General features: G+C 71.5%; 47 protein-coding genes and 1 pseudogene. 21 read left to right on the top strand and 27 right to left on the bottom strand.

All coding sequences use genetic code 11. The annotated features are described in order from the left end of the window. Positions 1-621: pseudogene (locus tag AAW14_RS34040) on the bottom strand (hypothetical protein); the annotation flags it as partial. Positions 622-915: 294 nt separating this feature from the next. On the opposite strand from AAW14_RS34040, the gene AAW14_RS34035 reads away from it, so the two are divergent. Next, positions 916-1,596, top strand: coding sequence for a DUF4230 domain-containing protein (locus AAW14_RS34035; protein ID WP_265568303.1), 681 nt, complete (start codon positions 916-918; stop codon positions 1,594-1,596). A 16-nt stretch (positions 1,597-1,612) separates the two neighbouring features. Here AAW14_RS34035 and AAW14_RS34030 read toward each other — a convergent pair whose 3' ends face one another. Genes AAW14_RS34030 through AAW14_RS34005 form a run of 6 tightly spaced genes read right to left on the bottom strand, consistent with a single transcriptional unit; the run spans position 1,613 to position 5,344 of the window. After that, complete coding sequence (locus AAW14_RS34030; RefSeq protein ID WP_265568302.1) at positions 1,613-3,373, bottom strand: complex I subunit 5 family protein; 1,761 nt, start codon at positions 3,371-3,373, stop codon at positions 1,613-1,615. After that, positions 3,373-3,720 (bottom strand): sodium:proton antiporter, encoded by a 348-nt coding sequence (locus tag AAW14_RS34025; protein ID WP_265568301.1) that lies wholly within the window; start codon positions 3,718-3,720, stop codon positions 3,373-3,375. The genes AAW14_RS34030 and AAW14_RS34025 overlap by 1 nt, the downstream gene beginning before the upstream one ends. Then, on the bottom strand, positions 3,717-4,460 hold the full coding sequence (locus tag AAW14_RS34020; protein ID WP_265568300.1) for an MnhB domain-containing protein: 744 nt from the start codon (positions 4,458-4,460) through the stop codon (positions 3,717-3,719). The genes AAW14_RS34025 and AAW14_RS34020 overlap by 4 nt, the downstream gene beginning before the upstream one ends. Next, positions 4,457-4,720, bottom strand: a complete 264-nt coding sequence (locus AAW14_RS34015; protein ID WP_265568299.1) for a Na(+)/H(+) antiporter subunit B — start codon at positions 4,718-4,720, stop codon at positions 4,457-4,459. The genes AAW14_RS34020 and AAW14_RS34015 overlap by 4 nt, the downstream gene beginning before the upstream one ends. Continuing rightward, positions 4,713-5,165 (bottom strand): MrpF/PhaF family protein, encoded by a 453-nt coding sequence (locus AAW14_RS34010; RefSeq protein ID WP_265568298.1) that lies wholly within the window; start codon positions 5,163-5,165, stop codon positions 4,713-4,715. The genes AAW14_RS34015 and AAW14_RS34010 overlap by 8 nt, the downstream gene beginning before the upstream one ends. Next, positions 5,162-5,344, bottom strand: a complete 183-nt coding sequence (locus AAW14_RS34005) for a hypothetical protein (protein ID WP_265568297.1) — start codon at positions 5,342-5,344, stop codon at positions 5,162-5,164. The genes AAW14_RS34010 and AAW14_RS34005 overlap by 4 nt, the downstream gene beginning before the upstream one ends. 270 nt (positions 5,345-5,614) lie before the next feature. Here AAW14_RS34005 and AAW14_RS34000 point away from each other — a divergent pair, with 270 nt between their 5' ends. Continuing rightward, entirely contained in the window at positions 5,615-6,142 is a 528-nt protein-coding gene (locus tag AAW14_RS34000) for a VanZ family protein (RefSeq protein WP_265568306.1), read from the top strand. A 523-nt stretch (positions 6,143-6,665) separates the two neighbouring features. Here the strand turns inward: AAW14_RS34000 and AAW14_RS33995 are convergent. Then, positions 6,666-6,908: a hypothetical protein gene (locus tag AAW14_RS33995; RefSeq protein WP_265568296.1), complete on the bottom strand. Its 243-nt coding sequence runs from the start codon at positions 6,906-6,908 to the stop codon at positions 6,666-6,668. Positions 6,909-7,112: 204 nt separating this feature from the next. On the opposite strand from AAW14_RS33995, the gene AAW14_RS33990 reads away from it, so the two are divergent. The 3 genes from AAW14_RS33990 to AAW14_RS33980 all read left to right on the top strand — a co-directional run bounded on the left by AAW14_RS33990 (position 7,113) and on the right by AAW14_RS33980 (position 10,146). Further along, a complete protein-coding gene (locus tag AAW14_RS33990; RefSeq protein ID WP_265568295.1) occupies positions 7,113-8,174 on the top strand; it encodes a PHP domain-containing protein in 1,062 nt (353 codons plus the stop codon). Between the two features lie 14 nt (positions 8,175-8,188). After that, entirely contained in the window at positions 8,189-8,851 is a 663-nt protein-coding gene (locus tag AAW14_RS33985) for an HAD family hydrolase (RefSeq protein WP_265568294.1), read from the top strand. A 326-nt stretch (positions 8,852-9,177) separates the two neighbouring features. Then, complete coding sequence (locus AAW14_RS33980) at positions 9,178-10,146, top strand: SDR family NAD(P)-dependent oxidoreductase (protein ID WP_265568293.1); 969 nt, start codon at positions 9,178-9,180, stop codon at positions 10,144-10,146. A gap of 40 nt (positions 10,147-10,186) precedes the next feature. Here the strand turns inward: AAW14_RS33980 and AAW14_RS33975 are convergent, their stop codons facing one another. The 4 genes from AAW14_RS33975 to AAW14_RS33960 form a co-directional block, all read right to left on the bottom strand. Further along, the gene (locus AAW14_RS33975) at positions 10,187-11,017 is read right to left on the bottom strand and encodes an alpha/beta fold hydrolase (RefSeq protein WP_265568292.1); all 831 of its coding nucleotides are present in this window, start codon (positions 11,015-11,017) and stop codon (positions 10,187-10,189) included. A gap of 205 nt (positions 11,018-11,222) precedes the next feature. Further along, a complete protein-coding gene (locus AAW14_RS33970) occupies positions 11,223-11,468 on the bottom strand; it encodes a hypothetical protein (protein WP_265568291.1) in 246 nt (81 codons plus the stop codon). A 229-nt stretch (positions 11,469-11,697) separates the two neighbouring features. Beyond that, positions 11,698-12,987 (bottom strand): ROK family transcriptional regulator, encoded by a 1,290-nt coding sequence (locus AAW14_RS33965; protein ID WP_265568290.1) that lies wholly within the window; start codon positions 12,985-12,987, stop codon positions 11,698-11,700. A 300-nt stretch (positions 12,988-13,287) separates the two neighbouring features. Beyond that, positions 13,288-16,455, bottom strand: a complete 3,168-nt coding sequence (locus tag AAW14_RS33960) for a cytochrome P450 (RefSeq protein WP_265568289.1) — start codon at positions 16,453-16,455, stop codon at positions 13,288-13,290. Between the two features lie 258 nt (positions 16,456-16,713). On the opposite strand from AAW14_RS33960, the gene AAW14_RS33955 reads away from it, so the two are divergent. Continuing rightward, positions 16,714-16,995, top strand: a complete 282-nt coding sequence (locus AAW14_RS33955) for a hypothetical protein (RefSeq protein WP_265568288.1) — start codon at positions 16,714-16,716, stop codon at positions 16,993-16,995. Positions 16,996-17,026: 31 nt separating this feature from the next. On the opposite strand, the gene AAW14_RS33950 is transcribed toward AAW14_RS33955, so the two are convergent. Beyond that, positions 17,027-17,542, bottom strand: coding sequence for a GNAT family N-acetyltransferase (locus AAW14_RS33950; RefSeq protein WP_265568287.1), 516 nt, complete (start codon positions 17,540-17,542; stop codon positions 17,027-17,029). 234 nt (positions 17,543-17,776) lie between these two features. Here AAW14_RS33950 and AAW14_RS33945 point away from each other — a divergent pair, with 234 nt between their 5' ends. The 5 genes from AAW14_RS33945 to AAW14_RS33925 all read left to right on the top strand — a co-directional run bounded on the left by AAW14_RS33945 (position 17,777) and on the right by AAW14_RS33925 (position 22,805). After that, positions 17,777-18,415, top strand: a complete 639-nt coding sequence (locus AAW14_RS33945; RefSeq protein ID WP_265568286.1) for a PAS domain-containing protein — start codon at positions 17,777-17,779, stop codon at positions 18,413-18,415. 133 nt (positions 18,416-18,548) lie between these two features. Next, on the top strand, positions 18,549-19,043 hold the full coding sequence (locus tag AAW14_RS33940; protein ID WP_265568285.1) for an FBP domain-containing protein: 495 nt from the start codon (positions 18,549-18,551) through the stop codon (positions 19,041-19,043). A gap of 90 nt (positions 19,044-19,133) precedes the next feature. Continuing rightward, positions 19,134-20,411, top strand: coding sequence for an FUSC family protein (locus tag AAW14_RS33935; protein ID WP_265568284.1), 1,278 nt, complete (start codon positions 19,134-19,136; stop codon positions 20,409-20,411). 34 nt (positions 20,412-20,445) lie between these two features. After that, on the top strand, positions 20,446-21,489 hold the full coding sequence (locus AAW14_RS33930) for a hypothetical protein (protein ID WP_265568283.1): 1,044 nt from the start codon (positions 20,446-20,448) through the stop codon (positions 21,487-21,489). Positions 21,490-21,596: 107 nt separating this feature from the next. Beyond that, positions 21,597-22,805, top strand: a complete 1,209-nt coding sequence (locus AAW14_RS33925) for a lactonase family protein (protein ID WP_265568282.1) — start codon at positions 21,597-21,599, stop codon at positions 22,803-22,805. Here the strand turns inward: AAW14_RS33925 and AAW14_RS33920 are convergent. Next, on the bottom strand, positions 22,773-23,498 hold the full coding sequence (locus AAW14_RS33920) for a DUF2470 domain-containing protein (protein WP_265568281.1): 726 nt from the start codon (positions 23,496-23,498) through the stop codon (positions 22,773-22,775). The two genes, AAW14_RS33925 and AAW14_RS33920, sit on opposite strands and share 33 nt — an antisense overlap. A gap of 91 nt (positions 23,499-23,589) precedes the next feature. After that, on the bottom strand, positions 23,590-24,198 hold the full coding sequence (locus tag AAW14_RS33915) for a TetR/AcrR family transcriptional regulator (protein WP_265568280.1): 609 nt from the start codon (positions 24,196-24,198) through the stop codon (positions 23,590-23,592). Positions 24,199-24,313: 115 nt separating this feature from the next. Here AAW14_RS33915 and AAW14_RS33910 point away from each other — a divergent pair, with 115 nt between their 5' ends. After that, positions 24,314-25,831, top strand: a complete 1,518-nt coding sequence (locus AAW14_RS33910; protein WP_265568279.1) for a cytochrome P450 — start codon at positions 24,314-24,316, stop codon at positions 25,829-25,831. Here the strand turns inward: AAW14_RS33910 and AAW14_RS33905 are convergent. Further along, positions 25,793-26,623 carry a pentapeptide repeat-containing protein gene (locus tag AAW14_RS33905; protein ID WP_416223419.1) on the bottom strand — a complete coding sequence of 277 codons (831 nt, stop codon included), beginning with the start codon at positions 26,621-26,623 and terminating at the stop codon, positions 25,793-25,795. The two genes, AAW14_RS33910 and AAW14_RS33905, sit on opposite strands and share 39 nt — an antisense overlap. Positions 26,624-26,664: 41 nt before the next feature. Then, the gene (locus tag AAW14_RS33900; protein WP_265568278.1) at positions 26,665-27,402 is read right to left on the bottom strand and encodes a flavodoxin family protein; all 738 of its coding nucleotides are present in this window, start codon (positions 27,400-27,402) and stop codon (positions 26,665-26,667) included. 207 nt (positions 27,403-27,609) lie between these two features. Between AAW14_RS33900 and AAW14_RS33895 the strand changes: the two genes are divergently transcribed. The 3 genes from AAW14_RS33895 (at position 27,610) to AAW14_RS33885 (ending at position 30,215) form a co-directional block, all read left to right on the top strand. Next, a complete protein-coding gene (locus AAW14_RS33895; protein ID WP_265568277.1) occupies positions 27,610-29,301 on the top strand; it encodes an acetolactate synthase large subunit in 1,692 nt (563 codons plus the stop codon). Positions 29,302-29,430: 129 nt separating this feature from the next. After that, entirely contained in the window at positions 29,431-29,895 is a 465-nt protein-coding gene (locus tag AAW14_RS33890; protein WP_265568276.1) for an SRPBCC family protein, read from the top strand. A gap of 101 nt (positions 29,896-29,996) precedes the next feature. Next, positions 29,997-30,215, top strand: a complete 219-nt coding sequence (locus tag AAW14_RS33885; RefSeq protein WP_265568275.1) for a DUF5999 family protein — start codon at positions 29,997-29,999, stop codon at positions 30,213-30,215. On the opposite strand, the gene sigJ is transcribed toward AAW14_RS33885, so the two are convergent. The 4 genes from sigJ to AAW14_RS33865 form a co-directional block, all read right to left on the bottom strand. After that, a complete protein-coding gene (gene sigJ, locus AAW14_RS33880) occupies positions 30,199-31,089 on the bottom strand; it encodes an RNA polymerase sigma factor SigJ (protein ID WP_265568304.1) in 891 nt (296 codons plus the stop codon). The genes AAW14_RS33885 and sigJ overlap by 17 nt on opposite strands. Positions 31,090-31,133: 44 nt before the next feature. Further along, on the bottom strand, positions 31,134-31,877 hold the full coding sequence (locus tag AAW14_RS33875) for a PIG-L deacetylase family protein (RefSeq protein ID WP_265568274.1): 744 nt from the start codon (positions 31,875-31,877) through the stop codon (positions 31,134-31,136). 429 nt (positions 31,878-32,306) lie between these two features. Next, positions 32,307-33,608: an alpha/beta fold hydrolase gene (locus AAW14_RS33870; protein WP_265568273.1), complete on the bottom strand. Its 1,302-nt coding sequence runs from the start codon at positions 33,606-33,608 to the stop codon at positions 32,307-32,309. 150 nt (positions 33,609-33,758) lie between these two features. Then, positions 33,759-34,790, bottom strand: a complete 1,032-nt coding sequence (locus AAW14_RS33865) for a LacI family DNA-binding transcriptional regulator (protein ID WP_265568272.1) — start codon at positions 34,788-34,790, stop codon at positions 33,759-33,761. A gap of 431 nt (positions 34,791-35,221) precedes the next feature. Between AAW14_RS33865 and AAW14_RS33855 the strand changes: the two genes are divergently transcribed. The 5 genes from AAW14_RS33855 (at position 35,222) to AAW14_RS33835 (ending at position 40,463) form a co-directional block, all read left to right on the top strand. Continuing rightward, positions 35,222-35,977 carry a (Fe-S)-binding protein gene (locus AAW14_RS33855; protein WP_265568271.1) on the top strand — a complete coding sequence of 252 codons (756 nt, stop codon included), beginning with the start codon at positions 35,222-35,224 and terminating at the stop codon, positions 35,975-35,977. Between the two features lie 31 nt (positions 35,978-36,008). Continuing rightward, positions 36,009-37,547, top strand: coding sequence for a LutB/LldF family L-lactate oxidation iron-sulfur protein (locus tag AAW14_RS33850; RefSeq protein WP_265568270.1), 1,539 nt, complete (start codon positions 36,009-36,011; stop codon positions 37,545-37,547). Next, positions 37,544-38,191, top strand: coding sequence for a LutC/YkgG family protein (locus tag AAW14_RS33845; protein ID WP_265568269.1), 648 nt, complete (start codon positions 37,544-37,546; stop codon positions 38,189-38,191). Before AAW14_RS33850 ends, AAW14_RS33845 begins: the two co-directional genes overlap by 4 nt. 22 nt (positions 38,192-38,213) lie before the next feature. Next, the gene (locus tag AAW14_RS33840) at positions 38,214-39,368 is read left to right on the top strand and encodes a betaine/proline/choline family ABC transporter ATP-binding protein (protein ID WP_265568268.1); all 1,155 of its coding nucleotides are present in this window, start codon (positions 38,214-38,216) and stop codon (positions 39,366-39,368) included. Positions 39,369-39,446: 78 nt separating this feature from the next. Next, entirely contained in the window at positions 39,447-40,463 is a 1,017-nt protein-coding gene (locus tag AAW14_RS33835; protein ID WP_265568267.1) for a hypothetical protein, read from the top strand. Here AAW14_RS33835 and AAW14_RS33830 read toward each other — a convergent pair. The 4 genes from AAW14_RS33830 to AAW14_RS33815 all read right to left on the bottom strand — a co-directional run bounded on the left by AAW14_RS33830 (position 40,436) and on the right by AAW14_RS33815 (position 43,567). Next, positions 40,436-41,434: an ABC transporter substrate-binding protein gene (locus tag AAW14_RS33830; protein ID WP_265568266.1), complete on the bottom strand. Its 999-nt coding sequence runs from the start codon at positions 41,432-41,434 to the stop codon at positions 40,436-40,438. The two genes, AAW14_RS33835 and AAW14_RS33830, sit on opposite strands and share 28 nt — an antisense overlap. A gap of 19 nt (positions 41,435-41,453) precedes the next feature. After that, positions 41,454-42,125, bottom strand: coding sequence for an ABC transporter permease (locus tag AAW14_RS33825; protein WP_265568265.1), 672 nt, complete (start codon positions 42,123-42,125; stop codon positions 41,454-41,456). Next, on the bottom strand, positions 42,122-42,802 hold the full coding sequence (locus tag AAW14_RS33820; RefSeq protein WP_265568264.1) for an ABC transporter permease: 681 nt from the start codon (positions 42,800-42,802) through the stop codon (positions 42,122-42,124). Before AAW14_RS33820 ends, AAW14_RS33825 begins: the two co-directional genes overlap by 4 nt. 105 nt (positions 42,803-42,907) lie before the next feature. Then, positions 42,908-43,567: a UdgX family uracil-DNA binding protein gene (locus tag AAW14_RS33815; RefSeq protein ID WP_265568263.1), complete on the bottom strand. Its 660-nt coding sequence runs from the start codon at positions 43,565-43,567 to the stop codon at positions 42,908-42,910. A gap of 142 nt (positions 43,568-43,709) precedes the next feature. Here AAW14_RS33815 and AAW14_RS33810 point away from each other — a divergent pair, with 142 nt between their 5' ends. Further along, positions 43,710-44,066 (top strand): ANTAR domain-containing protein, encoded by a 357-nt coding sequence (locus AAW14_RS33810; RefSeq protein WP_265568262.1) that lies wholly within the window; start codon positions 43,710-43,712, stop codon positions 44,064-44,066. Positions 44,067-44,330: 264 nt separating this feature from the next. Here the strand turns inward: AAW14_RS33810 and AAW14_RS33805 are convergent, their stop codons facing one another. Then, positions 44,331-45,125 carry an RNA polymerase sigma factor SigF gene (locus AAW14_RS33805; protein WP_265568261.1) on the bottom strand — a complete coding sequence of 265 codons (795 nt, stop codon included), beginning with the start codon at positions 45,123-45,125 and terminating at the stop codon, positions 44,331-44,333. A gap of 265 nt (positions 45,126-45,390) precedes the next feature. Further along, positions 45,391-46,472, bottom strand: a 1,082-nt coding sequence (gene glgB / locus AAW14_RS33800) for a 1,4-alpha-glucan branching enzyme (RefSeq protein WP_265568260.1), incomplete at its 5' end; no start/stop codon positions are given.

The raw sequence follows: 46,472 nt of genomic DNA, 5'->3' as shown, positions 1-46,472 counted from the left end.
CACACCGCACAGCGTGGTGAACGAACCGGTCGACGCGTTGCCGTCCTGTTGCGGCGTCGCGGCGACGTTCGGCTGCACCGTCGTGATGTCGACGAAGTCCGAGGCGACGGGGCCGCTGGCGGCCTGCCCGCCGGTACCCTGCTGACCCCCGTTGTTCTGGCCCCCGTTGTTCTGGCCGCCGGTGCCCTGCTGCCCACCACCGTTGTCGCCGTTCTGGCCGCCGGTCTGCGTCGGGCTTGCGCTGACCCCGGTACAGGCGGCCTGACCGTCGATCGTGCCCGGTGCGCTGGCGCCCACCTGCTGGTAATCGGTCTTGATCCGGTCGATCACCGCGGTCCGCTTGTCCTCGAGCGGTCCGAGGATCGCGTCCTGGACATAGTTGGCGTCGTTGGCCTGCGCCTGACGCGTGGCGGTCAGCCGCGCGTACGCGTCGGTGATCTGCTGGTCGAGAAGGGCGAGTTCCTTGTCGACGTCCGCCTTCGCCCGCTGCGGCACCGCCGTCAGCCGGCTGCCGACATCCGGGCAGTCGATCGTCACGGTTCCCGACTTCAGGACCTGGTCGCCGCTCTGGTTCGACTGCGACGTGCCGCCCCAGCCGCCCTCGGACGCCGAAGCGTACACGTTCGCCGCTACCAGCCCCCCTCCGCCCAATATCAGCGCGACAGCTGCGAAGGTCGCGCGCCGTGCGCCCGTAGGGCGTCTGCGCGAGTTGCGTCTCAAGGCGTACTCCTACACGTCATGGCCGGCCGGGATGAGAATCCCCCTCCCTGTACGCAGCCGGGCCCGACCGTGTTCAAACGCCTCTCCGATTCACAGCAACCCCACATGCCAGGCGGATGGCCGCGCAGTCGGCCAACGCGGCGTTCCCTCCTGGGCTTCGGCGGGCAACCGGGTAGAGAAGGGAGGACTGCCGACATGACGACGTCCACGAAGCAGGCGCCCGACTCGACGTCCGTGAAACGCCCGATGCCCGGCTGGATCAAGGTGGTTATCGCTCTCGTCGCGGTGCTCGCCGTGTTCTTCGCCGGACTGCGGCTGAGCGTGGTGCCGGGACTGCGTGACCTGTTCGGCACGGACACGCACGACCGGTCGGGTCCCGCACTCCTGAAGTCCATCCAGGACATGAGCCGTTACGAGGCCGCCTCCGGCAACTTCCAGGTTGTCGTGGACCTGGAGAAGGACTCCAGGTTCCTGCCGTCGGCGATCCGCGGCACGCGCACGCTGTACGTGGGGGCGGGCAGCGTGGACGCGTACGTCGACCTGGGCAAGGTCGGAGAGCGGGACGTGACGGTCAACGGCGACCGGACGTCCGCGACGCTCCGGCTGCCCCACGCGGCGCTGGGCAAACCGGCGCTCGACCCCGACCACTCGTACGCCGTCTCCAAGCAGCGGGGTCTGCTGGACCGCCTCGGCGACCTCTTCTCGGACAACCCCAACAGCGAGCGCGCCGTGCAGCTCCTGGCGGTCCGGCACATCGGCGAGGCGGCGCAGCAGAGCGGACTCACCACCCGCGCCGAGGCGAACACCACCGGCATGCTCGACGGGCTGCTGAAGTCCCTCGGGTTCAAGGAGGTGAAGGTGTCCTACGGCTCCTGACGGTGGGCCCGGAGCGTCAGCCGTTCAGGAGCCCCGGCAGGACGAGCACTGCGAGCAGGGCCGCGCCCGCCAGGACCCAGGCCACGTAGTCCCCGATGTGCCCGGACTGCAGTCGGCGCAGCCGCAGCGTCCAGGTCCGTTCACCGAGCAGGTGCGGTCGGGAGACCGCGAGCGCTGCCAGGGCGACGGCCACGGCCGTGGAAGTCAGCCCCAGCAGAACACCGGCCGCGTTCCAGTGGGGTGAGGCGGCCGCCCCGCCGGAACCTGTCTCGTTCACCGAGTGCGCCACCGCCTCGGCGAATCCGGGGACCACGCCCACGGCGAGCGACGCGGCGAGCAGCAGGGCCGGCACGGCGGTCATGGTGTCCGGGATCCGGCTGAGGCGGTGCCGGGTCTCGGGCTCCTCGCCGGTGCCGGTGGTCTCGTAGGAGGAGTCGGTATGCGGCGTGGGCCCGAGCCCGTAGAAGACGCGGGCGGCGACCCGCAGCACCGCGCCTCCGGTGACCGCGGACACGAGGACGTACAGCACGGTCAGCGGGCCGCCCACCGCCTCCTCGATGACTGCCTTGCCGAGCGAGGTGCCGAACGGCGGCAGTCCGGCGAGTGCCAGACCGCCGAGCACGAACATCACCGCGACGCCGCGCAGTTCACGGGCACGCCCGTGCAGCGCGGGCTCGTCGACCGAGCCGAACCGGTCGAGGAGCACACCGGCACAGGCGAAGAGGGCGGCCTTCGCGCCGGCGTGGCCGAGGATGTACAGCGCGACCCCGTCGTCCGCCTCCGGCAGGAGGGTGCCGATGCCGATGAGGAACAGTCCCATGTGGGCGACGGTCGAGTAGGCGAGCAGCCTCTTGATGTGCCGCTGGTACCAGCACATGAGCGCGCCGAGCGCGGCGGTCAGGACACCGAGCGCGAGCAGCGCCCGCTCCAGGTCCGGCGCCGGAATCCCGCCGGGCCCGGAGAAGATTGTGCCGTACACGCGCCAGACGCCGTACGCGCCGAGTTCGACCATGACGCCGGACAGCAGCATGCACACCGGGGTCGGTGCGACGGCGTGTGCGTCGGGCAGCCAGAAGTGGAAGGGCACGGCGGCGGCCTTGACGAGCAGTCCGGTCAGTACGAGGACGAAGGCAGCGACGGTGAGGGCGTCGGGGCCGCCGTGGGCATCGAGTCCGCGGCCGATCGAGTTCATCGCCAGTTGCCCGGTGCGCGCGTACAGCAGCGCGATGCCCATGAGCATCGCGTAGGCGCCGAGGGAGTTGACGACTCCGAAGGTCAGCGCGCCCTGGACGGGCCTCGCCTCCTCGACCCGGTGGCCCGTCAGGGCGTAGGCGACTGCACCCATCAGCTCGAAGAAGACGAACGCGTCGAAGAGGTCGCCGGTGATCGCGAACCCGTTCATGCCGGCCAGGAACAGCAGTATGAGCGCGGGGTAGGAGCCGGCGTGCCCGCGCGGCGGTACGTCGAAGTAGCGCCAGGAGTACGCGAGGGCGGCGAGGGTCAGCAGAGAGGCGAGGGCGGCCATGCCGAGGCCCGGGCCGTTCCCGATGAGGACGATGCCTACGCTTTCGCCGTTGCGGGGCGCCCAGGCGCCGACCCACTCGAGCAGCGGCGGCGAGGAGTTGAGGCACAGCAAGATCGCCAGGGCCGCGGTGCCGGAAGAGACGGCACATCCGACGCTCTCGGCCACCGGACGCGGCAGCCGGCGCCCGCCCGCGACCAGCAGGGCGGCGCCCAGCACGGGGGCGGCGACGAGCAGCGGCAGCAGGTGGTTCATCAGCCGCGCAGCTCCCGTAGTTCGTCGGGGTCGACGGTGCCATGGCGTTTGGAGATCTGCATGACGAGGGCGAGCAGCAGTGCGGTGACGGTGGCGCCGACCACGATGTCGGTGAGGGTGAGGGCCTGGACGACCGGGTCCACGACCGGCCGGGAGCCGGGCTTGATGTCGGAGTAGACGGGCGCGGTGCCGCCGTCGCGGTAGCCGACGGCGAGCAGCAGGACATAGGTGCTGGCCTGGCAGACGGCGAGGCAGCCGACCGCGTGGATCAGATTGCGGCTGGTCGCGAGGCCGTAGCAGCCGGTCAGAAAGATCCAGACGGCCACGAGGTACGGCAGTACGGTCATGGTTTCCCGCTCTCCTCCTCGATCTCGACGGCCTGGTCCAGGAAGCGCGCCAGCAGGACCACGACCGCGCAGGCGACCTCCATGCCGATGGCAGCGTTCAGCACCGGGACGATGCCGCCGGACGACAGGGTGTTGAAGGTGCCGTACGGAAGCAGGGTGTTGGCGAGGAACGCCGTGCCGGCGAGGACGCCCGCGAGCCCCGTGACCACGTACGCGCAGGCGGCGAGCGCGTCGCAGATCTCGTAGAGACCGACGGGACGGATGCGTTCCAGGGCGCGGTAGTCGGCTCCGAGGTAGAGCAGGTGCAGGGCGGTCGCGGCGACGACCCCTCCCTGGAACCCGCCTCCTGGGCTGAGCTGGCCGTGGGCGATGACGTACAGACCGGCGACGAAGGCGACGGGCAGGACGACGAGCGCGTAGCGTCGCACGGGGAGTGCGACCTCCTCCGGCTGCGGCAGCGCGCGCTTCTCGTCGCGGGTCTGGCGGAGCAGTACGACGGTGCCGAGGACCGACGCGAAGAGGATGCTCATCTCGCCGACGGTGTCGAAGGCGCGCTGGTCGAAGTTGACGGAGGCGATCGTGTTGGCGGTCCGGCGGGCCAGGGAGGCGTGGACGGCCCGGTCGCCGTACGGGTGCCAGGGGCCGCCGAAGCGGGGCAGGTCGAAGCACGCGGCGATGAGCAGGGCCGCAAGCCCTGCGCCGCCGAGGGCCAGCACGATCAGCCGTGCGCGCCGGGTCACGGCGCCCTCCCCTTCCCGTCCCCCTGTCTCCTTCTGACCTTGCGTACCGAGAGCATGACCAGGAGCGGGGTCAGGGCGGAGCCGACGGCGAGCTGGGAGAGGCCGACGTCGGGAGCCTGTGCCACCGTGAACAGCAGGGCGAGGGCAACGCCGAGCACGGACAGGACGAGGGCCTGGCGGACGGGGTCGCGGACGGCGACGGCAGCCGTCGCCGTGGCGGCGACCAGCAGCAGAACGACGACGATCAGCGGGTCATCCACGGCGGCTCCTCGCGAATCCACCGGACAGGGCCCGGGAGGCAACGAGGTTGCCGCCGATCAGCAGCGCCCCGATGACCAGCAGCTTGACCATGGCCCGCCCGGGCCCGGTGACGGCGCACAGGACCAGGACGACCACGGCTCCGTATCCCGCGACGGCGAAGGTGACTCCCCAGGCGTGCGGCGGGTCTTCGGCCAGGTCGTCGGCGAGCAGCCGGGCGAAGACGAGGGTGCCGACGGGGCCGAGGAGGGCGAGGACGAGGGCGAGATCGATGTACGCCGGGCGCCCGTAGCCCTGGGCGAGCAGCAGGAGTCCGGGGCAGGCGAGCGCGCTGGACAGGTTCTGGGCGACGACCCGGCGGCGCAGCGGACCGGTGGCGACACCCCACACCGTGGCGCCGACGCCCGCGCCGAGTGCGACCGTTGCCGTCAGGGTCCAGCCGTTCACCGGCCGCCCACCGCTCGCCGTGCGGCCCGCGCCGCGAGGGCGCCGACGAGCGCCGCGGATGCCCCCACGACCCACTCCAGGGTGTCGACGGTGCTGATGAGGACCAGCCAGAGCACGGTGAGACCCGCCCACCACAACAGGACTTCGAGCGCGCCCCGGAGGGCCGTCTGCGCGTCCATGCTCCACCTCCGTCCACCGTCGCCTCAGTTCGCCCGGAATGTTCGGTATGCCATCCAAGCACCGCACCAGCCCGGCGGAACGGCGGCGCGCGAGCGGCTGCTGCCCCCAGTGCCCCGCCCGCGGCAACGGAAACCGGCTCGTGCACACCTCGGCGCCCCTCAGTGGTGGCCGGCTCCCCCGACCCGGCGCGGCGCGGCATCGGCGCACCCATCGCGGGTAACCGCGATTACCCGGAGGGAAGTTGGAACCAGGAGGCTGGGATGGCACGTATGGCGCTCTTCGGGCGTACCGCGAAGTCGGCCGGACGCCGGAGCCCGGCGGCCCGGCCGGAGCGACGGCCGCTCCCGCTGCCCGTCCGGCTCCTGGTCATGGCGGTCGCCTTCGTGGTCATGGTCGCGTTCGCCGTGGCGCTGGCCCGGGTGACGCTGGAGCCGTCACCGGCGTCCCGGGCGCTGATCCACACCAATCTGCATCCGGGCAGTTCCCTGCGCGCCTATCTCAACCAGTCCCGGACACGCGACGCGGTCAAGCAGATCGGCGGGAACCTCCTGCTCGGCGTACCGTTCGGAATTCTCCTTCCGGTGCTGGCCCCGAGGGCCCGGGGCATTCTGCGCGTGGCGCTCGTCACGGCGATCGTGATGCTGCTGGTGGAGCTGGCCCAGGGTGCGCTCATCGCTGGACGCGCGTTCGACATCGATGACGTCATCCTCAACACGACGGGCGCGCTCCTCGGCCATCTGCTGCTCGGGCGGCGGCTCGGGCGTGCGGTGCATGCGCGCAGGCCCCGGAAGGACTGAGGTGACGGCCCGGTGAGCCGCCCCGACTCGAATAGTGGTCCGGAACTGCCGAGCCGCCCGGGTGCGGTCCGGAAGCACACGTCCTTGGCGCGGGCTGCGCCATAGGCCGGTGCCGAGGCGAGCAGAGTGATGGCGAGGAGGGCGGTGCAGGGCAGGGCGGCGGAACACGGTGGCTCCCGAGGCCGCGGCGGAGAAGCCGGCGCGGCTGTTGATCACCCGGCGAGATCGACGTTGCCCTTGGCGCCTGCCCCACATGCGCGGTCCCCGGTGAGGGTGACCTTTGGCGGAGTGCGGGGGCACTTCGCCGTTCCGGGGCTCACCCCGGCGTGCAGCCGCGGTCCGCGCGCCCCATGACGCACGCCCGTCTCCTGTGACCCACGTCCGTCTCATGCCGTCGGCCATCGCCGTGCGGCCCGCTCCCGCGGGGCCGGGCACCGTGTGCTGGGCGTACTCGGGTGATCCGACAACGCGGCGAGGCGCCGTGCCAGGCGTTGCACGCCCGGCGGGAAGGACCGGACGCCGCCTAGCGGTGGTGGGGCTTCCAGGTCAGCTTGTCGCCTCCCACCCAGCGGACCACCTCGGGGTCGTCGAGGTCGTGCACCGGGATACCGGCCTCCGCCGCGACCGCCAGCACGTCGGTGATCGACCGCGCCTCGGCCACCATCTCGCCGTCGATCTCCACGATCCGGAACGGCGGGTTGCCCGGCTGCACTCCGAGCACCATGATCCGCGGGTGGGAGATGTGAGGGCTCGCGATTTCGGTCATGAATCGAGGGTAGAGCGCCTCGCGAGCCGGAGCGCCCCGGGCGGCTCACCGGCCCGGACGGTACGCGAGCGCCGGCCGCATCGGCTCCGCGAACGGCCCGGCGCCCTGCGTCGTCGCGTTCGTCCGGCCGGGTGACGGCTTCCGGCGCCCGCCCCGCCGTGCGGCCCGCACGCCCCTGGGCAACGCTGGGGGAAGGAGGTGTCGATGGATCCCGTCGCAGCCCTGGACCGGATCGCGTTCATGCTGGAGCGGGCCGGTGCCCCGACCTATCGCGTACGGGCTTTCCGGACCGCGGCCGGCACGCTGTCCGCCCTGCCCGCGGCTGAGGTCGCCCAGCGTGCGGCCGCCGGGACGCTGGAGTCGGTCAGGGGCATCGGTCCCAAGACGGCCCAGGTGGTCCGGGAGGCGCTGACCGGGCGGGTCCCGGTGTACCTGGAGAAGCTCGAGCAGGAGGCCGAGGAGGAGCTTGCGCCAGGCGGGGAGCGGCTGCGGGCGCTGCTCCGCGGCGACTGCCACATGCATTCCGACTGGTCCGACGGGGGCAGTCCGATCGAGAAGATGGGCAGGACGGCGGCACGGCTGGGACACGAGTGGGCGGTGCTCACCGACCACTCGCCCAGGCTGACCGTCGCCCGCGGGCTGTCCCCGGAGCGGCTGCGCGAGCAACTCGACGTGGTCGCCGCGCTGAACGCGGGCTGGGCGCCGTTCCGGCTGCTCACCGGCATCGAGTGCGACATCCTCGAGGACGGCTCGCTGGATCAGGAGCCGGAGCTTCTGGACCGGCTCGACGTCGTCGTGGTGTCGGTGCACTCCAAGCTGCGCATGGACGCCCGGTCGATGACCCGCCGCATGATCGCCGCCGTGCGCAATCCGCTGGCCGACGTGCTGGGCCACTGCACGGGACGCCTGATCACCGGACGCGGTCGCCCCGAGTCCGAGTTCGACGCGGACGCGGTGTTCGCCGCGTGCGCCGAGTCCGGTACGGCCGTGGAGATCAACAGCCGGCCCGAGCGGCTGGATCCGCCCCGGCGACTGCTGCGGCAGGCGGTCGAAGCGGGCGTGCTGTTCTCGATCGACACCGACGCGCACGCGCCGGGCCAGCTGGACTGGCAGATCCACGGCTGTGCCCGGGCCGAGGAGTGCGGGGTACCCGCCGAGCGTGTGGTGACCGCATGGACCGCGGACGAGCTGCTGGCCTGGACCCGCGAGCGGAGGGTGCCCGCACGTGTGGCGAGCACGTCACGTGGTACCCGGCCCGATACGTGAGGAGAGGACTGGACATGGGACGGGCGGCCGTGTTCGACGTGGACGGCACCCTCGTCGACACCAATCACCTGCACGTCACGACCTGGTGGGAGGCTTTCCGGCAGGCGGGCCATCAAGTGCCGATGCACGCCATCCACCGGTCGGTGGGACTGGGCTCGGAGGATCTGATCGCCCATCTGCTGGGCGGCCGGGACCGGGACGAGGTCGACCGGCTCGTCGCCGCGCACACGGCCCTGTACGGCACCTTCTTCGACCGCCTGCCGCCCCTGAAGGACGCCGGACGGCTGCTGCGCCGCCTCGACCACGACGGCTGGAACGTCGTGCTCGCCACGTCGGCGAGCGGGCGCGAGTTGTCGGCGCTGCGCCAGGCGATCGGAGCGGACGACGCGATCGCGGCGACGGCGAGTGCGGACGACGTGGCGGCCGGGAAGCCCGCGCCCGAGCCCGTCGAACACGCCCTGGAGCTGGCCGGGGTGCCGCCGGAGTCTGCGGTGTTCGTGGGCGACACGGTGTGGGACATGCGGGCGGGCACCCGGGCCGGAGTGACGTGCGTCGGCCTGTTGTCCGGCGGCATTCCGCGGGCGGATCTGCTGGAGTCCGGAGCCGGCGCCATCTACCGGGACCCCGCCCATCTGCTGGCAATGCTGGGGGACAGCCCGCTGGCGCCGGACACATAGGGCCACGAGCCGCCGCGGGCATCACACGGGACAGTGGCACAGATCACACGGGGACGGCCTGCCTTCCGGAACACCGACCGGTAGTTTTCTGTTGAACGAGCTGTGGGAACGTACGGGACAGAGTTCCCGGGCCTCATCTCCCGCCACGGGGACGGTCGTTGCGCTGAAGCCGTGTGGAGCCTTTCGCCGAGAGCCGACCGCCGTCCGCGTCCACCACGGACTGCCCCGACCGTGATTCCCCCGTCCGGTCGGGGCTCTTCTCTGCCCGGGCACCACCGCGGCGCCGCCTTGACTTCGAGTGCTCTCCAATTCGTAGCGTCGATCGCATGAGCACTGCACGGCACAAGATCGGGTCGGGCTTCGGCGCCAGGAGTACCGCGGACGACGTCCTCCAGGGAATCGATCTCTCCGGCAAACTGGCGATCGTGACGGGCGGCTACTCCGGCCTCGGCCTGGAGACGACGCGCGCGCTCACCAAGGCGGGCGCCCGGGTTGTCGTCCCGGCGCGGCGCCGGGCCGTCGCCGAGGAGGCGCTCGCGGGCCTCGACCGGGTGGAGGTGGACGAGCTCGACCTCGGCGATCCGGAGAGCGTACGCGCCTTCGCCGAGCGGTTCCTCGCTTCCGGCCGCCCCGTCGACATCATGATCAACAACGCGGGGATCATGGCCTGCCCCGAGACCCGGGTCGGGCCCGGCTGGGAAGCGCAGTTCGCGACCAACCACCTGGGCCACTACGCGCTCGTCAACCGCCTGTGGCCCGCCGTCGAACCGGGTGGCGCCCGGGTCGTGTCCGTCTCGTCCGCCGGCCACCACAACTCCGGGATCCGCTGGGACGACCTGCACTGGCGGCAGGGGTACGACAAGTGGGAGGCGTACGGGCAGGCGAAGACCGCGAACGTCCTGTTCGCGGTCCACCTCGACCGGCTCGGCCGAGAGCACGGCGTCCGTGCCTTCTCCCTGCACCCCGGCGGGATCCTCACGCCGCTCCAGCGTCATCTCGCCAAGGAGGAGATGGTCGAGCGCGGCTGGATCGACGAGACCGGCGCGCTGGTGCACCCCGACGCCTTCAAGACGCCCGAGCAGGGTGCGGCCACACAGGTGTGGGCCGCGACCTCTCCCCAACTCGCCGACCGGGGAGGGGTGTACTGCGAGGACTGCGACATCGCGGAGCCCGCACCGCCGGACGGCGGGCGCGGCGGCGTCAAGGACTGGGCGGTCGACCCGGAGCAGGCCGCGCGTCTGTGGGCCGTCTCCGCCGAGCTCACGGGCGTCGACGCGTTCGCGTCCCGCTCCTGAGGAACGAGGGGCCGGCCGCCGGACGGCCGGCCCCGCTCAGTCACCCGGCCATGAACTCCCGCAGATCCGACGTGAGTTGCTCAGCATGGGTGACGAAGAGGCCGTGGCCCGCGTTCTCGTACACCCGGAGCTCGCCGTCGGGCACGAGAGCGGCGGTGCGACGGCCCGTCACGTCGAGGGGTGCGGAGACGTCGTGGGTGCCGTGGACGACGAGGACGGGCAGGTCGAGCTTGGACAGTTCCGGACCGAGGTCCAGTTCGCCGACGACCCGGCCGAGGGCGATGCCCGCGCGCGCACTCGCCGCGTGACAGCGCTGGATCAGGTACTGCACATAGGCCGGTGAGACCTCGTTGCCGGGACGGTCCAGGGCGAAGAAGGAGCGGGCTCCGTCGGCGAAGAAGGCCGCGCGGTCCCGCCGGAAGGCATCGTTACCCGCCCGGATGGTCGCAAAGTCGGCTCCGTGAGGGTTCCCGGCCGAGCGCACCAGCCCGGGTACGACTCCCCCGACCAGCGCGGCGCGGGCGACGCGCTCGGTCCCGTGCCGCGTCAGGCACCGTACGATCTCGGCGGAGCCGACAGAGTGCCCGACCAGGGTGACGTCCCTCAGGTCCAGGTACTCGATCAGCCCGTACAGGTCGTCGGCGAGACCGTCCAGGTCGAAGCCGCCCCACACGTCGTCGGAACGCCCGTGCCCGCGCCGGTCGAACCCGACGCAGCGGTATCCCTCCTCGGCGAGCGGCACCATCTGGAACTCCCACATCTCGGTGCCGAGGTAGGCGCTGTTCACGAAGACGACCACCGGTCCGTTCGCCGGGCCGTAGTCGACGTAGTGCAGCCGAGTACCGTCGTTCGGGCTCTCGAAGTACGGCATGGGACGTCCTTACGCAGTCGGTCGGTTGGGACGTCCTCCATGCTTCCGCGAGCCGGGACGGCGGTCGATTACCTCCCACGTCATGGTCCGGGCCGGGCGCCCGCGGCCCGCGGCCCGCGGCCCGTGCGGTCCTCTCCGGTGAGCTGACGATGGACGGGTCGGCGGCACAGGCGGTTCAGCCAGGGACAGAGGCCTCCCGTGCGGGTCAGGCGGGGGACTCGTCCGGTACGGGGTGGTCCGGATGGACCGCCGCCGAGTGCGGGGCGCCCTGTCTGCCGGTGCCCGCCTCGTCGGTGTCGGGGACGTCGGGCGCGGCCTCCTGCCCGGTGTCGTCGTCGGACGCTCGACGTCCCTCCCACGGGTCCTCGCCCCCGTGGGCCTGCTGGTCCGGCATGTCGCGCGGAATCGGCGCGGCGTTCTCGCCGGGACCCTCCTGCTGTTGATCTGTCACGGCGCACTCCATTCTTCGTCAGGGTGCGGGGCCCGCGGCGCGGCGAGCCTCTTCGGGGCGAGGCGCGAGTACCGCGACCACCGTCCACGAAACGCGGCGGATGATCCCCCGCACGAGCCCGCTCGGCAACCGGGGGGGGAGGACGAACCGCCCTGCCCGCAACGGGGTGCCTCGGAGGGAACGCCCGGCCTTGCCCCACGGGGCTGCCGATCCACCTGCTGATCCGAGGTCAGCGTGGGGCGCGTTCCTTCATTGCGGTCTGCCAGGCCGGCGGGCGGCCCTCGTGTGCGGGTTCCGCTCGGCGGCCGCCGCGGGCGAAGAAGTCGGCCAGCGGCAGGATCGCCGCGCCCACGGTCACGGCATCCGGGCCCAGCCTGCCGAGGTCGATCGAGACCCGCTCGGCCGGATACCGCAGGGCGTACGACGTCGCGTGCCGGCGCACCGCGGGCAGGAACCGGGAACCGAGCTGAAGGCCCGCCCAGCCGCCGATCAGGATCCGCTCGGGCTGGAAGAGGTTGATGAGGTCGGACAGGCCCGCGCCCAGGTACTCGGCGGTCTCCTCGAGGACGGCGAGCGCGCCGGGGTCGGCCCCGGTGCCGTCGGGCGGGTAGGCCGCGGCCAGCAGGGCGGTCAGCGAGGTCTCCTCGTCGGCGTCCTTCGGCGGCCGGCCGCCCTGCTCCCGCCACCGTTCGAGGAGGGCCTCCGCGCCCGCGTACGCCTCCAGGCAGCCGAGGGCACCGCAGCGGCACCGGCGCCCCCTGACCCGTACGGTCAGATGCCCCCACTCCACCGCGCGGCCACTGCCCGCCTCCTCGGTGACCAGGCAGGCACCGACCCCGGAACCGAAGAGGACCACGACCGCGCTGTGCGCGCCGCGTCCCGCACCGAACCACATCTCGGCCTGGCCGAGGGTCTTGGCCCCGTTGTCGATCAAGAACGGGACGGAATCCGGAAGTTGGCACGTGGAACGCAGCAGGGACTCGAACGGCACGGCGTCCCAGCCGATGGTCTGGCCGTGCACGACGGCACCCAGATCGGGGGTCCGGGCCACGATGCCGGGTACCCCGACCCCGACACCGAGGAGGCGTTCCGGGGAGATGTCCGCGGCGCCCAGGACCTCGGACACACCGTCGCGGATGTGACCGACGATGCCCTCGACGTCGTACCGCTGGTGTTCCAGCGGCCGCTCGGTGCGGGCGAGTTCGGTGAGGGTGAGGTCGAACAGCTCGACGCGGATGCGGGTCTCGCCGACATCGACACCGATCATGTGGCCGCTGGCGGGCGCCACACGCAGCAGGGTGCGCGGGCGGCCGCCGTCGGAGTCGACACTGCCGGCCTCCTCCACCAGGCCGTCGGCGACCAGCTCGGCGACAACGTTGCTGATGGAACCGGAGCTGAGCTCGGTCACCGGACCCAGCTCGAACCGGCTCATGGGGCCGTCGAAGTACAGCCGCCGCAACACCTCGGCGCGATTGCCCCGGCGCAGATCGCGCACCGTGCGCCCGTTCCGCCTCGTCATATGGCTCCTTCCGCCCTGCCCGACCCGCACGATACCCCTGCGTCACCGCCGGAACATGGCCCGGCCCGCACTTAAATCACACCCTAATTAAAGATCTGAGGATGCGGTGCGGCGGGGGTGCGCGGTGCGCCGCGGCGCGATCGGGTGAAGGCGGCCGCGGCAGCGCGCGGGCCGGTCTCCGGCCGGAGGTCGCCGTGGGCCCGCTGTGCCAGGTGCGGCCCACGAGGACACAGCCTCTGTCCCTCGTGTTTCGTGTGCGGACGGGCAGGCGGCGAACACCCGTCCGCGTCACGTCCCGCCTCATCCGGCCGCGTACACGTCCTCCACATAGCGCCCCGACGCGATCAGCTCGTCGAGCCACTTCTCGGAGTCCGTGCCTTGCGTGCGCTCGCCGTGCAGCGCCCGGAAGGCCGCCCGGACCCCGGGCGCCATGCGGGAGCCGTCGCCGCACACGTACACACGGGCCCCGGCACCGAGCAGCCGCCACACCTCGTCGGCCTCGGCGGCGAGGCGGTGCTGGACGAAGGCGGCACCGTCGACGGGCGCCTCGCTGAACGCCGGACGCAGCGACACGGCGCCGACGGCCTCGGCGGCGCGCAGCTCCTCCGCGTGCAGGAAGTCCGCGTCCGGGGCGTCGCAGCCGAAGTAGCAGACGGCCGCTGGGAGGCGGGCGCCCTCGGCAAGCGCCTGAACGCGGTCCGCGACGGCCCCGCGGAACGGGGCGAGGCCGGTGCCCGCCGCGATCATGATGACCGGGCCGGTGTGATCCACGCGGAAGGCCTCGCGGCAGGGCTGGATCCGCGCCAGGACGGTGTCACCGCGCTGGACCGTGGCGAGGTGCCCCGAGCCGACGCCGCGGTAGGTGCCGTTCCCGGAGCGGGCCGGAGCCTGGAGCAGCGAGACCATGAGGTCGATGTGGCGGGGGTCGGTCACCGACGAGGAGGAGACCGAGTAGTGGCGCGGGCGCAGGGGCGTGAGGACCTCGAGCAGCGTCGGCCAGTCCAGGGCGCCGCGCAGGGCAGGATGGGCCTCGAGCACCTCGACGAGCGTACGCGGGTCGTCGGTGAGGGAGGCGAGTTGTGCGCGCTCCGGCGGGCACGGGTTGGCGGCGGCCAGAGCGGCCAGCCGGCCGACGGTTGGGCGCTCCTGCAGTTCGACGTGATGGGTGAGCAGCTGACGAACCGTCAAGGGCTGGTCTACGGCGAGACCGTCGCGGCGCGGGCGGGCGGCGCGGATGTCCAGGACGGTGTCCAGGTCCACCCCGAGCGCGGCGGCGGCCCGCTCGACGAGGGCCTTGTCGTTGACGGGGAGGACGGTGACATGGTCGCCCGTGCGGTACGTCGTGCCGCCGGGCAGGGCGAGGCGCACGAACCGCTTGAGCCGCGGATGGCCGGGCGCGGTGAGGTCATACGCCTCGGTGACGGTCATCGGGACCAGGTCGTGCCGCTCGGCGAGCGCGTCCAGGGGTCCGCCGGTGAGGGTCCGCACCTCGTACGCCCGGGCGGGTTCCGCGGTGCCGCCGGTGGCCTCCGCGTCACCGTGGCGCTCCAGGAGAGCGGTGCGCAGCCGCGCGGCGAAGGCGCGCACGGTGCCGCCGAGGTCGCCGGAGGCGTCGGCCGCCGCACGCGGCAGGAATCGGCTGCCGCCCAGTTCGGCGAGGCGTTCGTCGATACGGGTCGGGACGTGCTGGTAGGTGGCGGCCCAGTTGCGGTCGCCGATGCCGAGGACGGCGTAGGTGACGTCCGCCGCGCTGGACGAGTCCTCGGACAGCCAGGCGGCGAAGGCGGTGGCGTCGTCCGTCGGCTGTCCGTTGTAGGAGGCAGCGGTGATCACGACCACACGGTCGGTGGGCAGTGCCCCGACGTACGCGTCGAGGGGCGCGACCTCCGTCTCACAGCCGACGGCGGCGGCCTCGTCGGCGAGTTGGCCGGCGAAGTCCCGGCAGGTGCCGTAGTTGCTGCCGTGCAGGAAGAGTGCGCGGGTGCCGGGGCGTACCCGGGCGGCCAGGTTGGTTGTGTCGGCCGCGGCCTGCGTACGGGACGGGGAGGCGCCCGGAAGGGGCGTGTGTTCCCGGTCCGCGGCGGTGCGCGGTGACAGCGTGAGGGTGAAGCCGTCGGGCTTGAGGGTGAGCGTCTCCTTGACCGTGAGCCGGTAGTCGGTGTGGTCGTGGAGGCGATAGCGGTGCACCAGCATCGCCAGCAGCATGGTCGCCTCGTGCAGGGCGAACTGCCGTCCGATGCAGGCGCGTTCACCGGTGCCGAAGGGCTTGAAAGCGTGCGCCGAGCGGGCCGCCTCCGCCTCGGGCGTGAAGCGGGAGGGGTCGAACTGCTCGGGGTTGTCGCCCCACACCGGCTGCCGGTGCAGCATCGGGGTGAGAACGCTGACGGGCTGTCCGGCGCGCACCGGGATGCGCCCGCCGAGCACCGTGTCCGCGCGCGCCTGCCGACTGAACGCGGCGGCGGTCGGCCACAGCCGCAGCGCCTCGTTGAGCACCTGCCGGGTGTAGGTGAGGCGCCCGACCTCGTCGTACGTGGGCTCGGGGTCGGCGACACCGCTCCACAGGGCGTCGACCTCGCGCCGGACGAGCTGGAGCACGGCGGGATTCTTGGCCAGGTGGTACAGGGCGAACGACATCGCGCCCGAGGTCGTCTCATGACCGGCGATCAGGAAGGTGATCACCTGGTTGCGGATGTTGGCGGTGTCGAGGGTCATGCCGTCGGCGGGGTGCTTCGCGGTGAGCATGAGGCCGAGCAGGTCATCCGTGGCGGTGTTCCCGCCGTCCGCCAGACGTGCGGCGATCACGTCGTCGACGACCCGCGCCAGATAGCCGGCGTCGTCGCGGAAGGCCGCGTCCGCCGCCGTGTGGTCGGCGCCCGGCACCCGGCTCAGCCGGGTCATGCTCCACTCCAGGCAGCGGACCATCGACTCGACGAAGGGGTGCGGCTCGTCCCGTTCGAAGGAGCCGAAGTCGTAGCCGAAGCCCGCGAGCCCGATGGTGTCGAGGGTCATGCGCGTCATGTCGTCGGGGACGTTCACCGGCCGTCCCTCGAGGCTCGCCCGGTCCCAGGACTCGATCAGCCGATGCGCGACCCCCAGCATCACGGGGTGATAGGTGCGCATCGACCCCAGGGCGAAGGCGGGCATGAGGATGTCGTGGGCCTTGGCCCAGTTGGGTTCGTCGTTGTACGCGGTGAACAGCCCGTCGGCGGTGAACTCACGGACGTTCTCCAGCGCGGGCCCGACGGCCTTCGCGAACCGTGCCTCGTCGGCGAGCTCGGCGACCAGGTCCAGGTCGCTCACCATCAGTGCGTCCCGCCCGTGCAGTCGGCGGACCAGCACGGGACCGTGCCGGCGCATGAGCTCCATGACCTGCTGGATCGGGGTGCGGCCGGGGCCGACGTCGGAGATGTCGACCACGGGGACGCCGTGCTCGGTTCCGGTGGTCTGCGGGTGTGCGGTGGGAGTCATGACGCGACAACTGCCTTTCGCGGTACGAGGAGTACTGCTTCCAGCTTGGTCGCCGTCCGTGGGCGGTCCGAGCCCCCGGACTACATGATTCTGCAGTCGAATCCCCGTCCCGGGGCTTGCCAAGCCGGCCGGGGTGCGCCCCGGGCCGACGATCGGGCGCGCCCTGGGCCGTCCACCTACGGCCGACCGGTCGATCTCCCCGGCTGTCGAGCGGGTCGTGGGAGTGGGCCCACCTGCACCCGCCTAGTATCCGGGGCCGTGGCGAAGACCTTTGAAGAACTCGTGGAGATGCAGCGCGCGGCGAACACGGCGAACACGCAGGCCGCCGAGCTGCGCCAGAGGTACGGCCCGCCCACCGCCACGGCGTGGACCAAGCTGCAGCAGGACACGTACGAGACCGCGTGGCGCGCCTGGCGGGACCTCGACCGAGACCTTCAGGCCGAGCTCACCGACTACGCAAAGACACACGGCAGGACTCGGGGCGAGATCGAGTCGGAGGTGCAGGCGCAGGCGGGAGGACCGGTGGAGGGGGGCTCCTGACCCGGAGGCCGGAGGCGGGGCGGGCCGCCGGTCAGGCCCGTCCGAGGTCGACCCGCCAGTCGTTGGACCGGATCCAGTGGCCCTTCGGGTACTCGAAGTCGACCGGCCCGAGCAACTCGAAACCGGCCTTCCGGCAGACCTCGTTCGAGGCACGGTGGTCCACGCCCGGAAACGCGTGCAGGTAACGGTGCGTCCGGGCCGCTGCCGCCGCTTCGACGACCGCGCGGGCCGCCTGCGCGGCAAGGCCCCGTCCCTGGAACTCGGGCAGCACGCCCCACCCGGCCTCCCACACCCTCGCCTTCTGCCAGGTCCGCTCCCAGAAGCCGGTGGACCCGACCGTCTCGCCGGTGTCGGCCAGCGTGACCCGGTACATCTGCCCGGGTTGTTCCACGGCGAGATAGCGCCGATGGCGCGCCACGAGCTGTTCCTGCGTCTCCGGTCCGCCCAAGTGGTCCGTCATCTCGGGGCTGTTCGTCCGGTGCAGCAGCCAGAGATCGCCCTCGGCCCAGGGCTCCAGCCGCACCTGCCGCGCGTCGGTGATGTCCATGGCGTCCACCCTAGGGCGGGGGTGTGACAGTCCCAGGTCCGGCAACTGGAGCGGCGCGGGCGCACCGGGGCCGTACCCGCTCACCCGCTCACCCGCTCACCCGCTCACCCGCTCACCCGCTCACCGCGACGAACTCCTCCGATCCGGCGGTCTATTGTTGATGGCACCGCGTGACGCGGCAGTCGTAGCCGCCGGGCCCGTGCCTGCCCCGGCGGTGGTGCGGAAAGAGGGGCGATGGAGTCGGTACGGGCGTCCGGGGTCGTGTGGCGCAACCGGGCCATGACGCTCTTCGACCGGATCCCCATGCCGGTCGCACTGTGCGATGTGCATGGGGCGATCGAGCTGGCCAATCCGGCGATGGCGGCCGAGTGGGGTACGACTCCGAGCGGTCTGCTGGGCCAGAACGTGCTCGACCGGTTCCGGCCGCAGGAGCCGACCCAGATCGAGCGGATCGCCCATGCGCTGCGGCTGCGGCACCGTTCCCGCTATCCGGTCTCCGTGTGCTGGGACGCCGCCGACGGGGTGCGACGCCATGGCGAGCTCACCGCGGATCCGGTGAGCGATTCGGTGGAGACCACGACGGCACTGCTGGTCCTGGTGCGGGTGCTCGGCGAGTGTTCCGTGCCGGACGACTCGGCCGCCGCCCCGTCGGTCAGCCCCGCCGAGGCCCGGATCCTGGCCCTGCTGGCCGGGGGCGCGACCACGGCCCGGGCCGCGCGGGAGACCGGTCTCACGGTCGACGGCGTCACCTATCACCTGAGGCGTCTGTCCGCGCGATGGGGCGCGGCCAACCGTACCGAGCTGGTCGCCCGCGCCTATGCGCTGGGCGTGCTCGCTCCCGGGGTGTGGCCGCCCGAGGTGCCCCACTGCTGAACGGGTGTCCAGCAGTGGGGGCTTCCCCGTCCCACCCGAAATCCATTGGCCCCTCCCCCGTGGCTCTGGATAGCTTAGCCAGGAACCTAGTGCCCCTAGGTTTCCGATTCGATCCCCGGACTCAGGACTCCCCATGAGATCACTCACCGAGCAGGACATCCGCAACTCGTTCATCAACTGCTCGAAGGGGGAGGCGAAGCGCCTGGCGATACCTCGCGACCTCGGCGAACGCCCCTGGGACGACCTGGACTTCCTGGGCTGGCGGGATCCGGGGGCACCTGATCGCAGCTATCTCGTCACCGAACGCGGCGACCGCCTCGTCGGCATCGCGCTGCGCTTTCCGTCCTCCCAACGCGGCTTCCTGCACCGGAGCATGTGCTCCCTGTGCCTGACCACCCACCCCGGCAACGGTGTCTCCCTGATGTCGGCCCGGAAGGCCGGCGCGGCCGGGCGCGAGGGCAACTCGGTCGGCGTGTACATGTGCACCGATCTGGCGTGCTCCCTGTACGTACGGGGAAAGAAGGTGCCCGAGGCCGGGGGCCGCTTCCAGGAGAGCCTCACCACGGAGGAGCAGATCGCCCGGACGGTCGGCCATCTGTCCGCATTCCTCGACAGGCTCCAGGCGTGAGGGCCGTCAGCCGCCTTACATCATCGTGCACACGTTCCCGTCACTCGTGTGCACGTTCGTTACCCGTGTGGAACGGGAAGAGCCCTAGGGATGCGAGATGTACGTGATGCCTGGGCGAGGGCCACCGCCCGAATCGAGAGGCTGCGCCAGAATCCCGAGGTCGTCCAGGCGGTGCGTTCGACCGCCGCCGCGACCATTGCCTACGTGGTCGCGGTGCACCTCAGCCCCGAGCCCGCCCCGCTCACCGCTCCCCTGACAGCTTTGCTGGTCGTGCAGGTGACGCTGTACGCGACGATCACCAACAGTGTGCGCCGGGTGAACTCCGTGGTGGCAGGTGTCGTGATCGCCATCGGCTTCAGCGTCCTGGTCGGCCTGACCTGGTGGAGCCTGGCCCTGATCATCCTGGCCTCACTGGCCGTGGGGCACCTCGTGCGGGTCAGCGAGTACGTGCCCGAGGTGGCGATCAGCGCGATGCTGGTCCTCGGGGTGACCCAGGTCGGCAGCACGGCCTGGGCGCGGGTCGTGGAGACCCTGATCGGCGCGGTGGTCGGCGCGGCCACCAATCTGTTCGTCGCTCCCCCGGTTTGGGTGAAAACGGCCGGAGAGTCCATTGAGGATCTGGCGCGCCGGACGCGGCAGCTGATGATCCGCGTCGGGGAGCAGGCCGCGGGCCGTGCGCCCGCGACGCAGGTGACCGCACGGCTGCTGGAGGCTCGCCGGCTCGACCACGACATCGTTGTGGTCGACGCGGCGCTGCGGCAGGCCGAGGACAGCCTGAAACTCAACCCCAGGGTCCGCGAGGGCCTGCTCCACCGGATCGTGCTGCGTACCGGGCTGGACACGCTGGAGATCGTCACGGTGGTCCTGCGGGTGATCGCCCGCACCCTCGCCGACCTCGCCAAGGAGCGCGAACCGGAGGCGCTGTTCGCACCCGAGATCGGGGCGGTGCTGGAGCGGCTGCTGTCCGAGATCGGTGACGCCGTGGTCAGCTTCGCGGTGCTCGTCACCACCGACGTCAGCCGCAGCGCCGAGAACGCGGAGACCCGGCTCGCCGAGGAACTGGTCACGGCGGCCGCGACCCGCGACAAGCTGGCTCAGCTGCTGCTGGAGGAGGTCCAGCGGGACACCCGCCAGTGGCAGTTGCACGGCGCCGTCCTGACCGAGGTCAACCGCATCCTGGACGAGCTGGACACGGAGCACCGGACCCGCCGACTGCTGGAGGAGCTGGACCGCGGCACCCGGGAGCAGCGGGAGCGCAACCCACGGCTGATGAGGCTGTGGGACCTGGTCCGCCGCCCTCTGCCGGACCGGCTGGGCGCGCTGCTCCCCGGCCGGAACCGGCCGGCCCCGCCCCGGCGTTCCAGGTGATGACGAACGACCGGACGGGGAAAGGGGCGGGTGCATGGGCACGGTGCGGATCGACGGGAATTCTCTGGTGCTGCCGGGGGGCGTGCGGGTCCGATTCATGCGGACGCTGCGGCTGCCGGAGACCGGCACCCACCCGCTGCCCCCGGGGCTCGGGGAGTTCCCGGTCCGCCGGGTGGAGGACTACCCGCAGACGGTGCCCGCGCAGTGGCGGGCGCGCGGCGGTGTGATGCTGCCGGTGTATCTGCGCGAGGCCATGTGGCTGAGCTTCGGTGCGACGCAACCGGCCGCCCTTCAGGTGGGCGTGGGCAAGGTGTGCGCGGTCTCCGGAAGGCCCTGGAGCTCCCGCCTCGCCCACCGTCCGCAGAACTACGTGGTGCTTCCGCGCCAGCCGTGGCTCGATGGGATCAATTCGGGCAGCGGGACGGTCCGCCAGTTCGTGGCGGTGCCGCTCGGTCTCGGGGCCACGGTCGAGGGCCAGGTCACCGGAGAGGAGGTGTGGGGCGGCGTACAACTGCAGACGTTTCCGCTCAAGGAGGCACCGCTCGCCGCGTGGCGCGAGAAGGAGCGGCGCAAGCGCGAGCGGGCCCGGCAGACCGCGAAGACAATGTCGGCGGGCGCGGGCGCGCCGCCCGCGCCGGGAGCCATGCCCGCGGCACCGCCCATGGCCGCGGCTCCCGGCGCGGCGCCGCGAAGCGCTCCGGCCATGGGGCTGGGCGTCGGCGGCTCCCTGCGCCAGGAGGTCTACCGGGACGAGTGGCCGGCCGGGAGCTGGGGCGAAGAACCGGCGGGGCGGGTGTTCGTCCATCTCGTGACGCCCCCGCAGTGGCGCCGTATCACTGGCGAGGCGCCTCTGCCGTCGCCGGTGGACCGAGCGGCGTACACGAACGCCGGACTGCCGTGGTTCGACTACTACGACCAGGACGGCGAGGATCTCGCCCCGACGGACTCGCTCGGCCGGGTCGAGCCGGTCGGCGAGTGGCTCGGCGACGATCACGCCCCATGGCAGGCGCCCGCTCCGCACCAGGTGAAGCCGCTCGGCGACGCGCCGGGCAAGCCGGTCGAGGACGGGGACTGGTGACCGAGCGGTGTTGCATCGCATGCAACACGCATTGCTCATCTTGCACTTGACGGTCCGTACCCGCCATGGTGGCTGTCACAGCTGAGGCCGACTTCCGAGGGGTGGGCATGGACACGGGTGCCGAACGGGTGCGGGGTGCGCTCAGCAGCTGGAGCAGACGCCGGCTACTCGGCGCCGTCACGGCCGCCACCGCGATGACGACAATCCCGGCGCCGGCCGCACCCCGGACACCCGCCGCTGCGCACCGGACCGAAGCCGACACGCCCTCGCGGCCGGGACGGCCCTCAGGTCCCCGCCCCCTGTTCCTCGGCACGTACACCTCCGTCGAGGGTGGCGGCCGGGGCATCGGCCTGGCGGCGTACGACCCGAGGAGCGGCCGGATCGGTGCCACCGGCACGGTGACGGAGGTGGCCGATCCGTCATATCTCGCGGTGCATCCCCACGGGCACACGCTCTATGCCGTCGACGAACAGCAGGACGGCGGAGTGACGGCCGTACGCCTGCACGGGTACGAGGTCCTCGGCACCCGTGGCACCGGCGGGGCGGGCCCCTGCCATCTGTCGGTGCACCCCAGCGGGCGCTGGCTGCTGAGCGCCAACTACCTCTCGGGCAGTGTGGCCGTGCATCCCATCGAGGCTTCGGGCGCACTCGGCGAGCGCACCGACCTCGTCACGCACACCGCCCCGCCCCCCGGACCGGGACAGCAGGGGCCGCACGCCCACCAGTGCATCACCGGCCCCGACGGCGGCCACGTCCTCGCCGTCGACCTGGGCACCGACACCGTCTACACCTACCGCCTCGATCCTGCGTTGGGGAAACTCACCGAGGTCTCCCAGGCACACACCCGGCCGGGCGCGGGTCCCCGGCACCTCACGTTCCACCCGGGCGGCCGTTTCGCCTATCTGGCCAACGAGGTCGACAACACTGCCGTCGTCTGCGCCTACGACCCGGCCACCGGGCAGCTCACCCCGGGCGAACCGCAGTCCACGGGCACGGGCGAGGGCACGAGTTACCCGGCACAGTTCGTCGTGACGGCCCACGGTTCGTACGCGTATCTCGCCAACCGCGGCCACAACAGCCTGACCCGGTACGCCATCGAGGAGGACGGCGCCCGGTTGCGGCTGCTCGGCACCGTGCCGGTGGACGGCGACTTTCCGCGCCATCTCGCGCTCTCCCCGGACGGCCGACTGCTGTTCACGGCGAACCAGCGGTCGGGCACGGTCAGCGTCTTCCATGTCGACGGCGCAAGGGGTGAACTCCGGCTCGCCGGTGAGCCGTTCGCGTCACCGGTCGCCGTCTGTGCGCTGCCGCTGTAGCGCGCGGGGACAGGCGGCCCGGGCGGCCTGAGCCAGCAGGACGTGCATGCGCTCGGTCAACTGCGCAACAGTATCAGCTGGCTGATGGAATGTCAGACGTACGTCACCGTGGTTGTGCGCCCGCTCGATGCGCAATGTCAGCCCGTGGCGGTCGACGGCCAGCGGCTGAACGCGTACGGCCCCCTGGAGGCTGTCCGGGTCGATTAGCCGGGTGAGCCGCTCGACGGCGTCGGGGTGGGCGTCGGCGAGGTGGGTGAGCAGCCGGGCCTCGGCCGCGACGAGCGGGTCGGGCTCGGCGGCCGCGTACTCGTCGGCGTCGACGGCGACCACGCCGTCCTCCCGGCGCAGCGCGATACGCGTCGGCCGGAATGCCAGGCGCCCCTCCTCAGGCGTGAACCAGCCGGCCAGCCAGAGCCGGGCGCGGATCCGGGACCGCACCGGGACGGGCGCGACATCCGCGAACTCCAGCACCCCGGCCGGCTCTCCGCGCGGTGCGCAGATCGCCGCGGCGTGCAGCGCGCTGTCCGCCGGCGGGTGCAGCAGCATCCGGCCGTCCGCCGCGACGCTGTGCGCGCCGACGTACTCCTCCCGGCAGCCCTCCACGATCACCACGCAGGACCATGCGACGGCCGGCACCGAGCGGGCGCGCTCCGCCACGGAGGGCGCGGCGGTCCAGGTGTGACGGTCACCCATCCCCAACCTCCTTTTTTAAGTAAGCCTTGCCTAACTTATCGGAGGTCGGGGCGCACGCCAACCAGGACCCCCCGATCGGGGAACGGGCCGGTCAGGGAGCGACGACTCCCAACAGCGCGCGGGCACACAGGTCGCGCACCTGCTCCCGGGACAGCTCGGCCCCGCGCAGCCACTCCAGGCACACGGCCGTCGTGAAGGCCAGCCAGCCACGGACGGCGATCCTCAGATCGGGCCGTTGACCGGCCGCACGGCCCAACTCGGGGTCCGCCTCGAGCGCCGCCAGGATCTGCCGCTCCTGCGCGGCCAACGACCGCTGATAGACCCTTCGCACCGCCTGGTCCCCCGCCGCATCGGCGCGATGGAAGGCACGGAAGCCGTGTGCGTGCTCCTCGACATACGCCAGAAAGACATCGAGACCGGCGGCGAGCTGCTCGCGCACCGGAACCCCGGGCACGGCCGCCGTCATCCGCAGCATCCGTACGCTCTCCCGCTCCACCACCGCCGCGAAGAAGTCCCGCTTGGTCGGGAAGTAGTGGTACAGCAGCCCGCGCGAGACTCCGGCGATCTCGGCAACCTGCTCGATCCACACGTCGTCGTACGGATTCTCCGAGAACAGCCGGGCCCCGACCGACAGGAGCTGCTCCCTTCGCTCCTCGGTGCTGAGCCGACGGCGCGTGCGCCCGCCCTGGTTCGCGGCCATGCCCGCACTTTACTTGACGCCGGTTCAACGGCGGGATCACACTGAGTCCGCTATTGAACCGACGTACAACACGGGGCTTTGCTCAACGTGTCGCTGCATCAAGGGAGATGGCGTCATGGCGGAGGCGACGGCAACGGCGACCGAGCTGTCCAGGGGGTTCCGCGGTGCGGAGCTGGGCTGGCCGGAACTGGGGCGCATTCCGCACCCACGACACCGGGTCCCGCTCGTCGGTGACATCCTCGGCGCCGACGTCCGCCGGCCGGTCCAGGACTCGATGCGGTACGGACGCCAACTCGGCCCGATCTTCCGGCGCAAGTTCTTCAGCCGCGAGATCGTCTTCGTATGGGGCGGGAAGCTCGCGGCCGACCTCGCCGACGAGTCGCGGTTCGCGAAGCACGTGGGGCTCGGAGTCGCCAATCTGCGGCCGGTCGCGGGAGACGGGCTGTTCACGGCATACAACCACGAGCCCAACTGGCAGCTGGCGCATGACGTCCTGGCGCCCGGATTCAGCCGCGAGGCCATGGCGGGCTACCACCCGATGATGCTGGACGTGGCCGAGCGGCTCCTGGACCGCTGGGACGCGGAGCAGGCGGCGGGCCACGCCGTGGACGTGCCCGGCGACATGACCAAGCTGACGCTGGAGACGATCGCACGCACCGGCTTCGGCCATGGCTTCGGCTCCTTCGAACGGTCCCGGCCGCACCCCTTCGTGAGCGCGATGGTCGGCACGCTGACGTTCGCGCAGCGCCGCAACGTCGTTCCCGGCCCGCTGTCCCCCCTGCTGCTGCGCGGCGCCGCCCGGCGCAACGATGCGGACATGGCGTATCTCAACCGCACGGTCGACGAGGTCGTACGGGCCCGGCGGGCCGGCCGCGGCGAGGGCGACCTGCTCGACCGGATGCTGGAAACCGCCCACCCGGTGACCGGTGAGCGGCTGGCAGCCGAGAACGTCCGGCGTCAGGTCATCACGTTCCTGGTCGCCGGCCATGAGACGACCTCGGGCGCGCTCTCCTTCGCCCTGCACTACCTCTCCCGGCATCCAGAGATCGCCGCGCGGGCCAGGGAGGAGGTGGATCGGGTGTGGGGCTCCGTCCCACGGCCCGGCTACGAGCAGGTCGCCAAGCTGCGGTACGTCCGCCGGGTCCTCGACGAGTCCCTGCGCCTGTGGCCCACCGCCCCGGCCTTCGCGCGCGAGGCGCGGCACGACACCGTCCTGGGCGGCGTTCATCCGATGCGGCGGGGCGCCTGGGCGCTGGTCCTGACGGCGATGCTGCACCGGGACCCGGACGTGTGGGGTGCGGACGCGGAGCGGTTCGACCCCGACCGGTTCGACCCCGCGACGGTACGGACCCGGTCCGGGCACACGTTCAAGCCGTTCGGGACGGGGGCACGGGCCTGCATCGGGCGCCAGTTCGCGCTGCACGAGGCGACGCTGGTGCTGGGCCTGCTGCTGCGCCGCTACGAACTGCGGCCCGACCCCGGCTATCGGCTGAGGGTGGCGGAACGGCTGACCCTGATGCCGGACGGTCTGCGGCTGCACCTCGACCGCCGGGCCGCCGGGACATCTGCCCCGGAGGCCGTGGCCCAGGCGCCGTCAGAGATGCGCTGTCCAGTGACCGGGGCGCGTGACTGACGCCGGGAGCCGGGTGCCCGCGCTCCCCCTGGCCGCGTTGATCTGCGGCTGGGTCAGGAAGAAGGCACCGGTCAGATCGGCGTCGGTGAGGTCCGCGTCGCGCAGATCGGCGCCGATCAGATCGGCGTCACGCAGATCGGCGCCCGTGAGGTCGGCGGCTATGAGGTAGGCACCGCGGAGACTGGCACCGCGCAGGTCGGCCCCCTTGAGACGGGCGCCGATGAGGTCGGCGCCCCGGCGGTCCTTCCGCTTCCGCCCCGCTGTGGCCCGCACCAGCTCGCTGGTGCGCACGAGAAGGACGTTGACCTCCTGCCGGTGCGCGGCCACGTCCAGCTCCCCCAGTTCCTCGGGGGACTGGAGGGTCAGCCGCTCGGTGCCGTCCAGCAGGCGGCGCAGGTCGGCATGGACCGGGCCGGCCGCGGGCAGGGTGAGTGCCTCGGTCAGATACCAGAGCAGCTCATGGAGTTGGCGCACCACCGGGAACACGTCGAACATCCTCCGGGCGTGCTCCCGGCCGCCCGTCCGCCAGTCCTGTCCGCCGAAGGTGATCCGGGAGACCTTCTGTCCGGCGCCGAAGCAGTCGTAGACCGTGCAGCCCGAGAACCCCCGTGAACGAAGCTCGGTGTGGACGCCGCAGCGGAAGTCGTCTCGAAGGTTGCGGCAGGGCGTGCCGGCGTCCTTGTCCATCGCGAAGTCCGCCGAGCGCGCGAAGGGCAGCGCGACACAACACAGCGCGAAGCACTGGCCGCAGTCGGGGCGCAGGTCGGAACGGTCGGTGGAGGGCATGTGCATGTGAACCACCCTAACGACCTGGGCACTCGCCGCAGAAAGCCTTATCGGTGCTCGGGGTTCTCGTAGTCGTGGCGACAGCCGGCGTCCCAGGCGGTGCGCTGGTTGCCGTAGACGGGGATGCCGCCGAGGTCCTTGAGTGCCCGGGCCAGGTGGAGCAGGTTCCAGGTCATGAAGGTGGTATTGCGGTTGGTGAAGTCGTTCTCCGGGCCGCCCGAGCCGGGGTCGAGATAGCTGGGGCCGGGACCCGCCTCGCCGATCCATCCGGCGTCCGCCTGAGGAGGGATGGTGTATCCGAGGTGCTGCATGCTGTAGAGGACGTTCATCGCGCAGTGCTTGACGCCGTCCTCGTTGCCGGTGATGAGACAGCCGCCGACCCGTCCGTAGTAGGCGTACTGGCCGGCTTCGTTGAGCCGGCTGGAGCAGGCATAGAGCCGTTCGATCACCCGCTTCATCACCGAACTGTTGTCGCCCAGCCAGATGGGACCGGCGAGTACGAGGATGTCGGCCGCCATGACCTTCTCGAACAGCCCCGGCCAGGCATCCGTCTCCCACCCGTGCTCCGTCATGTCGGGCCAGACACCGGTGGCGATGTCGTGGTCGACGGCCCGTACGAGATCGACGTGCACTCCCTGCGCGTCCATGATGCCGGTGCTGCGGTCGATCAGGCCCTGGGTGTTGCTCCGCTCCGGGGACCGCTTCAGAGTGCAGTTGACGAAGAGAGCGCGGAGGTCGTCGTAGCGGGCAGGCGGTGAGGCGGTGGCGGGCGACGATGCGGTCACACGGTCCTCCCAGGGCCCTGCCACCGTGCCGTTCACGGCGGCGCCTCGGTCTCCATCGTGCCGCCCTGTCCCCGGCGCCCGCCACGGCAGCGCACCCGTTGGGATTCCGCGGCGTCCGAACGGGTGGCGGGCCCGGTGCCGGGTATGAACGCCCCGGCCGGCGGCCGGTGAGTGGCCGACGCCACCCGGCGTGCCTACGTTCACCTCATGGACACCGAGCGCGCAACCGAGTCGCAGAGCACAGCAGCCGTGGAGGACGTCGCACACCTGATGGTGCGCTGTCTGCGGGCCGAGGGCGTGGAATACGTCTTCGGGATTCCCGGCGAGGAGAACATCCGCTTCGTCGACGCGCTCAACGGCTCGGGAATCCGGTACGTCCTGGTGCGCCACGAGCAGGGCGCCTCGTTCATGGCGGAGATCTACGGGCGGCTGACCGGCCGTGCGGGAGTGTGCTCGGCCACGCTCGGGCCCGGAGCGATCAACCTGCTGCTCGGCACCGCGGACGCGACGACCAACAGCACACCGCTGGTGGCCCTGGCCGCCCAGGGCTCGCTGAGCCGGATCCACAAGGAATCCCACCAGGTCATCGATCTGGTGTCGATGTTCGCCCCGGTCACCCAGTGGGCGGCACAGGTCCACACTCCCGACGCGGTACCGGAGATGGTCCGCAAAGCGTTCAAGACCGCGCAGAGCGAACGCCCCGGCGCCGTCTTCCTGGCGGTGCCGGAGGACATCGAAGCGGCACGCCCCGGCACGCCGCTCGGCCCTCTGAAGATCGACGCCGTGCATGCCGACGCGCCCTCGTCCTCCCAGATCGCCCGGGCCGCCGAGGTGCTCACGACGGCCCGGCGCCCCATCGTGCTCGCGGGCCACGGCGCCGCGAGAGCCGGGGCCACGGCCGCCCTCGTACGGTTCGCCGAGCGGCTCGACGTCCCGGTGGCGACCACGTTCCACGGGAAGGGCGTCATTGCGGACGACCACCCGAACGCGCTCGGGACGGTGGGCTTCATGCGCCACGACTACAGCAACTGCGGCTTCGAGGATGCCGACGTCCTGATCTGTGTGGGCTACGAGATCCAGGAGTTCGACCCGGTCAAGATCAACCCGTACGGCGACAAGCGCATCGTGCACGTGCACCACTTCCCCGCGGAGGTGGACGCCCACTACCCGGTCACGGTCGGAGTCGAGGGCGACCCCTCCCAGTCGCTGGACGCGCTCGCCGCGGCACTGCCCGACGGACTCGCCTACCGCACCGGCGCCGGTGCGAAGATCCGGGCGCTGCTCGCCGAGGAACTCCGCTACGGACGGGAGAACGACGCCTTTCCGCTGGTCCCGCAGCGCGTGGTCTCCGATGTGCGCACCGCACTGGACCGCCACGACATCGTGCTGGCCGACACCGGTGCCGGGAAGATGTGGATGGCGCGTCTGTACCCGGCGTACGAACCGGAGACCTGCCTGGTCTCCAACGGCCTGTCCACCATGGGCTTCGCGCTCCCCGGTGCCATCGCCGCCAAGCTGGCCCGGCCGGAACGGCGGGTGCTGGCGATGATGGGCGACGGCTCGTTCCTCATGAACTCCCAGGAACTGGAGACCGCTGTCCGCGAGCGCGTCCCCCTGGTGGTCCTCGTCCTGGTGGACCACGAATACGGCCTGATCACCTGGAAGATGGAGCTCGAACTCGGCCGCCACAGCCACACCCGGTTCACCAACCCGGACCTGGTCGCCTACGCCGAGACCTTCGGCGCACGCGGCTACGCGGTCAAGGCGGCCGACCAGTTGCTGCCCATCCTGCGCCGCGCCCTGGCCGAGCACGCCGTCTCCGTGATCGTCTGCCCCGTCGACTACTCGGAGAACCTGCGCCTGACCGACAAACTGGGCGAACTGCACGGGCCGTTCTGACTCGCGGCCTGACATCCAGTCGTCGGGCCCCGGGTCGCCGCCCGTGCAAGCGGGAGGAATCCTGAGTGGGGCAACTGGCCGCGTGCGAGGCGGAAGCAAATCGCACGGCACCATGATCGAGGGAACGGTATGACCATCGACGAGACGGCGGAACGCGTGATCCGGCTGCCACCCGAGCAGGTGGCCGCATACGCCATGGACTGGCGCAATGATCCCGAGTGGACGCAGGGCATCCGCACGGCGGAACTCACGCGGGAGGCGGACGCGGGCGGCTTCGGGGTCGGAGCCGAGGTCACCCGCACCGCGCACTTCCTCGGGAAGCGCATCGACTACGTGCTGCGCGTCGCGATGTACGACCCACCGGAGCTGCTGGACATGGTGTCCGTGGCGGGCCCGATGCCCATGCACGTCACCTACACCTTTGCCGCCCACCCCCAGGGCACCCTCGCGCGCATCCGGGTGCGGGGCGAGTCCGGACGCTTCTACCGTCCGGCCGCGCCGATCATGGCCAGGCAGGTCCGCTCGTCCATCACCAAGGACCTGCGCGACCTGGAGCGCAGGCTGCTGGAGCCGCCGGGCCCCGCACCCACCTGAACTCACCGCCGAGTTTCCCGCGCTGTGGGGGCCCTCTCATCCGTACGAAAACAAACTCCGCTACCACGGAGGTACACGTCGTACGACCCTGGAGAGATGTCATGTGCACGCACTGGCCTCCGTGCCCGCCGGCCGACCGGCCCGACCACGACGCCGCGGTCATCGTCTCCGCCCACCCGGAGCAGGGATGGAATCTGCTGTGCAACGGCACCATCGTCTTCGACGACACCGGCGAACTGCTCCCGGACGGCCGGGCCGTGGCTCCGCGGGCGGCGGAAGGCGCGGCGGTCCCACCGAGCCGGGTCAGTCCTCCGGTGTGAAGCCCAGACGCTCCAGCCGGTCCGGGTCCGACAGGATGTACACGCCGACGATCCTGCCGTCCGCGACGGTGACGCCCATGACCGACAGCAGCCTCCCCTCGTGCGCCGTGACGACTCCGATCGCGCCGTTGACCACGGCGAGCCGGGCCTGCTGGGCGAACTGCCGGAACGTGAGCGCCTGTTCGGCCACTGCCGCCGCACCACGGACCACCTTGGACGCGGCCGCACCGCCCACCAGAGCGCCGGAGTCGGCCCGCAGCACCACGTCGGGGTGCAGGACCGCGACCAGGGCGTCGAAGTCGCCGCCGCGCGAGGCCGCGAGGAACGCCTCCAGCACCTCGCGTTGCCGCCCGAGGTCCGGATCGGCCGCGGGCTCGGCACTCCGGACCCGGCGGCGGGCGCGGCTGGCGAGCTGCCGGGTCGCGGCGGACGTACGGCCGACGACGGGCGCGATGTCGTCGAAGGGCACGGCGAACATGTCGTGCAGGACGAACGCCAGCCGCTCGGCGGGCTCCAGTGTCCGCAGCACCACGAGGAGGGCCAGTCCGACCGAGTCGGCGTGCAGCGCCTCCTGTTCGGGGTCGACGCGCCCCAGCGGGCCGACGACCGGATCGGGGACGAACGTGTCCACGATGGGTTCCTCGCGGCGCGCGCTGCGGGAGCGCAGCATGTCCAGACAGACGCGGCCGACGACGGTCGTGAGCCAGGCGGCGAGGTTCTCGACCTCGCTCACGTCGGAGCGGTTCAGCCTCAGCCAGGCCTCCTGAACGGCGTCGTCGGCCTCGGTCAGCGAGCCGAGCATCCGGTAGGCCACTGCTCTGAGGTGCCCCCGGTGCGCCTGGAAGCGGTCCGCCAGCAGATCCTTGTCGTCCATCGTCCCCGTTCCGAAAGTCGTCCACATGAGGTGTTGATCGTCGCCTAACGGCTGAACAGCTCGAACGCCACGGCAGGTTTGCCGCCGAACCGGTCCCCCACCGACTCGGCATGAGCGGTCAGGAAGGACCGTGCGTACGTCTCCGGTTCCTTGTCCGTCAACGCCTCGATGTACGTGCGGTGTTCGAGCAGTGAGCGCACCGCACGCTCCAGGCCCGGTGCCGCGTCCACCGCGTGGGTGGGCGTGGAGGAACCGGCGACGGCGACCCAGCGGACGCCGTTCCAGGGCTCCAGGCCCCGCTCCGCCAGTTCCGGGAAGATCCAGCGGTTGCCGGCGTCCGCGACCGCATCCAGGGTGGCTCGTCCGACGGCCACGTGGTCCGGAGTGTTCCAGGCGACGCCGCCCCAGGTGTCACGGTGGTTGAGGGTGAGGACCAGCTCCGGCCGGTGCCGGCGGATCGCCGCGGCGATGTCCCGGCGCAGCGGGATGCCGTACTCGATGACGCCGTCCTGGTGGTCCAGGAACTCCACCGTGGACACTCCCACCACCGCCGCGCTCGCCCGCTGTTCCCGCTCCCGCAGGGGGCCGCACACGGAGGGTTCCAGCGAGTCGATGCCCGCCTCGCCGCGGGTGGCGAGGAGGTAGGCGACCTCGCGACCGCCGTCGGTCCATCCGGCGATCGCGGCCGAGCAGCCGTACTCGAGGTCGTCGGGGTGGGCGACGACGGCGAGGGCGCGCCGCCAGTCGTCCGGCAGGGGCTTGAGCTGATCGTTCCGCGGCTCGGTCATGGCCGCAGACTAACGCCGCGTCCCCACCGCCCGTTGGCCCTGCGCAGGACTGCGGGGCCACCCCGGTGCCCAAGGGCGGCCCAACGCGGCGGAGCCCGGTCGGCCGCTGTCGGCCGCCGCTGCGGGCAAACACCTCGCCACAGAGCGGCGGCACGCTCGTGACCCGTCCCCTGCAACAAGCGTGCACAACCGGTCGGCGCCCGTCGTGGGAAGGCCGACGCCCACGCCGCGGCGAGCGGGGCGTGGACCGTCGATGCGCGGCCTTCGTCGGCCAGGACGGCGGCGGCAACGGCTGCCGGCCGGTGTGCCGGGCGGCCTCTGACGCCGAACCGCCGTGGCAGGCAAGCGCGTTGGCATCCTGCGGCTGCGCCCGGGCACCCGTGCCCCGTGCCGGCCTGAACGGTCCCGGAGCCGGGCGCCGGGACCGTGTCAGACCTCGTCCCTCGTCAACGCCAGCAGGCGGTCCAGGACGCGCGGGCCGTCCGCGTGCACGCCGTCGTGTTCGAACTCGTCCGTGACCCAGGTGCGCAAGCCGCGGATCGCACGGGCCGTCTCCAGGGCGTGGGCGGTGTCGACGTACATGTCGTCGTGATAGACCGCAGCGGCCACCGGCACCTCATTGGCGGCGAGCCGGCCACGGTCGTACAGCGGCGTCCAGCCGGTGTGCTCCGCAAGGAGATGGGCGGTCTCGCGCAGCGGCCGCAGGGCCGGGTCGGTGTCGAACATCCAGGGATGCACGGACTCGCCCGTGAACAGGACCGGTCCGTCACCCGTCAGGGCCTTGGCGGCGTCGAACTGCGGGAACCGCGCGCGGACCCGTTCCGCCGACCAGGCGGTCGGCCGGTCGTCCTGACCGTAGATCGCCTCGTGGACCAGTGCGTAGAGCGGGTGGCCCGCGTACGAGAGCACGCTCTGCACCTCCTCCTGGAAGGCGTCGGAGAGCGCGAGGCCCCGCGAGGTGCGGACGAAGGGGTCTGCGAGGAGGAAGTGCAGACGGTGGCTGCCGTCGCCGGTGCCGAGGAGGATGCCGAGCGACTGGAAGGCCTCGACGGTGAGCTTGTAGCCGCCGTGCAGGACCGGCTCGTGCTGGAGCAGGTACGTGGCGATCCTACGGGCGCGCTCGGCGTCCTGCGGATAACGCGCGTAGTGGGCGGCCACCTTGCGTTCGATGCGCGGGTATGCGGCCCGGTAGACATCATCCGCGTGCGCGTCCAGGGACGGCAGCCCGCCGGTGATCAGCGCGGCGCGCAGGCCCTCGGGGGCCGTGGACAGGTAGTGCACGGTGCAGAAACCGCCGAAGCTCTGTCCGAGGACCGTCCACGGGGCACCGCCTGTGACCTGCGGGCGGATGGCCTCGCAGTCACGCACGATGGAGTCCGCGCGGAAGTGCGTCAGGTAGTCGGCCTGCTCGCGGGCGCCGCCGCGCAGTGGGAGCGTCTGCCGGTTGGCGGGCGTGGAGGCGCCGGTGCCGCGCTGGTCGAGAAGGAGGACGCGGTACTCCTCCAGGACCCGGCCGAGCCAGGCCTGCTTGCCGATGTAGCGGTGCGCCCCGAAGCCGGGCCCGCCACGGAGGTAGATCAGCCACGGCAGGTCGTCACCGGCCTTGTCGCTTGCGACGACCTCCCGCGCGTACAGCTCGATCGTCTCGCCCTCGGGGTCGCGGTGGTCGAGGGGTACGGCGAAGCGGCGATCGGTGAGGACGACGCCGGGCTGGCGGTAGCTGAGGTTCAACGGGGCTCCCGAGACGGACGGATCCAGGCCGCGTCCCAGTTCAGCACATGGTTCCGGGCCCTCGGCGGGCCGGGAACAGGAACGCGGTACTGAACAGCCGCGCGCAGCCGGTGGGGCTCCCCCGTCGACGTCGACGTCGACGAGAAGGATTCAGCCCCGCGGGAGGCTGGAGCGGCGCACCACCAGCTTCGGCTGGAGCACCACCCTCCGGTGTTCGTGGCCGCGCCGGCCCGATTCGGTCTCCGCCTCCGTCTCCTCGAGCAGGAGCTCCGCAGCGAGCGCGCCCATGGTGACCGCGGGCTGCCGTACGGAGGTGAGCGGCACGGCGGCCGCCGCGGCGAACTCGATGTCGTCGTATCCGACGATGGCGAGGTCTTCGGGGACCCTCACCCCGGCCGCGTACATGGCCTGCAGGACGCCGAGCGCGAGCAGGTCGTTGGCGCAGAACACCGCGGTGGGACGGTCGGCGAGTCCGAGGAGGCGGGCACCGGCGTCCCGGCCCGCGGGGACGTCGAGGCGCTCGGTCGGCAGCTCCCGCAGCGCCTCGGAACCGAGTCCGGCCTCGGCAAGGGCGTTGAGGGCTCCCGTGCGGCGGTCCCTGACCTGGCCGAGTGCGGGCGGACCGCTGACGAACGCGAGGGAGCGGTGCCCGGCGTCGACCAGGTGCCGGACGGCCAGGGCGCCGCCCGCCGTGTCGTCGACGCGGACGGAGCACTCCGTGGCACCCTCGGCGACCCGGTCGACCAGGACGAACGGGATTCCGTGGCGGCGGAAGGCCTGGACGTTGGGGCCGGTCGCGTCGGCGGGGGTCAGCAGCACGCCGCGCACCCGCTGCTCGGCGAAGAGCGCCAGGTAGTCGGCCTCTTCGGCGGGGCTCCTCGCGCTGTTGCAGACCATCACGCCGAGCCCGGCCTCGCGGGCGGCCCGCTCGGCGCCACGGGCCACGTCCACGAAGAACGGGTTGCCCATGTCGAGGACGAGCAGTCCCATGATCCGGCTGCGTCCGGCACGCAGCTGCCTCGCCGACTCGCTGCGGACATAGCCGAGCCGGTCGATCGCGGACAGCACGCGGGCGCGGGTCTCGGAGGCGACCGCCTCGGGACGGTTGATGACGTTCGAGACCGTACCCACGGAGACTCCGGCTGCGCGGGCGACGTCCTTGATACCCACCGACTGGGCCATCGGGCGGGCCTCCAGGGAGCAGTGGAGCGGCGGGCAGACCTTCACACTACCCGCCCACCGCCGACGTTTCCGGTCGTGGTCGGGCGGTCGGCGCGAAGTCCATGGTCGCCGAGTGCACGAAGTTGAAGGCACCGGGACGAACGCTTTGACGGTGAGTACGGGATCGCCCGTCGGAGACCGGCCGCCCTCGGGAACGGAACGTCCTCGTCCAGGCCCGGGCAGGCCCCGGCTCATGGGACGGCCTGTGACCGTGCCCCGATGCGGCAACTCCTGGCACCTGCCCAGCCGTTGACGCGGTACGAGCCGCGGGGCGGCACGGCGCCGTGGCGCGAGGCGGGGCCCGGTTCGCCACGCCGTGAGCCGGGGTCTCCCCGAGATCGCATCGGCGGATTACCCTGCACTCATCCGATGATCGACCACGAGGAGCCGCGATGCGTGTCGCCCTGTTCCTGACCTGCATCAACGACACGCTTTATCCGGATACCGGGCGCGCCGTGGTGAAACTCCTGACCAGGCTGGGCGTCGAGGTCGACTTCCCGCTGACGCAGACCTGCTGCGGGCAGGCTCACTACAACACGGGGTATCGGCATGAGGCCGAGCCACTCGCGGTGAAGTTCTCCGATGTATTCCGAGAGTACGAGGCGATCGTGACGCCTTCGGGGTCATGCGGGGCCATGGTGCGGGAGCTGTATCCGCGGTTGGGTGAGCGTGCGCGGGCCGAGGGGCGCGGGGACGTGCTCGCGGCCACCCTGGCCCCCGTGGTCCCGAAGACGTACGAGCTCACCGAGTTCCTGGTGGATGTGGTGGGGGTGACCGACGTGGGCGCGTACTACCCGCACACCGTGACGTACCACCCGACGTGTCACGGCCTGCGGAGCCTCGGTCTCGGCGACCGTCCCAGGCGGTTGCTCCAGGCCGTCAAGGGGCTGGAGTTGGTCGACCTGCCGGGCGCGGAGGAGTGCTGCGGCTTCGGCGGCACCTTCGCCCTGAAGAACTCCGATGTCTCGGCGGCGATGGGCGCCGACAAGGTGCGCAACGCCGAGTCGACGGAGGCCGAGGTACTGTGCGCCGCCGACAACTCCTGTCTGATGCACATCGGCGGGACGATGACACGGCTGGGCGTCGGCATGCGGCCCGTCCACATCGCGGAGATCCTGGCGAGCACGGAAGAGGAGCCGCTGGTATGAGTGTCATCGCCGTCGTGAAGGGGCACAGCGCATGAGCGGGACGTTCATCGGGATGCCCGCGTTCCCCGAGGCCGCACGCGAGGCGGTCGGCAACCGGACCCTGCGCCGCAATCTCCGGCACGCCACCCACACCATCCGCGCCAAGCGAGCCAAGGCGGTCGCCGAGGTGTCCGACTGGGCGGCGCTTCGGGAGGCGGGCCGGCAGATCAAGGACCACACCCTCCGTCATCTGGACCGGTATCTGGTGCAGTTGGAGGAGTCGGTCACGGCGGCCGGTGGCACCGTCCACTGGGCCGCCGACGCGGTCGAGGCCAACCGGATCGTGGCCGAACTGGTCAAGGCGACGGGCGAGTCGGAGGTCGTCAAGGTCAAGTCCATGGCCACGCAGGAGATCGGTCTCAACGAGGCGCTGGAGGCAGAGGGCATCAGGGCGTACGAGACGGATCTGGCCGAACTGATCGTGCAGTTGGGCAAGGACCGGCCTTCGCACATCCTGGTCCCGGCGATCCACCGCAACCGCGGCGAGATCCGTGACATCTTCCGCTCCGAGATGGGCGCGTGGGGCCGGCCGGCACCCGAGGGGCTCACCGACACGCCCGCCGAACTGGCCGAGGCAGCCCGGCTGCATCTGCGCGAGAAGTTCCTGCGCGCCAGGGTCGGCATCTCGGGCGCGAACTTCATGGTCGCCGAGACCGGCACGCTGGTGGTGGTCGAGTCGGAGGGCAACGGACGGATGTGCCTCACCCTCCCCGAGACGCTGATCTCGGTCGTCGGCATCGAGAAGCTCGTGCCGACCTGGCGGGACCTGGAGGTGTTCCTCCAGACGCTCCCCCGCTCCTCGACGGCCGAGCGGATGAACCCCTACACGAGCATGTGGACGGGAACGACGGACGCCGAGACGGCCGACGGCCCGCGGACCTTCCATCTGGTCCTGCTGGACAACGGCCGCACCGACACGCTGGCCGACCAGGTCGGACGTCAGGCGCTGCGCTGCATTCGCTGCTCCGCGTGTCTCAATGTCTGTCCCGTGTACGAGCGGGCGGGCGGCCATGCGTACGGCTCGGTCTATCCGGGACCGATCGGCGCCATCCTCAGCCCTCAGCTCCGCGGCACGCAGAGCGAGATCGACGCCTCACTCCCCTACGCCTCCTCGCTGTGCGGAGCCTGCTACGAAGTGTGCCCGGTCGCCATCGACATCCCCGAGGTGCTGGTGCATCTGCGGGAGAGGGTCGTGCAGGGCGGCCCCGTCACGCGTGCGGGCAACAAGGTGGTCCTGAAGCCGGCGAAGGGGCACGCCGCCGAGCGGGCGGCGATGCGGGCGGCCCGCTGGGCGTTCGGCCATCCAGGCGCTCTGCGCACGGGCCAGCGGATCGCGTCGCGGTCGCGTCGCTTCCATCCCCGGACGCTGCCGGGTCCGGGCAGGGCGTGGAGCGCGAGCCGGGACCTGCCCCCGGTGCCCGCGGAACCGTTCCGCGACTGGTGGCAGCGCACACACGTCACCGGCCGGGGCGCCGGGGCGGGGAGTGCCGGGGACCAGGCGAGTGGCCACGACCAAGGGGACGGGAAATGAGCAGCAGGGATCTGATCCTGGGCCGGGTACGGCGGGCGCTCGCGACTGCCGGGGAGGCCGACACGCCCTACGAGCAGGCCGTTTCCCGGGACTATCTGCGCGAACACGGCGAGCGCACTGCCGAGGAGACGGTGGATCTGCTGGCGGAGAACCTGACGGAGTACCGGGCGGTCGTGCACCGTACGAACGCGGAGGAGTTGCCGAACGTCATCATGCGGCTGCTTGCCCTGCGCGGACCGCGGTACGTCCTCGTGCCCCCGGGGCTCCCTGCGCAGTGGATGTCGGCCGCCGATCCCACGCGGGTACATGACCGCGCGGTGAGTACGCCCCACGACCTGGACAAGGTGGAGAGCGTGGTCACCGGCTGCGCGGTCGCCATCGCCGAGACCGGCACCATCGTGCTGGACGGCTCACCCGACCAGGGACGCCGCCGAATCACGCTCGTCCCCGACCACCACATCTGCGTCGTACGCGTCCCCGCGCAGGTCGTGTCGTCCGTGCCCCAGGCCATGGAACGGCTTGCCCCGACACGCCCGCTGACCTGGATCTCCGGTCCGTCGGCGACGAGCGACATCGAGCTGGACCGGGTCGAGGGGGTGCACGGTCCGCGCACCCTGGAGGTGGTGCTGCTGAGCGAGGAGTGACCGGCGCCGTTAGCGTGAGGGGATGATCCGGTTCGAGCAGGTCACCAAGCGGTATCCGGATGGTACGACCGCCGTGGACGACCTGACCTTCGAGGTTGCCGAGGGCGAGCTCGTCACGCTCGTGGGACCGTCCGGCTGCGGCAAGACGACCACGATGATGATGGTCAACCGGCTCATCGAACCGACGTCGGGCCGGATCCTGGTGGGCGGCGAGGACATCGCGACCGTCGATCCGGTACGGCTGCGGCGGCGGATCGGGTATGTGATCCAGCAGGTGGGGCTGTTCCCGCACCGGACCGTTCTCGACAACACGGCGACCGTGCCGTATTTGATCGGCTGGAAGAAGGCGAAGGCGCGGGCACGGGCAGCCGAGTTGCTCGAGCTGGTGGGCCTGGACCCGAAGACGTACGGGCCTCGCTACCCGGACCAGTTGTCGGGCGGTCAGCGGCAGCGGGTCGGGGTGGCGCGGGCGCTGGCCGCCGATCCGCCCGTGCTGCTGATGGACGAACCGTTCGGCGCGGTCGACCCGGTGGTGCGGGAACAGTTGCAGGACGAGTTCCTGCGGATGCAGGCGGCCGTGCGCAAGACGGTGCTGCTGGTCACGCACGACATCGAGGAGGCCGTGCGGCTCGGCGACCGGATCGCGGTGTACGGCCGGGGGCGCATCGAGCAGTTCGACACGCCCGGCGCGGTGCTGGGCACGCCCGCCACGCCGTATGTGGCCGAGTTCGTCGGCGCGGACCGGGGGCTGAAACGGCTGTCGGTGACGGAGATCGAGCCGAGCGACCTGGAGCAGCCTTCGATCGCCCGGCTCGACGAGCCCGCCGAGCGGGCGGCGGCCCGGCTGTACGACGAGGGCGCGCGCTGGGCGGTCGTTCTGGATGCCGAGGGCGATCTGCACGGCTGGGTCGGGGCCGACGCACTCGCCGCGGGCGGCGTCGTCCGGGACCACGCCCACCGGATGAACTCCTGGGTTCCGGTGGGCGCTCCGCTGAAGCAGGCGTTCGGGGTGATGCTCCAGCATGACGCCGGATGGGTCGCGGTGCTGGACGGGGCGCGCTTCCTGGGCGTGCTGACCCCGGCGAAGCTCCACGAGGCGCTGCGCCGCTCGGTCGACGCGGACGCGCGGGGCATCTCGCGCGGGCAGGTGTCCTTCGACTCGGTGGCGGACGCATGAAAGGGCCTTGGGACCCCTTGAAGGCAACCCCCCGGCAGATCCGTGCGTGACGTCCCCGGGCGGCGGACACTGGGCCACATGACTCGTCGTCCTGGGGCTGAGGCACGGCCGGTGGAGCGGCGTGTCGTGCTGTGGGGAGCGGCCGGTGCGCTCCTCGGCGCCGCAGGCTGCACCGGTGGTTCGTCCCGCCCCACCCGGCAGGGAACGGGCTCCGGCATCCCGCCCGCGAGCGCGTCCCGTACGGGCTCCCCCGGGCCGGCCGCCCTTCCCCGCACCACACCCTGGCGGCCCACCTCCGCCGAGATCGACCCCGAGGTGAAGACGCGCGCCGTCCAGCTCGTCGAGGCCATCGGTGCCTGGCCCGCCGGGAAGGGCGGCACGGCCGCCGCCAGGACCCGGGTGGCCGCTCTGCGGCTGCCCACCGGTCTGGTGGACCAGGCGGGTCCCTTGCTGCCGTCCGCCGACGCGGCCGCGCTGCAGGTGGTGGACGCCCAGTACGGCGGGATCCTCACGGACTCTTCGAGCGTCCTCGTGGTGTGCCGGCAGTGGACCCTGCACGGTGACCGGGTCGTCGCCGGAGGTACGACGGTCGACGTGCGCCTGGTGCGGACCGGGTCCGGGTGGACCGTCACCGCCCTGCACCCGGCCCGGCCCGGCGCTGCCGTCGCCTCACCCCCGGCGGCCGTCCGCAGGGTGCTGATGAACTCGAGGATCGTGCTGCCGCCCGCGGCGGAGGCCGATCTGCTCAGCGGGCGGGTCCACCACAGTGTGCTGAACGCGATGCTGCGGCTGGCGGGCGGGTATCGGATGGACGTGAGTGTCGTCCGCTCCGGGCATCCGCTGAACGTCTTCGGCACCGACCGGCCCAGCGACCATCCGCGCGGCCGGGCGTTCGACGTCTGGCGGATCGACGGCCGGGCGGTGGTCGACCCGGCGACGCCGCGGGCTCTGATCGAGCGCTTCATGCGGGACGCGGCGGCCGCCGGATCGTACAACGTCGGTGGGCCCGTCCAGCTGTCGGGCGGGGCGACGGCGGGCCAGTTCTTCAGCGACAACACCCACCACGATCACGTGCACATCGGCTTCCTCGGTTGAGTCGGCCGGGACGGTTGAGCCGAACCCCGGCCCCGTTGCTTCAGGAGCCCCCTGTCCTCGAGATAGGTGCGCGCCACGTCCTCCGGTAGCCGTCGCCAGCTGTCCACCTGCTGGTTCATCGACGCCAAGTCGGCGGTGGTGAGAACGGAGTTGAGGGCACCGAGCGCCTTCGTGACGCGTTCGCCGCCCGCGCGGGAGCGGTTGACGACGGGGACGATGTAGTCCGCGTTCTGCAGGTGCTTGTCGTCGGCGAGCAGCACGAGACCGAACGAGTCGAGGGTCGCGTCCGTCGTGGTGGTCAGCACCATCTGGTCCCGCCCGCTCTGGACGGCCCGCTTGGCCTGGGTGGTGCCGACGCCCTTGGGATCGACACCGATGACGTCGATGCCGTACGTCTTCCTCAACCCGGGTTCGCAGTACGGCCGTTGGACGCATTCGTCACCGGCCGCGAGCCGCACCCCGAGGCCGGACCTGCCGAGGTCGCTCAGCGTTCCGAGGTGGTGCCGACGGGCGTACGACCGTGTCACCGCGAAGGCGTTCTGGTCGACCGCCCGGCCGGGGTCGAGCGCGGTGAGGCCGCGGGGCGCGGCCAGTGCCCGCAAGGCCTTCATGGTCGCGTCGAGGTCCGGTGAGCCCACGGGCGCGGCGCCCGCACCGTGGGTCTTGGCGTTGAGCCAGTCCGCAAAGGTGGCCGCGTACTCCGCGACGACGTCGATCTGCCCTGCTTCCAGGGCAGGTTCGTACAGTTCTCGGTTGGCGACGGTGAGGATGGACGTCCGGTAGCCGGCCTGGTTCAGCAGGAGCGCGTACATCTGGGCGAGCAGATCGCTCTCGGTGAAACCGGCCGAGCCGATGGTCAGATGCCTGCTGTCGCCGGGGGGCGCGGTGACCTGGCCGCGGGTCTCCAGGGAGGGTCCCGTCGTGCAGCCGGCGACCAGGAACAGGCTCGCGATCGCCGCGTACCGTCGCATCAGAAGCCTCGTCCGCGGCTCATCGCGAGTCTCGTGTCCGACGCGGGGCCAGCCGCTCGACGGCCTCGAGGACTCCCTCCACGACCAGCGCGAACACGGCCACGAGGACGGCCCCGGCGACCACCTGTGGCGTACTGGCCAGATTGAAGCCCGCGGTGATGATGCGCCCGAGTCCGCCGCCGCCCGCCAGCGCGGCGATCGTGGCGGTCGCGACGAGCTGCACGGCGGCGATCCGCACCCCATTGAGGACCAAGGGGAGCGCAAGGGGCAGTTCCACGCGGAACAGCATCTGCCGGCCCGTCATCCCCATCCCCCGCGCCGACCGCACCACATCGCGGTCGACCTCGCGCATGCCGACGTACGCGTTGGTGAGCAGCGGCGGCACGGCGAACAGGACGAGCGCCACGACGGTCGGGCCCTCGCCCCAGGCCCCGACCGGCGTGAGCAGCAGGAGAACCAGCACGGCGAAGGTGGGGACGGCGCGGCCGACATTGGAGATGTTGACGGCGAGCGCGCCGCCCTTGCCGAGGTGGCCGAGAACCAGCGCGACGGGCAGCGCGATCACGCAAGCGATGAGCAGACAGACGACGGTCAGGACGAGATGCTGCTCCCATCGGTGCCGGATGCCGTCGTCCCCGGCCCAGTGGGCGGGGTCGGTGAGCCAGTGCCAGGTGGCGCCGAGGGTGTTCATTCCCGCCCCGCCCTCGTCCAGGGCGTGATCAGCCGCTGCGCACCGAGCAGCAGCAGGTCGGCCGCCACCGCGATCACCACGCACAGCACGGACGCGGTCAGCACCTGTGCCTTGAAGTATGTGTTCATGCCGGCGTAGATCAGGTTGCCGAGTCCGCCGAAGCCGACGATCGCTCCCACCGTGACCAGGGAGAACGCCGAGACCGTGGCGATGCGCAGTCCGGCCATGGCGGCCGGCAGGGCGAGCGGCAGTTCGACGGTCAGCAGCAGCCGCACCGGCCCGTACCCCACGCCCCGGGCGGCCTGCCGGGTGTCCTCGGGGACGGCCCGCAGGCCCGCGAGGATGTTCCGGACCAGCAGGGTGAGGGAGTAGAGGACCAGGCCCGCGACGACCAGGGCCGCCGACAGCCCGTACAGGGGAAGCAGCAGCGAGAACATCGCCAGGGACGGGATCGTGTAGAGGATCGTGGTGACGCCGAGGACCGGAGGGGCGGCCCAGCCCCAGCGGCGCGCGAGCACGGCCATCGGTACGGCGATGACGAGGGCGATCAGCACGGAGGCCGCGGTCAGTTGCAGATGCTGGAGCACCGCTTCGAGGAGGATGTGGCGGCGGGTGCGCAGATACTCACCGCAGATCCAGTCGTTACGGGCCAGGCAGTCGTCCGGGCTCGCGGTCACGCGTCCATTGCACCGGCCGGACGGTGGCGCACGCTCGTTCTGGTGACCCGTCCGGGGTGCCGCCGACGGCGCCCGGCTCCGGCCGGGCGAGTTCCAGGCCGCAGCTCAGGAGCCGTTCAGCACCCGCGCCGCCACCTTCAGGTCCGACACGAGTCCGGCGTAGGCCGCCTCCCGGTCGTCGGCGCGCAGGATCGCCGAGGGGTGCACGGTGGCGACGACGTACCGCTCCTGTTCGGCTCCGGGCATCGGCAGCAGGCTCCCCCGGTCCTTGGTGACCCGGAACGAGCCGCCCAGCAACGCCTTGCCCGCCGTCGCGCCCAGGGCGACCACGACCTCGGGGCGGACCAGGTCCAGCTCGGCACCCAGCCAGGGTCGGCAGGCGGACATCTCGCGCAGGGTCGGCGGCTTGTGAATGCGCCGCTTGCCGCGTTCGGGGACGGTGAACTTGAAGTGCTTGACCGCGTTGGTGACATAGGCGCTGCCCCGGTCGATTCCGGCTTCCGCCAGCGCCTTGTCGAGCAGACGGCCTGCCGGGCCGACGAAGGGTTCCCCCTGCCGGTCCTCCTGGTCACCGGGCTGCTCCCCCACCAGGACGACCCGCGCCGAGGGGTCACCCCTGCCGAACACGGTCTGGGTTGCGTTCTCGTACAGGGGGCAGCCCTGACACTTCGCGGCGGCGCGCCGGTACGCGTCGAGCCCGCCGTCGCGCGGCAGGAACGGGCTCGCGTCGTACGCGGTCGCCCGGGCGTCGTCGGAACGGCTCATGCCTGACTCACCTCCGGGGCCCCGCTGTGCCTGCCCGGTCCAGGAGTACCCCTTCCCTCCGCTCGCACACACCTGCTCGAATGGTGAGGATGGAGGGAAGCCGGACATCGCCGATCGCCAAGCCACTGCCCCGGAGGGGACGATGACCTCGAATGCCCGTCCGGGAAACAGTGATCCGGATGCCACCGCCCCTGAAGCGGAGAGGATCCTCCAGCTGGAGGAGGAGGTCGGCCAGCTCAAGGAGGCCGTCACTTCGCACGCGGTCGTGGACCAGGCCATCGGCATGCTGGTCGCCCTCGGGCATGTGACCCCCGACCAGGGGTGGAATGTGCTCCGGGAAGTCTCCCAGCGCGCGAACATCAAGCTGCGGAATGTCGCGGAGCTGATACTCATCTGGGGTCGCGACGGGGATCTGCCGGAAGACATCCGGGTTCTTCTGGAGGACACACTCGACTGTTACGGACCCACCCAGCTTCCGGAGGGGCCCCAGCCCCGATGACGCGCCCCGCCTCTCGGGGAGGTGGCGGGCTGTGCCTCTCGGGGAGGTGCCGCTCGGTCGCCTCGTGATTCATCTCCCCGCATATGGGCGAGAGCGTTTCAAAAACCCTCTGACGGATAGTCCGGAAAGGGCGGCGACCTGCCAAACCGTTCCCGGGAGGGTTCGGCAGTGAGCCCACCGCAAACGGCCGTCCGGTCGGCGAGCGGTCCGGGCGGCCGAATGCTTGCCGGCCCCTCCCGGGGGTTCCGGCAAGCCGGCGGGGGATCATGCGGTGTCGGCCAGCGCCTCTTCGCGCACCCGCGCGCAGCAGCCGCTGAGCAGACGCGAGACGTGCATCTGGGAGATGCCGAGCTGGTTCGCGATGCGGCTCTGGGTCATGCCGCGGAAGTAGCGCAGATAGAGGATGGTGCGCTCACGTTCGGGCAGGGACCGCAGCCATGGCTTGACTGCTTCGCGGTCGACGATCAGGTCGTAGCCGGAGTCGGCGTCGCCCAGCGCGTCGCCCAGCGCGTATCCGTCGTCACTGCCCGCCACCTCCGCATCCAGTGAGAGTGCGGTGAAGCTGTCCATCGCCTCGAGACCCACGCGTACGTCGTCCTCGCTGAGGTGCGCGTGCTCGGCGATCTCGGTGATGGTCGGGCCGCGCCCGGGGGTCTCCTGGGAGATCTCCTTGACCGCCACCCGGACGCGATTACGCAGGTCCTGGACGCGACGCGGCACATGCAGGACCCACATGTGGTCCCGGAAGTGCCGCTTGATCTCGCCGGTGATGGTGGGGATCGCATAGCTTTCGAACGCATATCCGCGCGTGGGATCGAAGCGGTCGACGGCCTTGACCAGGCCCAGCGCCGCAACCTGGCACAGGTCCTCGACGGACTCGCCTCGTCCCCGGTAGCGCCGGGCGATGCGCTCGGCCATGGGCAGCCACGACCTGACGATGTCGTCGCGCAGCGCCTGCCGCTCGGGGCTGTCGGGCAGACCCCGCAGCTGCGCGAAATCCTCGCTGGTATCGGGGGCGTCGTCGTGCGGGTGTTGCTTCGCTTTCACCGTGATGCGCATGGTGCTTTTCAACTCCCTCAGGGGGCTGATTGGACAGTCACCATGGGAGGGCGCACTCACGGGACACACGGGTCACGCCGGGTCTGGTGGGCCAGCTCCCACGAACGTGCCTCCTGTCCGAAGCACTATTGGGGCCATTCCCCCCTTTCATTCCGTCAAACAGTTTCTCATGCGGGTTCACTCCCGGCGATCGCACGATTCCCGGAAGTGACACGACGCCGGAAATCTCGGGAATTGCCGGGCTCCGGGAATTCTCCGGGGAATTTCAGTGTGAAGGAGGTCGCTCCACGTCGCACGGCGGGACAGCAGGGCACAGCCAGATGGTGGCGAGGGGCGGAAGGGTGAGGCGAATGCCTTGCCAGGGGGTGGAGTCGGGGGTGAGCGGCTCCGGGTTGCGGACATCACCGCCGCCGTACTTCGCCAGGTCGGTGTTCAGGACTTCCCGCCAAGCCGGGATGTCGTCGGGGGCGCCCAGGCGGTAGTGGTGCCGGACGACGGGGGAGAAGTTCGAGACGGCCAGCAGGGGCGTGCCCGCCGCGTCGAACCGCAGGAACGCGAAGACGTTGTCGTCGGCAGCGTCGCCCACCACCCACTCGAAGCCGGACGGTTCGGTGTCGCGCTGCCACAGCGCCGGGGTGCCGCGGTAGATCGTGTTCAGATCGCGGACCAGGTCCCGCACACCCCGGTGGTCGGGTTCCGCACCGTACGCCGGGTCCAGCAGCCACCAGTCCGGGCCGTGGTCCGGCGACCATTCTCCGCCCTGGGCGAACTCCTGGCCCATGAAGAGGAGTTGCTTGCCCGGGTGGGCCCACATGAAGCCCAGGTAGGCGCGGTGGTTGGCGCGGCGCTGCCACCAGTCGCCGGGCATCTTCGACACGAGGGACTGCTTGCCGTGGACCACCTCGTCGTGGGAGATGGGAAGCACGAAGTTCTCGCTGTATGCGTACACCATCGAGAACGTCATCTCGTTGTGGTGGTACTTCCTGTGCACGGGATCCTTGGACACGTACACGAGGGAGTCGTGCATCCAGCCCATGTTCCACTTCAGTCCGAAGCCGAGGCCGCCCCGGTCGGTGGGCCTGGTGACCCCGTCCCAGGCCGTGGACTCCTCGGCAACCGTGATCACTCCCGGGCAGCGGCGGTAGACCGTGGCGTTCATCTCCTGCAGGAAGGCCACCGCGTCCGGGTTGTCGTTCCCGCCGAACTCGTTCGGGCGCCACTGGCCCGGTTCCCGTGAGTAGTCGAGGTAGAGCATGGAGGCCACCGCGTCCACACGCAGACCGTCGATGTGGAACTCCTCGCACCAGTAGACGGCGTTGGCGACCAGGAAGTTGCGCACCTCCCGCC

This window comes from Streptomyces hygroscopicus, assembly GCF_026168105.1.
Classification (GTDB): domain Bacteria; phylum Actinomycetota; class Actinomycetes; order Streptomycetales; family Streptomycetaceae; genus Streptomyces; species Streptomyces hygroscopicus_D.
The sequence above is the reverse complement of the archived record's forward strand: the minus strand, read 5'-3'. Positions and strand labels throughout refer to the sequence as shown.

Coding starts and splice junctions, on each gene's coding strand:
- AAW14_RS34035 (WP_265568303.1), top strand. CDS start 916: ATGACGACGTCCACGAAGCAGGCGCCCGACTCGACGTCCGTGAAACGC.
- AAW14_RS34030 (WP_265568302.1), bottom strand. CDS start 3,373: ATGAACCACCTGCTGCCGCTGCTCGTCGCCGCCCCCGTGCTGGGCGCC.
- AAW14_RS34025 (WP_265568301.1), bottom strand. CDS start 3,720: ATGACCGTACTGCCGTACCTCGTGGCCGTCTGGATCTTTCTGACCGGC.
- AAW14_RS34005 (WP_265568297.1), bottom strand. CDS start 5,344: ATGGACGCGCAGACGGCCCTCCGGGGCGCGCTCGAAGTCCTGTTGTGG.
- AAW14_RS34000 (WP_265568306.1), top strand. CDS start 5,615: ATGGCGCTCTTCGGGCGTACCGCGAAGTCGGCCGGACGCCGGAGCCCG.
- AAW14_RS33995 (WP_265568296.1), bottom strand. CDS start 6,908: ATGACCGAAATCGCGAGCCCTCACATCTCCCACCCGCGGATCATGGTG.
- AAW14_RS33990 (WP_265568295.1), top strand. CDS start 7,113: ATGGATCCCGTCGCAGCCCTGGACCGGATCGCGTTCATGCTGGAGCGG.
- AAW14_RS33985 (WP_265568294.1), top strand. CDS start 8,189: ATGGGACGGGCGGCCGTGTTCGACGTGGACGGCACCCTCGTCGACACC.
- AAW14_RS33980 (WP_265568293.1), top strand. CDS start 9,178: ATGAGCACTGCACGGCACAAGATCGGGTCGGGCTTCGGCGCCAGGAGT.
- AAW14_RS33975 (WP_265568292.1), bottom strand. CDS start 11,017: ATGCCGTACTTCGAGAGCCCGAACGACGGTACTCGGCTGCACTACGTC.
- AAW14_RS33965 (WP_265568290.1), bottom strand. CDS start 12,987: ATGACGAGGCGGAACGGGCGCACGGTGCGCGATCTGCGCCGGGGCAAT.
- AAW14_RS33960 (WP_265568289.1), bottom strand. CDS start 16,455: ATGACTCCCACCGCACACCCGCAGACCACCGGAACCGAGCACGGCGTC.
- AAW14_RS33950 (WP_265568287.1), bottom strand. CDS start 17,542: ATGGACATCACCGACGCGCGGCAGGTGCGGCTGGAGCCCTGGGCCGAG.
- AAW14_RS33945 (WP_265568286.1), top strand. CDS start 17,777: ATGGAGTCGGTACGGGCGTCCGGGGTCGTGTGGCGCAACCGGGCCATG.
- AAW14_RS33940 (WP_265568285.1), top strand. CDS start 18,549: ATGAGATCACTCACCGAGCAGGACATCCGCAACTCGTTCATCAACTGC.
- AAW14_RS33935 (WP_265568284.1), top strand. CDS start 19,134: ATGCGAGATGTACGTGATGCCTGGGCGAGGGCCACCGCCCGAATCGAG.
- AAW14_RS33930 (WP_265568283.1), top strand. CDS start 20,446: ATGGGCACGGTGCGGATCGACGGGAATTCTCTGGTGCTGCCGGGGGGC.
- AAW14_RS33925 (WP_265568282.1), top strand. CDS start 21,597: ATGGACACGGGTGCCGAACGGGTGCGGGGTGCGCTCAGCAGCTGGAGC.
- AAW14_RS33920 (WP_265568281.1), bottom strand. CDS start 23,498: ATGGGTGACCGTCACACCTGGACCGCCGCGCCCTCCGTGGCGGAGCGC.
- AAW14_RS33915 (WP_265568280.1), bottom strand. CDS start 24,198: ATGGCCGCGAACCAGGGCGGGCGCACGCGCCGTCGGCTCAGCACCGAG.
- AAW14_RS33910 (WP_265568279.1), top strand. CDS start 24,314: ATGGCGGAGGCGACGGCAACGGCGACCGAGCTGTCCAGGGGGTTCCGC.
- AAW14_RS33905 (WP_416223419.1), bottom strand. CDS start 26,623: ATGCACATGCCCTCCACCGACCGTTCCGACCTGCGCCCCGACTGCGGC.
- AAW14_RS33895 (WP_265568277.1), top strand. CDS start 27,610: ATGGACACCGAGCGCGCAACCGAGTCGCAGAGCACAGCAGCCGTGGAG.
- AAW14_RS33890 (WP_265568276.1), top strand. CDS start 29,431: ATGACCATCGACGAGACGGCGGAACGCGTGATCCGGCTGCCACCCGAG.
- AAW14_RS33885 (WP_265568275.1), top strand. CDS start 29,997: ATGTGCACGCACTGGCCTCCGTGCCCGCCGGCCGACCGGCCCGACCAC.
- sigJ (WP_265568304.1), bottom strand. CDS start 31,089: ATGGACGACAAGGATCTGCTGGCGGACCGCTTCCAGGCGCACCGGGGG.
- AAW14_RS33875 (WP_265568274.1), bottom strand. CDS start 31,877: ATGACCGAGCCGCGGAACGATCAGCTCAAGCCCCTGCCGGACGACTGG.
- AAW14_RS33865 (WP_265568272.1), bottom strand. CDS start 34,790: ATGGCCCAGTCGGTGGGTATCAAGGACGTCGCCCGCGCAGCCGGAGTC.
- AAW14_RS33855 (WP_265568271.1), top strand. CDS start 35,222: ATGCGTGTCGCCCTGTTCCTGACCTGCATCAACGACACGCTTTATCCG.
- AAW14_RS33850 (WP_265568270.1), top strand. CDS start 36,009: ATGAGCGGGACGTTCATCGGGATGCCCGCGTTCCCCGAGGCCGCACGC.
- AAW14_RS33845 (WP_265568269.1), top strand. CDS start 37,544: ATGAGCAGCAGGGATCTGATCCTGGGCCGGGTACGGCGGGCGCTCGCG.
- AAW14_RS33840 (WP_265568268.1), top strand. CDS start 38,214: ATGATCCGGTTCGAGCAGGTCACCAAGCGGTATCCGGATGGTACGACC.
- AAW14_RS33835 (WP_265568267.1), top strand. CDS start 39,447: ATGACTCGTCGTCCTGGGGCTGAGGCACGGCCGGTGGAGCGGCGTGTC.
- AAW14_RS33830 (WP_265568266.1), bottom strand. CDS start 41,434: ATGCGACGGTACGCGGCGATCGCGAGCCTGTTCCTGGTCGCCGGCTGC.
- AAW14_RS33825 (WP_265568265.1), bottom strand. CDS start 42,125: ATGAACACCCTCGGCGCCACCTGGCACTGGCTCACCGACCCCGCCCAC.
- AAW14_RS33815 (WP_265568263.1), bottom strand. CDS start 43,567: ATGAGCCGTTCCGACGACGCCCGGGCGACCGCGTACGACGCGAGCCCG.
- AAW14_RS33810 (WP_265568262.1), top strand. CDS start 43,710: ATGACCTCGAATGCCCGTCCGGGAAACAGTGATCCGGATGCCACCGCC.
- AAW14_RS33805 (WP_265568261.1), bottom strand. CDS start 45,125: ATGCGCATCACGGTGAAAGCGAAGCAACACCCGCACGACGACGCCCCC.